54 protein-coding genes and 1 pseudogene (1 of these 55 only partly in view) are annotated in these 56,554 nt (G+C 64.9%); 28 read left to right on the forward strand and 27 right to left on the reverse strand.

What is annotated here, in order from left to right; genetic code table 11:
- Positions 1-134 precede the first annotated feature (134 nt).
- The 6 genes from BJ6T_RS02905 to hemJ form a co-directional block, all read right to left on the reverse strand.
- Positions 135-1,019 (reverse strand): ParA family protein, encoded by an 885-nt coding sequence (locus BJ6T_RS02905; RefSeq protein ID WP_014490789.1) that lies wholly within the window; start codon positions 1,017-1,019, stop codon positions 135-137.
- A gap of 30 nt (positions 1,020-1,049) precedes the next feature.
- The gene (gene rsmG, locus BJ6T_RS02910; RefSeq protein WP_373866000.1) at positions 1,050-1,730 is read right to left on the reverse strand and encodes a 16S rRNA (guanine(527)-N(7))-methyltransferase RsmG; all 681 of its coding nucleotides are present in this window, start codon (positions 1,728-1,730) and stop codon (positions 1,050-1,052) included.
- A 96-nt stretch (positions 1,731-1,826) separates the two neighbouring features.
- Positions 1,827-3,707, reverse strand: coding sequence for a tRNA uridine-5-carboxymethylaminomethyl(34) synthesis enzyme MnmG (mnmG, locus tag BJ6T_RS02915; protein WP_014490791.1), 1,881 nt, complete (start codon positions 3,705-3,707; stop codon positions 1,827-1,829).
- A 586-nt stretch (positions 3,708-4,293) separates the two neighbouring features.
- On the reverse strand, positions 4,294-5,652 hold the full coding sequence (gene mnmE, locus BJ6T_RS02920; protein WP_014490792.1) for a tRNA uridine-5-carboxymethylaminomethyl(34) synthesis GTPase MnmE: 1,359 nt from the start codon (positions 5,650-5,652) through the stop codon (positions 4,294-4,296).
- Between the two features lie 315 nt (positions 5,653-5,967).
- On the reverse strand, positions 5,968-7,233 hold the full coding sequence (gene rho, locus BJ6T_RS02925; RefSeq protein WP_014490793.1) for a transcription termination factor Rho: 1,266 nt from the start codon (positions 7,231-7,233) through the stop codon (positions 5,968-5,970).
- 247 nt (positions 7,234-7,480) lie between these two features.
- Positions 7,481-7,915 carry a protoporphyrinogen oxidase HemJ gene (gene hemJ, locus BJ6T_RS02930; protein WP_014490794.1) on the reverse strand — a complete coding sequence of 145 codons (435 nt, stop codon included), beginning with the start codon at positions 7,913-7,915 and terminating at the stop codon, positions 7,481-7,483.
- Between the two features lie 459 nt (positions 7,916-8,374).
- On the opposite strand from hemJ, the gene BJ6T_RS02940 reads away from it, so the two are divergent.
- From BJ6T_RS02940 to dnaQ, 4 genes are read left to right on the forward strand one after another with little or no spacing between them, the layout of a single operon-like run.
- Positions 8,375-9,214, forward strand: coding sequence for a pyruvate, water dikinase regulatory protein (locus BJ6T_RS02940; RefSeq protein ID WP_014490795.1), 840 nt, complete (start codon positions 8,375-8,377; stop codon positions 9,212-9,214).
- Positions 9,215-9,222: 8 nt separating this feature from the next.
- A complete protein-coding gene (locus BJ6T_RS02945; RefSeq protein ID WP_014490796.1) occupies positions 9,223-9,831 on the forward strand; it encodes a Maf family protein in 609 nt (202 codons plus the stop codon).
- A 23-nt stretch (positions 9,832-9,854) separates the two neighbouring features.
- Positions 9,855-10,454: a dephospho-CoA kinase gene (gene coaE / locus BJ6T_RS02950; protein WP_028169701.1), complete on the forward strand. Its 600-nt coding sequence runs from the start codon at positions 9,855-9,857 to the stop codon at positions 10,452-10,454.
- Positions 10,455-10,481: 27 nt separating this feature from the next.
- Positions 10,482-11,204 carry a DNA polymerase III subunit epsilon gene (gene dnaQ, locus BJ6T_RS02955; protein WP_014490798.1) on the forward strand — a complete coding sequence of 241 codons (723 nt, stop codon included), beginning with the start codon at positions 10,482-10,484 and terminating at the stop codon, positions 11,202-11,204.
- Here the strand turns inward: dnaQ and secB are convergent.
- Positions 11,195-11,680: a protein-export chaperone SecB gene (secB, locus tag BJ6T_RS02960; RefSeq protein WP_014490799.1), complete on the reverse strand. Its 486-nt coding sequence runs from the start codon at positions 11,678-11,680 to the stop codon at positions 11,195-11,197. The genes dnaQ and secB overlap by 10 nt on opposite strands.
- 413 nt (positions 11,681-12,093) lie before the next feature.
- On the opposite strand from secB, the gene BJ6T_RS02965 reads away from it, so the two are divergent.
- From BJ6T_RS02965 to BJ6T_RS02975, 3 genes are read left to right on the forward strand one after another with little or no spacing between them, the layout of a single operon-like run.
- Entirely contained in the window at positions 12,094-12,801 is a 708-nt protein-coding gene (locus tag BJ6T_RS02965; protein WP_014490800.1) for a Tim44/TimA family putative adaptor protein, read from the forward strand.
- A complete protein-coding gene (gene mltA / locus BJ6T_RS02970) occupies positions 12,779-14,332 on the forward strand; it encodes a murein transglycosylase A (protein WP_014490801.1) in 1,554 nt (517 codons plus the stop codon). The genes BJ6T_RS02965 and mltA overlap by 23 nt, the downstream gene beginning before the upstream one ends.
- Positions 14,329-14,919, forward strand: coding sequence for a Smr/MutS family protein (locus tag BJ6T_RS02975; RefSeq protein ID WP_014490802.1), 591 nt, complete (start codon positions 14,329-14,331; stop codon positions 14,917-14,919). Before mltA ends, BJ6T_RS02975 begins: the two co-directional genes overlap by 4 nt.
- Here the strand turns inward: BJ6T_RS02975 and BJ6T_RS02980 are convergent.
- From BJ6T_RS02980 to hslV, 5 genes are all read right to left on the reverse strand, one after another.
- Entirely contained in the window at positions 14,916-16,040 is a 1,125-nt protein-coding gene (locus BJ6T_RS02980) for a hypothetical protein (protein ID WP_014490803.1), read from the reverse strand. The genes BJ6T_RS02975 and BJ6T_RS02980 overlap by 4 nt on opposite strands.
- A 193-nt stretch (positions 16,041-16,233) precedes the next feature.
- Positions 16,234-17,538 (reverse strand): ATP-dependent protease ATPase subunit HslU, encoded by a 1,305-nt coding sequence (gene hslU, locus BJ6T_RS02985; protein ID WP_014490804.1) that lies wholly within the window; start codon positions 17,536-17,538, stop codon positions 16,234-16,236.
- Between the two features lie 49 nt (positions 17,539-17,587).
- Positions 17,588-18,220, reverse strand: coding sequence for a DUF2585 domain-containing protein (locus tag BJ6T_RS02990; RefSeq protein WP_014490805.1), 633 nt, complete (start codon positions 18,218-18,220; stop codon positions 17,588-17,590).
- Positions 18,217-18,702, reverse strand: coding sequence for a GNAT family N-acetyltransferase (locus tag BJ6T_RS02995; protein WP_014490806.1), 486 nt, complete (start codon positions 18,700-18,702; stop codon positions 18,217-18,219). Before BJ6T_RS02995 ends, BJ6T_RS02990 begins: the two co-directional genes overlap by 4 nt.
- A gap of 17 nt (positions 18,703-18,719) precedes the next feature.
- Positions 18,720-19,280 carry an ATP-dependent protease subunit HslV gene (gene hslV / locus BJ6T_RS03000; RefSeq protein ID WP_014490807.1) on the reverse strand — a complete coding sequence of 187 codons (561 nt, stop codon included), beginning with the start codon at positions 19,278-19,280 and terminating at the stop codon, positions 18,720-18,722.
- A gap of 243 nt (positions 19,281-19,523) precedes the next feature.
- Here hslV and hisB point away from each other — a divergent pair, with 243 nt between their 5' ends.
- The 7 genes from hisB (at position 19,524) to coaA (ending at position 24,260) form a co-directional block, all read left to right on the forward strand.
- Entirely contained in the window at positions 19,524-20,117 is a 594-nt protein-coding gene (gene hisB, locus BJ6T_RS03005; RefSeq protein ID WP_014490808.1) for an imidazoleglycerol-phosphate dehydratase HisB, read from the forward strand.
- 65 nt (positions 20,118-20,182) lie between these two features.
- Positions 20,183-20,713 (forward strand): DUF2628 domain-containing protein, encoded by a 531-nt coding sequence (locus BJ6T_RS03010; protein WP_014490809.1) that lies wholly within the window; start codon positions 20,183-20,185, stop codon positions 20,711-20,713.
- Positions 20,710-21,360 carry an imidazole glycerol phosphate synthase subunit HisH gene (gene hisH / locus BJ6T_RS03015; RefSeq protein ID WP_014490810.1) on the forward strand — a complete coding sequence of 217 codons (651 nt, stop codon included), beginning with the start codon at positions 20,710-20,712 and terminating at the stop codon, positions 21,358-21,360. Before BJ6T_RS03010 ends, hisH begins: the two co-directional genes overlap by 4 nt.
- Positions 21,357-22,094: a 1-(5-phosphoribosyl)-5-[(5-phosphoribosylamino)methylideneamino]imidazole-4-carboxamide isomerase gene (hisA, locus tag BJ6T_RS03020; RefSeq protein WP_028169702.1), complete on the forward strand. Its 738-nt coding sequence runs from the start codon at positions 21,357-21,359 to the stop codon at positions 22,092-22,094. The genes hisH and hisA overlap by 4 nt, the downstream gene beginning before the upstream one ends.
- A gap of 10 nt (positions 22,095-22,104) precedes the next feature.
- Complete coding sequence (gene hisF / locus BJ6T_RS03025; RefSeq protein WP_014490812.1) at positions 22,105-22,878, forward strand: imidazole glycerol phosphate synthase subunit HisF; 774 nt, start codon at positions 22,105-22,107, stop codon at positions 22,876-22,878.
- A gap of 79 nt (positions 22,879-22,957) precedes the next feature.
- Positions 22,958-23,278, forward strand: a complete 321-nt coding sequence (locus BJ6T_RS03030; protein WP_014490813.1) for a phosphoribosyl-ATP diphosphatase — start codon at positions 22,958-22,960, stop codon at positions 23,276-23,278.
- A 25-nt stretch (positions 23,279-23,303) separates the two neighbouring features.
- Positions 23,304-24,260 (forward strand): type I pantothenate kinase, encoded by a 957-nt coding sequence (gene coaA / locus BJ6T_RS03035; RefSeq protein ID WP_014490814.1) that lies wholly within the window; start codon positions 23,304-23,306, stop codon positions 24,258-24,260.
- A 241-nt stretch (positions 24,261-24,501) separates the two neighbouring features.
- Here the strand turns inward: coaA and BJ6T_RS03040 are convergent, their stop codons facing one another.
- The 3 genes and pseudogenes from BJ6T_RS03040 to BJ6T_RS03050 form a co-directional block, all read right to left on the reverse strand.
- Entirely contained in the window at positions 24,502-26,736 is a 2,235-nt protein-coding gene (locus BJ6T_RS03040) for a PAS domain-containing hybrid sensor histidine kinase/response regulator (protein ID WP_014490815.1), read from the reverse strand.
- A gap of 230 nt (positions 26,737-26,966) precedes the next feature.
- On the reverse strand, positions 26,967-27,440 hold the full coding sequence (locus BJ6T_RS03045; protein ID WP_014490816.1) for a hypothetical protein: 474 nt from the start codon (positions 27,438-27,440) through the stop codon (positions 26,967-26,969).
- Positions 27,441-27,549: 109 nt separating this feature from the next.
- Positions 27,550-29,087 (reverse strand): annotated as a pseudogene (locus tag BJ6T_RS03050) (YifB family Mg chelatase-like AAA ATPase).
- 227 nt (positions 29,088-29,314) lie between these two features.
- Here BJ6T_RS03050 and BJ6T_RS03055 point away from each other — a divergent pair.
- Positions 29,315-29,560, forward strand: coding sequence for a PilZ domain-containing protein (locus tag BJ6T_RS03055; RefSeq protein WP_027534981.1), 246 nt, complete (start codon positions 29,315-29,317; stop codon positions 29,558-29,560).
- 79 nt (positions 29,561-29,639) lie between these two features.
- Positions 29,640-30,413 carry a tetratricopeptide repeat protein gene (locus BJ6T_RS03060; RefSeq protein ID WP_014490819.1) on the forward strand — a complete coding sequence of 258 codons (774 nt, stop codon included), beginning with the start codon at positions 29,640-29,642 and terminating at the stop codon, positions 30,411-30,413.
- Between the two features lie 82 nt (positions 30,414-30,495).
- Here the strand turns inward: BJ6T_RS03060 and BJ6T_RS03065 are convergent, their stop codons facing one another.
- The 7 genes from BJ6T_RS03065 to rsmI all read right to left on the reverse strand — a co-directional run bounded on the left by BJ6T_RS03065 (position 30,496) and on the right by rsmI (position 37,765).
- A complete protein-coding gene (locus BJ6T_RS03065; RefSeq protein ID WP_014490820.1) occupies positions 30,496-31,788 on the reverse strand; it encodes a CpaE/TadZ family protein in 1,293 nt (430 codons plus the stop codon).
- Positions 31,785-32,519, reverse strand: a complete 735-nt coding sequence (locus tag BJ6T_RS03070) for a CpaD family pilus assembly protein (protein ID WP_014490821.1) — start codon at positions 32,517-32,519, stop codon at positions 31,785-31,787. The genes BJ6T_RS03065 and BJ6T_RS03070 overlap by 4 nt, the downstream gene beginning before the upstream one ends.
- A 52-nt stretch (positions 32,520-32,571) precedes the next feature.
- Positions 32,572-34,089, reverse strand: a complete 1,518-nt coding sequence (locus tag BJ6T_RS03075; protein ID WP_014490822.1) for a type II and III secretion system protein family protein — start codon at positions 34,087-34,089, stop codon at positions 32,572-32,574.
- A gap of 13 nt (positions 34,090-34,102) precedes the next feature.
- Positions 34,103-34,918 carry a Flp pilus assembly protein CpaB gene (cpaB, locus tag BJ6T_RS03080; protein ID WP_014490823.1) on the reverse strand — a complete coding sequence of 272 codons (816 nt, stop codon included), beginning with the start codon at positions 34,916-34,918 and terminating at the stop codon, positions 34,103-34,105.
- A 556-nt stretch (positions 34,919-35,474) separates the two neighbouring features.
- Positions 35,475-36,419 carry a glutathione synthase gene (gene gshB / locus BJ6T_RS03085; RefSeq protein ID WP_014490824.1) on the reverse strand — a complete coding sequence of 315 codons (945 nt, stop codon included), beginning with the start codon at positions 36,417-36,419 and terminating at the stop codon, positions 35,475-35,477.
- A gap of 10 nt (positions 36,420-36,429) precedes the next feature.
- Positions 36,430-36,828, reverse strand: coding sequence for a YraN family protein (locus BJ6T_RS03090; RefSeq protein ID WP_014490825.1), 399 nt, complete (start codon positions 36,826-36,828; stop codon positions 36,430-36,432).
- Entirely contained in the window at positions 36,815-37,765 is a 951-nt protein-coding gene (gene rsmI, locus BJ6T_RS03095; protein WP_014490826.1) for a 16S rRNA (cytidine(1402)-2'-O)-methyltransferase, read from the reverse strand. Before rsmI ends, BJ6T_RS03090 begins: the two co-directional genes overlap by 14 nt.
- A 339-nt stretch (positions 37,766-38,104) precedes the next feature.
- On the opposite strand from rsmI, the gene BJ6T_RS03100 reads away from it, so the two are divergent.
- Entirely contained in the window at positions 38,105-39,340 is a 1,236-nt protein-coding gene (locus BJ6T_RS03100; protein ID WP_014490827.1) for a penicillin-binding protein activator, read from the forward strand.
- A 204-nt stretch (positions 39,341-39,544) separates the two neighbouring features.
- On the opposite strand, the gene hemW is transcribed toward BJ6T_RS03100, so the two are convergent.
- From hemW to rph, 3 genes are read right to left on the reverse strand one after another with little or no spacing between them, the layout of a single operon-like run.
- Complete coding sequence (gene hemW, locus BJ6T_RS03105; protein WP_014490828.1) at positions 39,545-40,699, reverse strand: radical SAM family heme chaperone HemW; 1,155 nt, start codon at positions 40,697-40,699, stop codon at positions 39,545-39,547.
- Positions 40,686-41,321 carry an RdgB/HAM1 family non-canonical purine NTP pyrophosphatase gene (rdgB, locus tag BJ6T_RS03110; protein WP_014490829.1) on the reverse strand — a complete coding sequence of 212 codons (636 nt, stop codon included), beginning with the start codon at positions 41,319-41,321 and terminating at the stop codon, positions 40,686-40,688. The genes hemW and rdgB overlap by 14 nt, the downstream gene beginning before the upstream one ends.
- An 11-nt stretch (positions 41,322-41,332) precedes the next feature.
- The gene (gene rph / locus BJ6T_RS03115) at positions 41,333-42,046 is read right to left on the reverse strand and encodes a ribonuclease PH (RefSeq protein ID WP_014490830.1); all 714 of its coding nucleotides are present in this window, start codon (positions 42,044-42,046) and stop codon (positions 41,333-41,335) included.
- A gap of 168 nt (positions 42,047-42,214) precedes the next feature.
- Between rph and hrcA the strand changes: the two genes are divergently transcribed.
- Complete coding sequence (hrcA, locus tag BJ6T_RS03120) at positions 42,215-43,303, forward strand: heat-inducible transcriptional repressor HrcA (RefSeq protein ID WP_014490831.1); 1,089 nt, start codon at positions 42,215-42,217, stop codon at positions 43,301-43,303.
- Positions 43,304-43,399: 96 nt separating this feature from the next.
- On the forward strand, positions 43,400-44,005 hold the full coding sequence (gene grpE, locus BJ6T_RS03125; protein ID WP_014490832.1) for a nucleotide exchange factor GrpE: 606 nt from the start codon (positions 43,400-43,402) through the stop codon (positions 44,003-44,005).
- A gap of 100 nt (positions 44,006-44,105) precedes the next feature.
- Here grpE and pncA read toward each other — a convergent pair whose 3' ends face one another.
- Positions 44,106-44,828 (reverse strand): bifunctional nicotinamidase/pyrazinamidase, encoded by a 723-nt coding sequence (pncA, locus tag BJ6T_RS03130; protein WP_014490833.1) that lies wholly within the window; start codon positions 44,826-44,828, stop codon positions 44,106-44,108.
- Positions 44,829-44,929: 101 nt separating this feature from the next.
- A complete protein-coding gene (locus tag BJ6T_RS03135; protein ID WP_014490834.1) occupies positions 44,930-45,871 on the reverse strand; it encodes a hypothetical protein in 942 nt (313 codons plus the stop codon).
- A 394-nt stretch (positions 45,872-46,265) separates the two neighbouring features.
- On the opposite strand from BJ6T_RS03135, the gene dnaK reads away from it, so the two are divergent.
- The 9 genes from dnaK to BJ6T_RS03180 form a co-directional block, all read left to right on the forward strand.
- Positions 46,266-48,167 (forward strand): molecular chaperone DnaK, encoded by a 1,902-nt coding sequence (dnaK, locus tag BJ6T_RS03140; protein ID WP_014490835.1) that lies wholly within the window; start codon positions 46,266-46,268, stop codon positions 48,165-48,167.
- 244 nt (positions 48,168-48,411) lie between these two features.
- Complete coding sequence (dnaJ, locus tag BJ6T_RS03145; protein WP_014490836.1) at positions 48,412-49,539, forward strand: molecular chaperone DnaJ; 1,128 nt, start codon at positions 48,412-48,414, stop codon at positions 49,537-49,539.
- 88 nt (positions 49,540-49,627) lie between these two features.
- Positions 49,628-50,227: a class I SAM-dependent methyltransferase gene (locus BJ6T_RS03150; RefSeq protein WP_028148799.1), complete on the forward strand. Its 600-nt coding sequence runs from the start codon at positions 49,628-49,630 to the stop codon at positions 50,225-50,227.
- A gap of 57 nt (positions 50,228-50,284) precedes the next feature.
- On the forward strand, positions 50,285-50,863 hold the full coding sequence (locus BJ6T_RS03155; protein WP_014490838.1) for an NADPH-dependent FMN reductase: 579 nt from the start codon (positions 50,285-50,287) through the stop codon (positions 50,861-50,863).
- Positions 50,864-50,869: 6 nt separating this feature from the next.
- Positions 50,870-51,583, forward strand: a complete 714-nt coding sequence (pyrF, locus tag BJ6T_RS03160) for an orotidine-5'-phosphate decarboxylase (RefSeq protein ID WP_014490839.1) — start codon at positions 50,870-50,872, stop codon at positions 51,581-51,583.
- 73 nt (positions 51,584-51,656) lie between these two features.
- Positions 51,657-51,959, forward strand: coding sequence for a DUF1330 domain-containing protein (locus tag BJ6T_RS03165; RefSeq protein ID WP_014490840.1), 303 nt, complete (start codon positions 51,657-51,659; stop codon positions 51,957-51,959).
- 409 nt (positions 51,960-52,368) lie between these two features.
- Complete coding sequence (locus tag BJ6T_RS03170; RefSeq protein ID WP_225894915.1) at positions 52,369-53,670, forward strand: calcium-binding protein; 1,302 nt, start codon at positions 52,369-52,371, stop codon at positions 53,668-53,670.
- Between the two features lie 119 nt (positions 53,671-53,789).
- On the forward strand, positions 53,790-55,499 hold the full coding sequence (locus BJ6T_RS03175; protein ID WP_232208401.1) for a type I secretion system permease/ATPase: 1,710 nt from the start codon (positions 53,790-53,792) through the stop codon (positions 55,497-55,499).
- A protein-coding gene (locus tag BJ6T_RS03180; RefSeq protein ID WP_014490843.1) for an HlyD family type I secretion periplasmic adaptor subunit crosses the window boundary here: on the forward strand, positions 55,496-56,554 show its 5' portion. It continues 303 nt past the right edge of the window; the window shows 1,059 of its 1,362 coding nt (coding positions 1-1,059); the start codon lies at positions 55,496-55,498; the stop codon falls past the right edge of the window. Before BJ6T_RS03175 ends, BJ6T_RS03180 begins: the two co-directional genes overlap by 4 nt.

Consider the following 56,554-nt stretch of genomic DNA (forward strand, 5'->3'; position numbering starts at 1 on the left):
CCAGCTCCCTTGGATTCACTGTGCAACACTCCAGAACTGAATTATCGTAGGGTCGGCAAGCGAAGCGTGCCCACCAGTTGTGTGCAGAAGATGGTGGGCACGGCGAAGACGCCTTTGCCCACCCTACGGCAGCTTCAATGCGTGGTGCGCAGCTCGCGCTCGCGCTGAATTACTTCGGTGGCGAGCCGCAGATACGCTTCGCTGCCGACGCATTTGAGATCGTAGACCAGGACCGGCTTGCCGTAGGACGGCGCTTCCGAGATGCGCACGTTGCGCGGGATCATGGTCTTGTAGACCTTCTCGCCCATGAACTGACGGACGTCGGCGACGACCTGGTTCGAGAGGTTGTTGCGCGAGTCGAACATGGTCAGCACGATGCCGTGGATCGACAGGTTCGGATTGAGCGTCGAGCGCACCTGCTCCACCGTCTGGAGCAATTGCGACAGACCTTCGAGCGCGAAGAACTCGCACTGGAGCGGCACCAGGATCGCATCGGAGGCCGCCATCGCGTTCACCGTGAGCAGGTTGAGCGAGGGCGGGCAGTCGATCAGCACATAGGTGTAATCGGCGTCCGGCGAAACGTTGTTGTTGAGCGCGCCGATGGCGTCGCGCAGCTTGAAGGCGCGGCCGGGCGTGGTGCCGAGCTCGAGCTCGAGGCCGGAGAGGTCCATGGTCGAGGGTGCGATGTGCAGCCGCGGCACCGCGGTCGAGACCACCGCTTCGCGCAGAGGGGCTTCGCCGATCAGCACGTCATAGGTCGAGCAGGAGCGGTTGCGGCGATCGATGCCGAGGCCGGTCGAGGCGTTGCCCTGCGGATCGAGGTCGACGATCAGGACGCGCTCGCCGATCGCAGCGAGTGCCGTGCCGAGATTGATCGCCGTGGTTGTTTTTCCCACGCCGCCCTTCTGATTCGCCAGCGCCAGGATGCGCGGGTGGCCCTGCGGGACCTCAGCGGCCTGTTCTTCGGTGGCCTGTTCTTCGGCGGTCTGTTCTTGCTGCGGTTCGTCAATCACGCTCATCGCAAATTCCCCACTCGACCCCTGAACCCCTTAGCGCCGCTCGACTGACGTCAGCTCGACGATCCAACCGTCGCCGGTCCGGCTTTGGTGAAGCTGCGGCTGGATATTCCAATATTTAGCGGCTTCGGTCAATTCAGCCTCTACATCTTGACCCTTCGGAAACAGCACTTTTGCACCTTGGCGCATCAGCGGCTCCGCAAAGCCGATGAGTTGATGTAGCGGAGCCAACGCACGCGCGGTGACGCAATCGACGGGGCCGGTGATTCTATCCACATTATCCCCGATCTCAGCGAGATGTACGACCCCCGGAGATGTGGTGACGCGAACTGCTTCGCGCAGAAAGGCGGCCTTCTTGGCGATTCGCTCGACGAGGTGGACGCTGGCGCCCGGCGTCCCGGCCATGGCACAGGCGAGAACGATTCCGGGAAAGCCGCCGCCGCTGCCGAGGTCGGCCCAGCGTTTGGCCGAAGGGGCGAGATCGACGAGCTGGAGCGAGTCGGCGATGTGCCGGGTCCAGAGCTGCGGCAAGGTCGAGGGCGCGACTAGATTGGTCTTGGCCTGCCACTCCCGGAGCAGCGCGATGTAGCGGTCGAGCCGGTCTTCGGTTTCACGTGAAACGGGGGCGAGCCTGAGCGCCGCGAGCTTGTCCGCTGCGATGATGGAATCCAGCGACCGATCGTTGGCGCTGGCCTTGTCGATCTTCGGTTTGATCGGCGTCGGCTCGGATCGACGGCTCGCGCCCTCACCTGCCGCTGGCTTCCCTGATGACGATCTGCCGCCCGGCCCGCGCTGTTTCACGTGAAACGCCTATGCGATCGCCTTTGAGGTCTTCCGTGCCTCGCGCCGGAGATAGGCTGCGAGGATGCCGAGTGCCGCCGGCGTCATGCCGTCGATCCGGCCAGCCTGGCCGACGGTGAACGGCCGCGCCTTCTCCAGCTTGGCCCGCACCTCATTGGAAAGACCGGGGACCTGCTGGTAATCGACGTCCGACAGCACCATCCCCTCGTCTCGCCTGAAAGCTTCGACGTCGGCGCTCTGGCGCTCGAGATAGACGTCGTACTTCGCGTCGATCTCCAGATGGGTGGCAATGACCGGGTCGATCGCCGACAGCTCGGGCCAGATGGTCCGCACCTGGCTCCAGCCGATGTCCGGATAGGCCATCAACTCGAACGCCGAGCGGCGCTGGCCGTCCCGGTTCAGGGACAGACCGTGCTTGATCGCCTCGTTCGGGGTGATCGTCAGGGACTTCGACAGCGCCCTGGCCGCATTCAGGGCGTCCATCTTGGCGCGGTGATGCTGCGTCCGCGCGCTCCCGACGCATCCGAGCGCAATCCCCTTCTCGGTGAGGCGCTGATCGGCGTTGTCGGCGCGCAGGGTCAGCCGGTACTCGGCGCGAGAGGTGAACATCCGATAGGGTTCGCTGATCCCGCGGGTGACGAGGTCGTCGATCATCACGCCGAGATAGCCATCGGCACGGTCGAACACGGTCAGGGCGGCGCCGCTCGCGGCCAAAGCCGCGTTCAGGCCGGCCACGATGCCCTGCCCGGCGGCTTCCTCGTATCCGGTGGTGCCGTTGATCTGACCAGCCAGGAAGAGACCACGCAGACGCTTGGTCTGGAGGGTCGGATCGAGCTCGCGGGGATCGATGTGGTCGTACTCGATGGCGTAACCCGGGCGGACCATCTTCACCTGCTCTAGGCCAGGAATGCTGGCGAGGATCGCGAGCTGGACCTCCTCCGGCAGCGAGGTCGAGATGCCGTTGGGATAGACGGTGCTATCCTCGAGCCCCTCGGGCTCCAGGAAGATCTGATGGCCGTCGCGGTCGCCAAAGCGGACGATCTTGTCCTCTATCGAGGGACAGTAGCGCGGTCCGGAGCTCTTGATCTGGCCGGAGTACATCGGCGAGCGATGGACATTCGCGCGGATGACTTCATGGGTCGCGGAGGTCGTCCGGGTGATCCCGCACTGGATCTGCGGGGTCGTGATCCGCTCGGTCATCACGGAGAACGGCTCCGGAGGTTCGTCGCCGGGCTGCATCTCGACCGCGGACCAGTCGATCGTGGTGCCGTCCAGACGGGGCGGAGTCCCGGTCTTGAGCCGTCCGAGGGTGAAACCGGCGCGCTCGAAGGAGGCTGAAAGACCCATTGCCGGCGCTTCACCGACCCGGCCGGCAGGCCAGTTCTTCTCGCCAAGATGAATCAGACCACGGAGGAACGTGCCGGTGGTGACGACAACCGCCCCTGCCCGAAGCTCGCGGCCGTCCGCCAGGCGTAGTCCGATGACCCGGCCCTCGACCACGATCAGCTCGTCTGCCTCTCCCTCGATGACGGAAAGACCTTCGGTGTCCCGGATCGCGGCCTGCATGGCTGCGGCATAGAGCTTCCGGTCGGCCTGAGCTCGGGGACCGCGGACCGCTGGGCCCTTGCGACGATTGAGGACGCGGAACTGGATGCCACCGGCATCGCCGACCCGGCCCATCAAACCGTCCAGAGCGTCGACCTCGCGGACCAGATGGCCCTTGCCCAGACCACCGATGGCGGGATTGCAGGACATCGCGCCGACGGTGGAGAAACGGTGCGTCACCAGAGCGGTCGTCGCACCCATCCGCGCGGAAGCAGCCGCGGCTTCACAGCCGGCGTGGCCGCCGCCAATGACGATGACGTCGAAACTCTCTCGCTCTGTTCGCATGGGCGGACTTCTATCGCAGAGGCGGAGAAGCCGGAAGTAGAAACTGGGTGAGGCCGTTGTTTCACGTGAAACAGTGCGGCCAGGGAGGCGATGCGCATTTTCGCGAAAACAACCCCATGCACAGTAGAACCGGCATTGGGCCCGCTGCTGTTTCACGTGAAACAAGATGCGTCTAACCGGGAGAGAGAACTTCTGGCGAGATCTCGCACGGCCCTGGGCACAAGCGATCGGGCTACGCCGTGATTGCGAGCGGAGCGACTTGTCCGCCGAAGCTTCAGCAAAGGCGGAAACAATCCGGAATCCCTCCGTGGACGCGGTCTGGATTGCTTCGTCGCAAGGGCTCCTCGTAATGACGAGCTTGGGGGACGGCCGCCGGCCACGAGCCTTCCTGCCCTGTCAGGCGATCAGACCCTGCGTACGAACCGCTCAGACCGGGGCTGACCAATCGTTCCGCGGTTTCACGTGAAACAGGCCGGAGGTCGGAAGCACATGTTCCATGTGCAACAGACCGGAACTCATTCCGTTGCTGTTTCACGTGAAACGCAAGGATCGGAACAAGCGCTAGTTCTACAATGAAGAACTAGTCCTACTTTCCGATGCAGAATTTCTGGAAGATGGCCCCGAGAACGTCCTCGACGTCGACCCGGCCCAGCAGCCGGCCCAAGGCATAGGCCGCGGCACGCAACTCTTCGGCGGCAAGCTCTTCGCCGTCTTCTACAAGCTCCAAGCTCCGGCGCAAGCTGTCCGAGGCCCGGCGCAACAGATCTCGCTGGCGGGCCCGGGTCACCAAAGCGCCCTCGGTCGTCCCGAAAAACTCGGCGGCGAATTTCACGAGAGCGTCAATCAGATTGGGAACGCCGTCCCCCCGCCTTGCCGAGATCCCGAACTCGACGCCCGACCCGACGTCCTCCGCCTCGCCCAGATCGATCTTGTTGCGGACGATCCAGATCGAGCCGCCCGATTGTTCACGCCCGGGGCGGGACTTCACCAGCGATTGCATCGCGCCCGGATCGACAGCGCGCCCACCCTCGACCAGCCACAGCACGAGGTCGGCATCTTCGGCACGCGCTCGCGCCCGGCGCACGCCTTCCTGCTCCACGGGATCGTCGGTCTCCCGGATACCCGCCGTGTCGATCACCGTGACCGGATAGCCATCGAGATCGAGCTGCACCTCGATCACGTCACGCGTGGTGCCGGCGTAGGGCGAGACGATCGCGACCTCGCGGCGCGACAGCTGATTGATCAGCGTCGACTTGCCGACATTCGGCTCGCCCGCGATCGCAACCACCAGGCCATCGCGCAGGCGTTCAGAATGTCCCTGTGCCGCAAGGACTTCTGTGATTTCGTCATGCAGCGCTTTGATCGCTTTCACCGCCGGCGCCCTCAGCTCGGCCGGCACATCGCCCTCGTCGGAAAAATCGATGCCGGCTTCGATCAGCGCCGACGCCTCGATGATGCGCTCGCGCCAGTCGCGCGCGCGATCGCCGAGCAGGCCCTGCAACTGGCGCAGCGCCTGGCGGCGCTGGCGATCGGTATCGGCATGGATGAGATCGTCGAGGCCTTCGGCTTCGGTGAGATCGAGCTTGCCGTTCTCGAACGCGCGCCGCGTGAACTCGCCGGGCTCGGCCGCACGCGTATTCGGAATAAGAGAAATCGCGGCGAGGAGTGCCGCCAGCACCGCGCGGCCGCCATGGACGTGAAATTCGGCGACGTCCTCGCCGGTCGCGCTGGCCGGCCCCGGAAACCAGAGCACGACCGCGTCGTCGATCGGCTGGCCCGCGCCATCGCGCAGCAGCCGGCGGCTGGCCTGTCTCGGCGCCGGCTGGCTCCCCGCCAGCGTCGTCAGCACGAGGCCGGCTTGCGATCCGGAGACGCGCACCACAGCGATCGCGCTCGGCGCACGGCCGGACGACAGCGCAAAAATGGTCTGGTCTCGCGGATGCATCGCCTATTTGTCCGGCTGGCGGGGAAAAGGCAAACGGCCCGTTCGCGCGATGCCGCCACCCCTTTTGCTGCGCTCCGGTCCGCAGCAACGGCTATATTGCGATGCAATATATGGCGCAGCATTTTGCTGCAGAAGCAGCCGCGCTCAGAACATCAACCAATAGCTAAAGTCAATCATTACGTAAATATATCAACAGCTTCCGGAAAACCCGGATTTCCCTTCGTCCCATGACCATGCTGCACTTCTTCCGCAGCAAAGCCGCACAAAAGAAAAAGGGCGCCCGAAGGCGCCCTCTGACCTTATGCTGCATCGCACTCAGGTGTTCATCGAGTCGAAGAACTCCGAATTGCTCTTGGTCGAGCGCAGCTTGTCGAGCAGGAAGTCGATCGCGTCCATCGTGCCCATCGGATTGAGGATCCGGCGGAGCACGTACATCTTCTTGAGCACCTGCGTATCGGTGATGAGTTCCTCCTTGCGGGTGCCGGAGCGCGAGATGTCGATCGCCGGGAAGGTGCGCTTGTCCGAGACCTTGCGGTCCAGGATCAGTTCGGAGTTACCGGTGCCCTTGAACTCTTCGAAAATGACTTCATCCATGCGGCTACCGGTATCGACCAGCGCGGTCGCAATGATGGTCAGCGAGCCGCCCTCCTCGATGTTGCGGGCAGCACCGAAGAAGCGCTTCGGGCGCTGGAGCGCGTTGGCGTCGACACCGCCGGTCAACACCTTGCCGGATGACGGCACCACGGTGTTGTAGGCGCGGCCGAGGCGGGTGATCGAATCGAGCAGGATCACGACGTCGCGGCCGTGCTCGACCAGGCGCTTTGCCTTCTCGATCACCATCTCGGCGACCTGGACGTGACGCACCGCCGGCTCGTCGAAGGTCGACGACACGACCTCGCCCTTCACCGAGCGCTGCATGTCCGTGACTTCTTCCGGACGCTCGTCGATCAGAAGCACGATCAGATAGCATTCCGGATGATTGTGCGTGATCGAGTGCGCGATGTTCTGCATCAGCACGGTTTTACCCGTGCGCGGCGGCGCGACGATCAGCGCGCGCTGGCCCTTGCCGATCGGCGCGACGATGTCGATCACCCTTGCAGAAAGGTCTTTCCGGGTCGGATCGTCGATTTCCATGCGGAAACGCTGATTCGGAAACAGCGGCGTGAGGTTGTCGAAATTGACCTTGTGCTTGGCCTTTTCGGGGTCCTCGAAATTGAGCGTGTTGACCTTCAGCAGCGCGAAATAGCGCTCGCCCTCTTTCGGGCTGCGAATGTGGCCTTCGATGGTGTCGCCGGTGCGCAGGCCGAAACGGCGGATCTGCGAGGGCGAAACGTAGATGTCGTCCGGGCCGGGCAGATAATTCGCATCGGGCGAGCGGAGGAAGCCGAAGCCGTCGGAGAGCACCTCGACGACGCCCTCGCCGACGATGTCGGTTTCCGCGAGCGCAAGCTGCTTGAGGATGGCAAACAACAGCTCCTGCTTGCGCATGGTGCTGGCATTCTCGACCCCGTTCTCTTCCGCGAACGAGACGAGCTCGGCCGGCGTCTTCGACTTGAGGTCCTGGAGTTTAATTTCCCGCATTGGGGTGGTCCTGTGGGGTAACCTTGGGAGGGGGTGCGAGGAGGCTCGGAAATGCGGACGTGAGAAGGTAAGGTCCGCAGGTCTGGCAAGGAGAGTGCCGATGAGGCTTCAAACCTGATGCGGTGTCCGGCCTCTGGAAAGCTCAGACAAAACCACATCCGCCTGCGTTGGGTGGGATATCGCTAATATAGAAAATCGCTCCCCACTCCGCAAGCCGAAGCGCTGAGCGATTCATCGCAAGCCTTGCCTAGAACGGCTTCACGATCACCATGATGACGATCAAGATCATCAGGACAGTCGGCACCTCGTTGATAATTCGATAGAATTTCTGGCTGCGCGGACGCCGGTCGGCGGCGAAATCCTTGCACCAGCGTGAAAAAAAGCCGTGGACCCCGGACATCGCCAGAACCAGTGCCAGTTTTACGTGCAGCCAGCCGAAAGAGAACCAGTGGCCGGACCAGGCGAGATAGAGCCCGGCAAGCCATGTGACGATCATGGCGGGGTTGATGATCGCCTTGAGCAGCCGGCGTTCCATCACCTTGAACGTTTCCGACTGCTTCGAGCCGATCTCGGCCTCGGAGTGATAAACGAACAGCCGCGGCAAATAGAGCATGCCCGCCATCCAGGAGATGACGGCGATCACATGCAGCGCCTTGATCCAGAGATAGACGTCTTCGAACATTTTCCGCGCCCGGCTTTCTGTCCAGCGCAGGGAACGCTGGGGATAGTAAGAACTCGTTAAGGTCTCACCCTGCACACTTATCCGTCCATAGAGCCTTCCTCAAATCTAGAATCTTAGATTCTTAAGGTTTGAGTCTATGTGACCGTGAATTGGACTCACACAATTCCGTCCGCACGTTCACGCGCGCTTGTTCACATCCATCAACATATCCCTGACGCTTCCGGCGGCTTCCGATAAGTCGGCCAGCTTCAAAGGCTTGCGCGTTTCTGTCGGCATCTTATCAAAGGGGTTGTCCGCGCAATCCCGTTCCCCTCTCGGCAGGGCGCCGAACTTGTTCCGATGGGCAGTGGTGTGAAGAAAATTGGCACTTGTCCCGCCCCCGGTGTCGCGCAAGCCTTGCCGAGGGGTTAAGGTCCACAGAAATCCACAAACCACACCGCCTCCATACAAAGGGCTTTTGTGCCGACCTCGAACAATTATTTCCATCTCCACCTGGTCTCCGACTCCACCGGAGAGACGCTGATCACCGTCGCGCGCGCCGTCGCGGCGCAGTACGCCAACGTCACCCCGGTCGAGCATGTCTATCCCCTGGTGCGCAGCCAGAAGCAGCTCGACCGCGTGCTAGACGAGATCGAGGAGGCGCCGGGGATCGTGCTGTTCACGCTGCTGGAGAAGGATCTGGTCTCGAGGCTCGAGGACAAGTGCAAGCAGATCAACGTTCCGAGCCTGTCGATCATCGGGCCGGTGATGCAGTTGTTCGAAGCCTATCTCGGTGCCGCGACCACGGGCCGCGTCGGCGCCCAGCACGTCCTCAACGCGGAATATTTCAAGCGCATTGACGCGCTGAACTACACGATGATCCACGACGACGGCCAGCATGTCGAAGGCCTCGACGATGCCGACGTGGTGCTGGTTGGTGTCTCGCGCACCTCCAAGACACCGACGTCGATCTACCTGGCCAATCGCGGCATCCGCACCGCCAACGTGCCATTGGTTCCGGGCATTCCGGTGCCGTCACAATTGGAGACCTTGACGCGGCCGCTGGTGGTGAGCCTGCATGCGACGCCGGAACGCCTGATCCAGATCCGCCAGAACCGCCTGCTTTCCATGGGCGCGGAGTCCGGCAGCGAGACCTATACAGACAGGCAGTCGGTTACCGAGGAGGTCGCGTTCGCGCGCAAGCTGAGCGCCAAGCACGATTGGCCGCTGCTCGACGTCACGCGGCGATCGATCGAGGAAACCGCCGCGGCGATCATGAAGCTCTACAGCGACCGCCAGCGCAATCGGCCCACGGGATAGTTTCGGCGATGTCTCTCTGGCGCGGCGAAACTCCGTTGATACTGGCCTCGCAGAGCAGCGCGCGAAAGATGCTGCTGGCCAGTGCCGGACTGGAGTTCAAGGCGATTACGGCCGATCTCGACGAGCGCGGCATTCAGGCCGCCTCGAAGCTTTCAGACCCGCATGACATCGCCTTGCTGCTGGCGCGTGAGAAGGCCAAGGCGGTCTCGGCCAGTCATCCGGGGAGCTACGTGATCGGTGCCGACCAGACCCTGGCTCTCGGCGAGCGCCTCTTCAACAAGCCCGCAGGCCGCACACAGGCGATGGCGCAACTGCTCGATCTCGCCGGCAAAAGCCACGCGCTGAATTCCGCGGTGGCCGTGGCGCGAGATGCCAAGATCGTTTTCGAGGATGTTTCGGTGGCCCGCATGACCATGCGGCCGATGACCGAGACGGAGCTTTCAGCCTATCTCGACGCTGCCGGCGATGCGGTGACGACCAGCGTCGGCGCCTATCAGCTCGAAGGCCTCGGCAGCCATCTGTTCGAGCGCATCGAGGGTGACCATTTCACCATTCTCGGCCTGCCGCTGCTGCCGTTGCTTGCGTTCCTGCGGCGCGAACGGCTAGTTGCGGTGTGAATGACAGAGATGGCTGCGTGCTGATGCGGATCCTTGGACTGACCGGCTCGATCGGGATGGGAAAATCCACCACCGCGAAATTGTTCGCGGAGGCCGGCGTTCCCGTCTACGACGCCGATGCTGCCGTCCATCAACTCTACGAGGGTGAGGCCGCGCCCGCGATCGAGGCCGCCTTTCCCGGGACTACCGCGAACGGCAAGGTCGATCGCCCGAAACTGTCCGCGCGCGTCGTGCATGATCCGGCCGCGATCAAGCAGCTCGAGCAGATCGTTCATCCGATGCTGGGCGCCTCCCGGCAAAAATTCTTCGCCGATGCGGAAGCAGCCAAGGCGCCCGTCGTGGTCCTGGATATCCCGCTGCTGTTCGAAACCGGCGGCGAGAAACGCGTCGATGCCGTCGTCGTGGTGTCGACCTCGCCGGAACTCCAGCGCAAGCGTGTGCTGGAGCGCGGCACGATGGATGAGGCCAAGCTCGACGCGATCATTGCCAAGCAGACGCCGGATGCCGAGAAGCGCAGGCGGGCCGATTTCGTAGTGGATACGTCACACGGACTTGAACCCGTGCGCGCCCAAATCACGCACATTCTGGCCGAGGTCGTTAAGATGCCGCAGCGGCGAGCCTGATTCGCCGGTTCACACGGCCTCTTGATCATGCGTGAAATCGTTCTCGACACCGAAACCACCGGCCTCGATCCGCTCCGCGGCGATCGCCTGGTCGAAATCGGCTGCGTCGAGATTTTCAACCGCATGCCGACGGGCCAGACATATCACGTCTATATCAATCCCGAACGGGACATGCCGGCGGAAGCCTTTGCGGTGCACGGGCTGTCGGCTGAGTTCCTGTCGACCAAGCCGCTGTTCCACGAGGTCGTCGATGCGTTTCTGGAGTTCATCGGCGACGCGCCGCTGGTGATCCACAACGCTTCGTTCGACATCGGCTTCATCAACGCCGAGCTCGACAAGGTCAAACGCGTCGCGATCCCGCGCGAGCGGCTGGTCGATACGCTGCTGTTGGCGCGGCGTAAGCATCCGGGCGTGTCGAACCGGCTCGACGATCTCTGCTCGCGCTATTCGATCGACAATTCACACCGTACCAAGCACGGCGCGCTGCTCGACGCCGAACTCCTGGCCGAAGTTTATGTCGATCTGGTCGGGGCGCGGCAGTCGCAGTTGCTTCTCGCTTCGGAAGGCGAGGACATTCGCGTCAATGCGGCTGGCGATGCGCCGCGGCGGCAGCGGACCGTGCCGCTCGCGCCGCGGATTTCCGATGCCGAGCGCGAGGCCCATCGGGCCTTCATCGCAACGCTCGGCGACAAGGCGATCTGGAACGAGTTCCTGCCCGCTCCAGCCGCCTCTCCGCCTGGTCAGGCCTGACCGCTTGTCTGCTGAGCGGCCATTTGCCGCTCCATGTTTTGACGATAGAGACCGACGAAGTCGACCGGATCCAGCATCAGGGGCGGGAACCCGCCGTCGCGCACGGCGGTCGCGATGATCTCGCGGGCGAACGGGAACAGCAGACGCGGGCATTCGATCATGACCAGCGGATGCAGGTTCTCCTTCGGCACGTTGGTGATGCGGAACACGCCGGCATAGGCGAGTTCGAACGAGAACATGATCTTACCGGCGGTCTCGGCCTTGCCCTCGACCGACAGCGTCACCTCGAACTCGGTTTCGCTGAGATTGCTGGCGTTGACATTGATCTGGATGTTGATCTGGGGCGGCTGGCCCTGCTGTTGGAGCGAGGTCGGCGCGTTCGGATTCTCGAACGAAAGGTCCTTGATATATTGCGCCAGAACGTTGAGCTGGGGAGCCTGGGCCGCCTCGGGAGGGGTGCCGTTGCCGTTGGTCATGAGAGTCTCTCCTTACCCGATTGGGGCTGAATTTCGCGGCGGTTGGCTAACATAGGGCCGCCTCACTCCACAAGGACGAACGGTCCCGGATCGGGTATCCGGGCCGCGCCCGCAATTGTGACGTTCACCCGGCCCTCCTGACGAAATCGCGCGTTAAACGATTGAAGATGCGCGATTTCCGGGCAGGATCGGGTTTCCCCTTAAGCATAAAACGCGCTACACTCTGTGCTGTGCCAAAAGGCGCCATTGGCCGGGCAAGATTTCGTGCCTACATCCCGAGGACCAGACGCGCGGACCTAAATGGTGATGTAGACTTGCCGTTCCCGTATGGAACGGTCTACTGGCCGGATTGATTTTCCCGGCGACGACCCCGAGACGGCCCCTCTTAGCAAAGACCAGAAAGCGGATACCACGTGGACATCTACACCATCATCTTCCTGGCGCTGGCGGTCTTCATCTTTCTGAGACTGCGCAGCGTGCTGGGACAGCGGACGGGTAACGAGCGGCCGCCGTTCGACCGCACCGCCGCCCGCAATGCGCTGGGGGGTGCCCAGGACAAGAACGTCGTGACCATGCCGGGCAAGGTGATCGATCAGGCCCCGCTGGCGCCGACCGCCGAGCCGGCCCCGCCCTCCGACCGCTGGAAGGGCCTGACCGAGCCGGGCACCGCGCTCGCCCAGGGTCTCGACGCCATCGTCGACAAGGACTCCACCTTCGACCCACGCCATTTCATCTCGGGCGCCCGCGGCGCCTACGAGATGATCGTGCTGGCCTTTGCCAATGGCGACCGCCGCGCATTGCGCGACCTGCTGTCGTCGGAGGTCTATGACAGCTTCGACGCCGCCATCAAGGAACGCGAGAAGAACGAGCAGAAGACCGAGACGCGTTTCGTCTCGATCGACAAGGCCGAGCTCGTCGGCGCCGAGCTGCGCGACCGCACGGCTCAGCTCACCATACGATTCGTCTCGCAGATGATCTCGGCCACCCGCGACAAGAGCGGCAATATCGTCGACGGTAGTGCGGACACGGTCGCCGACATCACCGACATCTGGACCTTCGCCCGCGATATCACCTCTCGCGATCCAAACTGGAAGCTGGTTGGCACCGGAAGCGCGAATTAAGACTTTCCTGAAGAACAGCGCGACGGCGCTTTGCGCGGGTGCCGTCGTGCTGTCGTCGTTTTCGCTCGGCGCCGAGGCGGCGCGGCGTCACTATCGCAGCCATCATCATCATCTCCCGGCACTTGCCGCCGCACCACCGCGCGCCTTGCCCTATCCGCAACTCCCTTTGCCGTTCGAAATCCCCGGTGCGCAATATCTGCCGCTGACCTGGGCGGACGTGAAAGGCTGGAGCGACGACGACCATCTGGCCGCCTACAAGACGTTCCGCGCGAGTTGCCGGACGATCAACGCGCAGACCGGTGCGGCCGAACCGAAGGCGCTTGGCGGCTCGCTGAGCGAGCCCTGCCGGGCCGCCAAGTCGCTCGAGCTCACCGACGACGCCAAAGCCAGGACCTTCTTCGAGCAGAATTTTGCGCCGCTGCGGATCTCGCGCCTCGGCGAGCCCGACGGTTTCGTCACCGGCTATTACGAGCCGGTGCTGGAGGGATCGCGGACCCAGACCGAAATCTACAACGTTCCGGTCTATCGCAGACCCTCGAACCTGTTCGTGCGCGGCTACAAGCAGGACTCGGTCAGCCTGCCCAACAAGGGCCCGGTCTATCGCAAGATCGGCCGCCGCAAGCTGGTCCCCTATTACGATCGCGGCGAGATCGAGGACGGCAAGATCGCCGGTCGCGGGCTGGAGATCGCCTGGCTGAAGGACCCGACCGATCTGTTGTTCGCCCAGATCCAGGGCTCGGCGCGGATCAAGTTCGACGACGGCGGCACGGTCCGGCTGAATTACGACGCCTATAACGGCTATCCCTACACGGCCGTCGGCCGTGTCCTGATCGAGCGCGGCATCATTCCGAAGGAGGAGATGTCGATGCAGAAGATCAGGGAGTGGATGGCGCAGAACCCCGAGGGCGCCAAGGATCTGCGCCGCCAGAACCGCTCCTACATCTTCTTCCGCGAGGTCAACTTGTCCGACAAGGAAGAGGCGGTGGGTGCGCAGGGCATTCCGCTGACCGCCGGCCGCTCGATCGCGGTCGACAAGGCGCTGCACGTCTACGGCACGCCGTTCTTCATCGAGGGCGAGCTGCCGATCGATTCCGAGCGCTCCAAGACGCCGTTCCACCGGCTGATGATCGCGCAGGACACCGGCTCGGCCATCATCGGCCCCGCGCGCGCCGATCTCTATTTCGGCGCCGGCGCGGATGCCGGCCGCGTCTCGGGACGGCTGCGCCATCCCATGCACTTCGTCATGTTGGTACCGAAGGGCCTCGATCCCACGGCGCGCGCCGCGAAGTTGCCGGTGCCGGATCCGCGTCCCTCGGAGAAGATCGCAAAGCTGTTTCCGCAGATCGATCCTGCCAAGGATTCCGCCAAGGATCAGACCAAGCCGGCGGCGCCAGCCGCAGCCGTGGCACAAGGTAAAGGTGAGACAGTCGCCGTTGCCAATCCGGTCCCATTACCGGTGCCGCGTCCCCTGATAGAGCCCGTTGAGGAGCCCCGGCGGCCGGTCAAGAATCGTCCCCATCGACAGCAATGAAGCGATCGTCCCGTCCGCCCGTGCTGGAGCCTCGTCCCTCGCCGCGCCGCCGTGCGCTGAGCGAGGAGGAGCGCGCGCTGTGGGATGCGGTCGCAAAACAGGTCAAGCCGCTGCGGAAGCATCGCGTGGCAAAGACACACGCCCCGCCGCGCACCGAGCCTTCACCGGCAGCGCCGGCCACGCGATCTGCGCCATCGCCACGGCCGATCGCTGCCGCGCCGGCTGTGCGCGTGGCAAAGCCGCCGATGCCGCCGCTGGCACCGCTGGGCAAGCGCGAGCGCACAAAATTGTCGCGCGGCCGCAGCGAGATCGAGGCGCGGCTCGATCTGCACGGCATGACCCAGATACGCGCCCATCGGGCCCTGACCGGCTTCCTGCACCGCGCCCATCACGACGGCCTGACCTTCGTGCTCGTCATCACCGGCAAGGGACGCAGCGGCGGCGAAAGCGGCGTGCTCCGCCGCCAGGTGCCGGAATGGCTGAGCCTGCCGGAGTTCCGCGCCTTCGTCGTCGGCTTCGAGGAGGCGCATATCGGCCATGGCGGCGAGGGCGCGCTCTATGTGCGGATACGCCGGGCGAGGTATTAGAACGGCCGGACGATTCCGACGCGCGGGATCAATGTGAGGATCAGGCCGAAGATATTTGTCTTCCGATCCTCCGACGCGATCAGCGGTGCATTGTATTTGGCCGGCAGCATCTTCACCGCGTGCAGGATCAGGAACAGGCAGACCGCCCAGTTCGAGATCCAGCGCGAATAGTCGAACACCATCGCGAACATCACGAGATAGGCGAGGCTGATGCCGATCAGCGCCGCGACGACGAGGCGCCGGTGCAGGTCGTTCGCGAGCGCGCCGATCAGGCCGGCAAAATAGTGCCAGAGTGGCGTGTGCAGCCAGATCAGCAGGGCAAACACCGGCACGCCGAGGATGTTGTGGGGCAGGCGGCCCCAGGTATCCGAAACCTCCTTCGCCAGCGGCTGGTACCAGATGTAGGCGAATTGCAGCAGGTCGGTCCGCGCCGGATCAGCCATCCGGGTCTTCAGATACGCGACGAAATCCGCTTCCGGGATCGGCATCGTTCCCAAAAATTGCGCCGCGAAGAACAGCGCGCTCACGCCAAGCAATGCCACCAAACCGAACGCAACATTCGCTCTGGTGGTGCCATGCGCGAGGTAGTGCCTGATCACGACGATGGTGATGATCGTCGGCACGTACATCAGCAGATGAATGTGGTGGATCAGCACGAGGACGATCGAGAACAGCGCGGCCGTTGCGACGAACAGCAAGGAGCCGGCCGGCATCAGCAGCAGGATCAGCGCGAGCGCGCAGCCATAGATGTCGAAATGGCCGAGCGTGTGCATGAAGTTCTTCAGAAAGAACGGCGAGCCCGTGATGAAGACGAACAGCGGCAGCGTCTTCGCGGTGAAGCCGAACGTCTTCTGAAATAATCTGGTGTACAGCCCCAGCGTCACCAGCCATGTCGCCCCGCCGAGCGCGAACACCAGCCAGACCGGCACCTTGTCCGTGAACAGCGCGACGATCGCCCCGATCAGCGCGCGCTTGATGAATCCGAAATGATAGTCGACGAGGAGATGAATATAGGGGACGTAAGGCGGCAGCTGTATCTTGTGGACGAACACGCCGGCGACGACCGCCGCGTTGATCGCGAGCAGGAGACGCCAGGGATTTTGCTGAATCTGGGCGATCACGCCGCACCCGAACTGACGCGATCTACCTCCGCCGTCGTCCCGGACCAGCGAGCGCAGATCCGGAACCCATAACCACGGGAAGTCGTTCGAGCCGGGATCGTGGTCGCCATCTGTTTCAACAAGAGCCGCTGGTGGTTAAGGGTCCCTGCTTTCGCAGGGACGACAGCGGCATCCATAGCGCGGCAGCGTCGAATTACAAAATGAACCGGCTCAGATCCGCGTTCTTGGCGAGATCGCCGACGTGCTTCTTCACGAAATCCGCATCGACCTTGACGGTCTCGCCGCTGCGGTCGGGGGCGGTGAAGGAGATTTCGTCAAGCACCCGTTCCATCACCGTCTGGAGCCGCCGCGCGCCGATGTTCTCGACAGTGGAATTGACGGCGACCGCGACGTCGGCGAGCGCGTCGATGGCGTCGGCGGTGATGTCGAGCGTCACGCCCTCGGTCTGCAGCAACGCGACATATTGCTTGATCAGCGAGGCCTCGGGCTCGGTCAGGATGCGGCGCATGTCGTCGCGGGTCAGGGCCTGCAGTTCGACGCGGATCGGCAGGCGGCCCTGCAATTCGGGCAACAGGTCGGACGGCTTCGCGACGTGGAAGGCGCCGGACGCGATGAACAGGATGTGATCGGTCTTCACCGCACCGTGCTTGGTCGAGACTGTGGTGCCTTCGATCAACGGCAACAGGTCACGCTGCACGCCCTCGCGCGAGACGTCGCCGCCGACCCGGCCGTCGCGCGCGCAGATCTTGTCGATCTCGTCCAGGAACACGATGCCGTTGTTCTCGACCGCGCTGATCGCCTCCAGCGTGAGCTGGTCGGTGTCCAGCAGCTTGTCGGACTCTTCATTGACGAGGATCTCGTGCGAGTTCTCGACCGTCAGGCGCCGCGTCTTGCTGCGGCCGCCCAGCTTGCCGAAGATGTCGCCGAGCGAGACAGCGCCCATCTGCGCGCCAGGCATGCCCGGGATCTCGAACATCGGCATGCCGCCGCCCGAGGATTGCGTCTCGATCTCGATTTCCTTGTCGTTGAGCTCGCCGGCGCGCAGCTTCTTGCGGAACGATTCGCGCGTTGCCTGACTGGAATTGGCGCCGACCAGCGCGTCGAGCACGCGCTCCTCGGCAGCCAGTTGCGCGCGCGCCTGCACGTCCTTGCGCTTGCGCTCGCGTACCTGGGCGATCGCGACCTCGACGAGATCGCGCACGATCTGCTCGACGTCGCGGCCGACATAGCCGACCTCGGTGAATTTCGTCGCTTCCACCTTCAGGAACGGCGCGTTCGCGAGCTTGGCGAGCCGTCGCGCGATCTCCGTCTTGCCGACGCCGGTGGGGCCGATCATCAAGATATTCTTCGGGAGTACCTCTTCGCGCAAGGAGCCGGAGAGCTGCTGCCGGCGCCAGCGATTGCGCAGCGCGATCGAGACGGCGCGCTTGGCATCGGCCTGGCCGACGATGAAACGGTCGAGTTCGGAGACGATTTCGCGGGGGGAGAAGTCTGTCATGGGACCTTAGCTAGGATCAGATGCGGGTCGGGACAAGCCGCATTTTACGTCAGATGATGGGCGGACCCGATTGCCATTGTTTCACGGCTTCGATCGGATGGATCAGCATCAGGATATTGAGCGTCAGATTGTCGCGAATGTGAAGCGCCAGCATGATTTCGAAGGCAAGGCCGAGCAGGACGGTCACGGGTACAGGCAGCACGCGCGCGGCGAGGAACCCCAGCATCATGAACAGCGTGTCCGAGACCGAATTGACGATGCTGTCGCCGTAATAATCCAGTGAGATCGTGCCGGCGCGGTAGCGCTCGATGATGAAGGGCGAGTTCTCGACGATCTCCCAGGCGCCTTCGATCAGCATCGCGATGATCAGCCGCGCCGGCCAGGATAAACTTGGAAGAGACAGCCGCATCGATGGCAGGCGCGCGAACAGCAGCCAGGTCAATCCGTAGAACAGGAAGCCGTGCAGGACGTGCGAGAAGCTGTACCAGTCGGCGATCTGCTGCGAATTCTCCGAGCTGTTCACCACGCCGTGCCACAGCTTGATGGTGCCGCAAGTGCAGATCGGCACCCGCCCCATCGCGAACAGGATCGAGGCCTGCAGCGCCAACAGCAGCAGTGCGATGCCGACCCAGGCGAATGGCGGTACGGCGACCTTGCTCTCGTGCGTGCTGGTCAGCGTCACGGCTCGCGCACCATCAGCAGCGCCGTCCCGTCCGGCGTCTCGACCATGCGGTCGCGAACGAAGCCGGCCTTCTCATAGGCGCGCAAGGCGCGTGCGTTGAGCGGATCGGGATCGGTGACGATGCGCGGCAGGCCCTGCCGCAACTGGCCATCGACGAACTGGCGGATGAACGCGGAGCCGTGGCCGCGCGCGATCATGTCGCTTTCGCCGATGAACTGGTCGATCCCACGGGTGCCCTCCGGTTGCGGCCCAAAGCCGGTATTCCAGGCTGTCAGGCGATAGCATTGAAGATAGCCGAACGGGTGGGTGCCAGCCAACACGATGAACTGGTCCATCGCGGGCTCATCGAGATCGCCGCTCACCAGCGCAAACTGCCCGTCCGGATCGCCCCACCATTCCCGCACATGCGCCTCGCCCAGCCACCGCCGGATCAGCGGCAAATCGGCCGTGCGCATCGGGCGGAAGGTGTAGGCGGGCGCCATGTCCTGTCCGGTCTGGCCTAGCCGGTCGCCAGGCTTTCGATGGTCAGATTGCGGTTGGTGTAGACGCAGATGTCGGCGGCGATATCGAGGGAGCGGCGGACGATGGTCTCGGCATCCTTGTCGGTGTCGAGCAAGGCCCGCGCGGCGGCCAGGGCGTAATTGCCCCCGGAGCCGATCGCCATGACCCCGGCCTCGGGCTCCAGCACGTCGCCGGTGCCTGTCAGCACCAGCGAGACATCCTTGTCGGCCACGATCATCATGGCCTCCAGCCGCCGCAGATAGCGGTCGGTCCGCCAGTCCTTGGCGAGCTCGACCGCAGCCCGGGTCAGCTGCCCCGGATACTGCTCGAGCTTGGATTCCAGCCGTTCAAAGAGCGTGAAAGCGTCGGCCGTGGCGCCGGCAAAGCCGCCGATGACGTCGCCCTTGCCGAGTTTTCGCACCTTCTTGGCGTTGGACTTGATCACGGTCTGGCCGATCGAGACCTGGCCGTCGCCGCCGACCACCACCTTGCCGCCCTTGCGGACCGTCAAAATCGTGGTGCCGTGCCAGCCCGGCGCGCTGTTCTGGGAATCCTGCATCAAATACCTCGTTGTCGGACTTGATTTAGGCGGTCGGGACCGACCGTACAACGGGCCGGTCCGGGCCCATTTCACTCACCATAGGCAGAAGTAGAGCCCCGGCCAGCCGTTCCCGCAGTAGCGAAGGCGTCATTTGGCTGTTAAAAGACCGCCGTTTTCGGTCCAAAAGAGCATGATCCGGAAGAGTCGGTACCGGTTTTCCGACAAGATCATGCTCAAAGTCAAAATGGAAACCGCTTTTCAATGCGCACCGCGACGATCAAGCGCAAGACCAAGGAAACCGACATCGAGGTCACCGTGAACCTCGATGGCACCGGCGTGGCCAATATCGCGACCGGCATCGGCTTTTTCGACCATATGCTCGATCTCCTCGCCCGCCATTCCCGCATCGACCTTACGGTCAAGGCGGTTGGCGATTTGCACATTGATCATCACCATACCACCGAAGACACCGGCATCGCGCTCGGCCAGGCGGTCAAGCAGGCGCTCGGCAACATGGCGGGCATCACCCGCTATGCCGGTGTGCACATGCCCATGGACGAGACGCTGTCGCGCGTGGTCATCGACATCTCGGGCCGTCCGTTCCTGGTGTTCAAGGCCGACTTCCCCCGCGACAAGATCGGCGAGTTCGATACCGAGCTGGTGCGCGAGTGGTTCCAGGCCTTCGCCATGAACGCCGGCGTGACTCTCCACGTCGAGACCCTATATGGCGATAACAGCCACCATATCGCCGAGTCCTGCTTCAAGGGCCTGGCGCGGGCGCTGCGCACTGCCGTCGCGATCGATCCGAAGGCCGTGGGCGAAATTCCGTCCACCAAGGGCTCGCTCGGCGGCTGACGTCTTTCGGCCCGCGGCACGCGCCGCTTGCGGTATCACTGAATTCCTAGGAACGGGGCATCACCATGCCTGTCTACACAGTTCATGCTCCCTCCCCTGCCGGAGCCGATCTGCGCGCGACCGACAAGTTCGTCTTCGTGCGCGACGGCTTTCATTTCTGGGCGATGGTTTTGGGCCCGTTCTGGCTGCTCTGGAACAGGCTCTGGCTGGCGCTGATCGGCTGGGTGATTTTCCTGGCTGCCTTCGATGCGGGGCTGCATAGCCTCGGCGTCGGCCGCAGCTCGATCTTCCTGGCCAATATGATCGTCGCGGTGCTGATGGGTTTCGAGGCCTCGAGCCTGCGCCGCTGGACGCTGTCGCGCGGCAAGTGGCGCCAGCTCGACGTCGTCATCTCCGACGACGAGGACACCGCCGAGCGGCGGTTCTTCGAGCGCTGGAGCCAGAAGCAGCGCGGCATCGTCAACGATCAATGGGCCGTCGATCGCGGCGGCCCGCCGCCAACCCGCAACGTGCCGGGTCAGCAATTCTCAAATCCGCCACCGCTGCCGTCGGGCGGCATCATTGGATTGTTTCCGGAACCGGGAGGGTCAAGATGAGCGTCGCCATCATCGATTACGGTTCAGGCAATCTGCATTCCGCCGCCAAGGCGTTCGAGCGCGCCGCACGCAGCCTGGAGATTCCGCAAAAGGTCTTCGTCACCAGCGATCCGGATCAGGCCTACGGCGCCGACCGTCTGGTGCTGCCGGGCGTCGGCGCCTTCGCCGATTGCCGGCGCGGGCTCGATGCCGTCAACGGCATGGTCGAGGCAATCACCGAAGCGGTGCGCGTCAAGGCACGGCCCTTCTTCGGCATTTGCGTCGGCATGCAGCTGATGGCGAGCCGCGGCAAGGAACATGTCATCACCGAGGGCCTGAACTGGGTCGGCGGCGACGTCGAGAAGATCACGCCGCGCGACGAGAGCCTGAAGATCCCGCACATGGGCTGGAATACGCTCGACCTGCTGCAGGAGCATCCGGTGCTGAACAAGCTGCCGCTCGGCCCCAAGGGCCAGCACGCCTATTTCGTGCACTCCTACCACCTCAACGCCGCCAACGAAGCGGATGTGCTCGCGCGCGCCGACTACGGTGGACCCGTCACCGCGATCGTCGCGAAGGACACCGCCATCGGCACCCAATTCCACCCCGAGAAGAGCCAGCGTTTCGGCCTGGCCCTGATCTCGAACTTTTTGCGATGGAAACCGTGATTCTCTTTCCCGCGATCGACCTCAAGAACGGCCAGTGCGTGCGCCTCGAGCAAGGCGACATGGCGCGCGCGACCGTGTTCAACCTCAATCCCGCCGCGCAGGCGCAGAGCTTTGTCGAACAGGGCTTCGAGTATCTCCACGTCGTCGATCTCGACGGCGCCTTTGCCGGCAAGCCGGTGAATGCGCAGGCGGTCGAGGCGATGCTCAAGACGATCAAGATCCCGGTGCAGCTCGGCGGCGGCATTCGCGATCTCGCGACCGTCGAAGCCTGGCTCGACAAGGGCATCACGCGCGTCATCATAGGCACCGCCGCGGTGCGCGACCCTGAACTGGTGAAGGCGGCTGCAAGGAAATTCCCCGGCCGCGTCGCAGTCGGGCTTGATGCCCGCGACGGCAAGGTCGCCGTCGAAGGCTGGGCCGAGACCTCGCAGGTGACGGTGCTGGAGATCGCAAAGCGTTTCGAGGATGCCGGCGTCGCCGCCATCATCTTCACCGACATCGCGCGCGACGGCCTGCTCAAGGGTCTCAATCTCGATGCGACCATCGCGCTGGCGGATGCGATCTCGATTCCCGTGATCGCCTCCGGCGGCCTCGCCTCGATCGAGGACGTCAAGGCGATGCTGACGCCGCGCGCCAGGAAGCTCGCCGGCGCGATCGCCGGCCGCGCGCTTTACGATGGCCGGCTCGATCCCGCCGCCGCCCTCACCTTGATCCGCAACGCGCGCGCCGCCTAGGAGCTGACACATGTTCAAGGTGCGCGTGATCCCCTGCCTCGACGTCAAGGACGGCCGGGTCGTCAAGGGCGTCAACTTCGTCGACCTGCGCGATGCCGGCGATCCCGTCGAAGCCGCGATCGCCTATGACGCCGCCGGTGCCGACGAGCTCACCTTCCTCGACATCACCGCGACCCACGAGAACCGCGGCATCATGCTGGACGTGGTCCGGCGTACGGCGGAGGCCTGCTTCATGCCCGTGACCGTCGGTGGCGGCGTGCGCAAGGTTGACGACATCAAGACGCTGCTGCGCGCCGGCGCCGACAAGGTCTCGATCAACAGCGCGGCGGTGTCGCGCCGCGAGTTCGTCAAGGAAGCCGCCGAGAAATTCGGCGAACAGTGCGTGGTGGTCGCGATCGACGCCAAGCGGGTCAAGCGTCCGGGCGGCGACCGCTGGGAGATCTTCACCCATGGCGGGCGCAACTCGACCGGCATCGATGCCGTCGAATACGCCCAGGAAGTGGTCTCGCTCGGTGCTGGTGAAATCCTGCTCACCTCCATGGACCGCGACGGCACCCGGCAGGGCTTCGACATCCCGCTGACCCGGGCGATCGCCGACAGCGTTCCCGTTCCCGTGATCGCCTCCGGCGGCGTCGGCAATCTCGATCATCTCGTCGACGGTATCCGCGACGGCCACGCCACGGCTGTGCTGGCCGCCTCGATCTTCCATTTCGGGGAATTCACCATCCGCGAAGCCAAGGAGCACATGGCCCGGCGCGGACTGGCCATGCGCCTCGATGCCTGACGACTCCCGTTCATAGAAATGCTACACAGGCCTGCGGGGAATGGCCTCCGTGGCCTTGTGTGTTGTTCGAGTAATTCCGATGTCGCGTTTCACGATCCACGATCTGGCCGACACCATCGACGCCCGCGCGGCGGCCGGCGGCGAGGCGTCCTATACCCGCAAGCTCCTGGACAGGGGCGCCGAGCATTGCGCCAAGAAGTTCGGCGAGGAGGCAGTCGAAACCGTAATCGCAGCAGTCGAAAACGATCGCGCGCATCTGATCGCTGAAAGTGCCGACCTGCTCTATCACTTCCTTGTGCTGCTCAAGGCCCGCGGCGTAAAGCTGGAGGAGGTCGAGGCCGCGCTGGACAAGCGGACGAATATGTCCGGATTGGAAGAAAAAGCGTCCCGCAAGGGTTAGTAGATCCCAACGGAAAGGTCGCGTCATGGATATCCGCGCACCCGAGCAGCAGTATAATCCGTACCGCGTCTATACGCGCGAACAGTGGTCGCGACTGCGCGACGACACGCCGATGACGCTGGAGCCCGGCGAGTTCGACCGGCTGCGCTCGCTGCACGATCGCCTGGACTTGCAGGAGGTCGAGGACATCTACCTGCCGCTGTCGCGCCTCCTGTCGATCTATGTCGATGCGATGCAGCGCCTGTATTACGCGGAGCGCCAGTTCCTCAACATCCGCGACCGCAAGATGCCCTACATCATCGGCGTCGCCGGTTCGGTCGCGGTCGGAAAATCCACCACGGCCCGCGTGCTTCAGGCACTGCTGGCGCGCTGGTCGCCGCGTCCGAAGGTCGAACTGATCACCACCGACGGATTTCTGTATCCTAACGCCGTGCTCGAGCGGCAGGGCATCATGCAGAAGAAGGGTTTTCCGGAGAGCTACGACCTGCCGCTGCTGCTCAGCTTCCTCTCCGACATCAAGGCCGGCCGCCGCCATGTGCGCGCGCCGGTCTATTCGCATCTGACCTACGACATCGTGCCGAACCAGTGGGCCGAGATCGACCAGCCCGACATCCTGATCGTCGAGGGCGTCAACGTGCTGCAAACCGGCAAGCTGCCGCGCGACGGCAAGGCGGTGCCCGTGGTCTCCGACTTCTTCGACTTCTCGGTCTATATCGACGCCGACGAGGCGGCGCTGCGGCAATGGTACATCAAGCGCTTCCTGGCGCTGCGTGACACCGCGTTCACCAATCCAAAATCCTACTTCAACCGCTACGCGCTGTTGTCGGACGAGGAAGCCACCGCCACCGCGATCGCGATCTGGGAACGCACCAACCTCGCCAATCTCGAGGACAACATCCTGCCGACCCGCCCCCGCGCGACGCTGATCCTGAAGAAGGGTGCCGACCACATCGTGGCGAGCGTGGCGCTGCGACGGCTGTAGGCCGCGGTGCCGTAGGGTGGGCAAAGGCGCGCTCTTCGCGTCGTGCCCACCATCCACCGGCACTATCGGACATGATGGTGGGCACGCTGCGCTTTGCCCACCTTACGACCTTGGTGTTTGGCGCACGCCTGCAGCCACATCGTCATTGCCAGCGCAGCGAAGCAATCAAGAATCTTTCCGCGACGGGATTCTGGATTGCTTCGTCGCAAGGGCTCCTCGCAATGACGGAGGGGAGACCTTCCTATACCGCCAGATGCCGCGCCGCGGCCAGCCCGGCCAGCGCCTCGTCCAGCTTGTCGCGGTCGAGCGGCTTGATCAGAAACCCGTTCATGCCGGCCTCGAAACAGGCATAGCGATCCTCCACCAGCGTATTGGCGGTGAGCGCGAGGATCGGCGTGTGGTGGCCGCCTTTTGCGGCCTCATGCGTGCGGATGCGTTTCGTCGCCTCGATGCCGTCGAGCTGCGGCATCTGGATGTCCATCAGCACGAGATCGTAGGGCGTGCCGGCGGATGACGCCGCGAGCCAGGATTCCAGCGCCGCCTCGCCGTGAACCGCGATGACGACGCGGTGGCCGAGCTTGGTCAGCAGCGAGCGCATCAGCAGCGCGTTGATCTCGTTGTCCTCGGCGACGAGGATCGACAGGCCCGTTGCCGCTGCGACGCCGGCGGGGGAGGCGGCTGGCGGCTCCGGCGCCAGTTCGGGCGAGGCGACCTCCGGCGTCAGCGCGAGACGCGCCGCGAGCGAAGCCGCACGCACCGGCTTGATCAGAAAGCCGGTGAATGACGCTGGAAATTTCTCGTGGCGCGAGCTCGACGTCAGCAGCACCAGCCGCTGCGCCGTATGCTTGCGCGCGGCCTCGCCGAGACGGTCGGCGATGGCGGCGCCGATCGCACGATCGACCAGGACCGCATGCCATGAGCGCTCAGGCAGCAGCGCCTCTGCGACGGCGTTATCCGAGACGAGGCAGGTCTGGCCGCCCCAGCGCTCCAGCCGCCGCGCGATCAGCGAGGCCTCGATGCCGTCGGCGATCAGGAGGATCGACTTGCCGGTGAGATCAGGGCTCGGGAACGCCGTCTGTCCCGCGCCGGATTGCGATGGCGCAAGCGGGATCGCGACCTCGAAGGTCGAGCCCTTGCCCGGCTCGCTCTCCAGGGTGATGCGGCCGCCCATGCGCTTGACGATGCGCTCGCTGATGGCAAGGCCGAGCCCGGTGCCGCCATAGGTGCGTGCGACGCGCTCGTCGGCCTGCTCAAACTCGCGGAAGATGCGCGTTCGCGCCTCGGGTGCGATGCCGATGCCGGTGTCGCGCACCAGAAAACTGATCTCGTTCGGCCATATGCCGGGTTCGACGATCAGCGCGACGCCGCCGGTCGCGGTGAACTTGATGGCGTTGCCGGCGAGGTTGAGCAGCACCTGGCGCAACCGCGCGGCATCGCCGACGACCTCGAGCGGCAGGCGCTCGTCGACATAGGCGGCGATCTCGAGCGTCTTTGCCTGCGCGCGCGGCGCGAGCAGCTCGATGATTTCCTCGATCATGGTCGAGAGCGCGAACGGGCGCTGGTCGAGATCGAGCTTGCCGGCCTCGATCTTGGAATAGTCGAGCAGTTCCTCGATCAGCGCCATCAGCGCTTCGCCGGAGGTTTTCACCGCCCTGGCATAGGTCGTCTGCTCCGGCGTCAGCGTGGTGTCGAGCAACAGGCCGCCCATGCCGATGATGCCGTTGAGTGGCGTGCGGATCTCATGCGAGGCCATTGCCAGGAAGCGCGACTTGGCGCGGTTGGCGGCATCGGCCTGGTCGCGCGCGTCCGACAGCGCGCGCTCGGTCTCGGTGCGATCGGTGACGTCGCGTCCGACGCTCTGCAGTTCGGCGGGCTGGCCGGCATCGAGACGGACATAGCCCTCTCGCCAGGCGATCCAGCGCGCGCCGTGCGGGGTGGTGATCCTCTGGTCGTGAATGCGCGTGCCGTTGCTTTCGCGGGCACTGTCGCCCTGCTCGAGGACGTCGAAATCGAAACGCGTGCCGATCAGCACGTTGCGCGCCTGTCCTGCGAGCGCGCAATAGGCGTCATTGGCGAAGGTGATGCGGCCCTGGTGGTCGCGCAGCACGATCAGGTCGCCCTGCTGTTCGAACAGGCTGCGCGCGCGCTCTTCCGCTTCCTTCAGTTCCCAATTGCGGTCGATCAGCGTCTCGTTGTGGGCGGCGAGCTTGCGCATCCGCTTGTTGACGAAGCGCAGCCGCATGCTGAGCGTGGCGAGGCCGAGGCAGGCGAGCGCGAACAGGAAGCTCGCGCCGACGGCAAACGTATTGGGATCGTAGCCGGAGTTCTCGGAGCGGCTGCCGGAGACGAAGCCATAGGCGCCGCCGAACGTCGCCGAGAAGATCATGAAGGAGCGGATCGCGAACGCGATGCGGGGATGCTGTCGCCTGAAGCGGCGCATGCGCACCTTGATCCGGAATGTCCGATCCATCGCCATTGACCCCGACTCTTGCTCCGAAACCCGCGTCGCCAATTGCGACGATGTCTCGCCGACCTTGCGAACAGCTTGAGGCCCTGGTTCGGCCTCCAAACAGGGTTGACGAGGTGTTAACGGCCTGGAGCATGATCCGGACCCGAAGGGCCGCGTTAGCGCAAAGTGTGTAGCGGTTTTCCGGAAAGATCATGCGCAAACAAGAACCTGAAGCGCGATGATGATCTCATCGCGCTTCAGAGCGAGGCGGCCTGGAGCGGGAGCGGGCGGTGGCCGCCATTGGCGCCGACGATCAGCGCCGCGGCCTCGCGCTGCGAAAAGGTCTTCGAGCGCACATAGATGCGGTAATCGGCCGGCCCGTCGGTGGACAGGTAAATCACCGGACCGCCGTCGACCGGCTCCGCGGCAATCGTGACGAGGCGCGTCGCCGGATTGGCCTGACAGGAATCCGTTTCCGAGCCGAGACCGTCGTCCACGACCGCGAAGTCCGCCGCGTCCGGATCGTCGGTGATCTGAACCCGCACCGTGGCCCGCGACAGATCGTCGGTGAAGGCGACATGGACGCCGGCCGTCCAGAACAGGGATGTCAGCTCGACTGAAGTCTCGCCCAGCGCGATGCAGGGATGCGAGACCGATCCGATCTCGCCGCGGGCGAACACCGCGGCCGCCAGCAGGGGAACAACCGAGGCCAGGATCTTGAAACGCAACATGACACTCTACTCGCCCGGCCCTGTGTGGACTCGTACTGGGAACGCTTGGGCCTTATGGTTTGCAGAGCGTAAAGGAAACTCGTTACCGCCGGGTTGATGCGCGGAATGATCAGGCCATCTGCCGCACATCCTCCGCGAGTGCGCGGTAGGACAGCGCCTCGGCGAGATGCAGCCGGCCGATTTTCTCCGCGCCATCGAGATCGGCGAGCGTGCGCGCCACCCGCAGCACGCGGTGATAGCCGCGCGCCGAGAGCCGCATGGTCTCGGCGGCGTCGCGCAGCAATTTGGCGCCTTGCGCATCCGGCTTGGCGATGTCTTCCAACACCGAGGCCGGTGCCTCGGCATTGGTGCGAACACGCGGCAGGCCTGCATCCGCGTAACGCGCGAGCTGGATGTCGCGCGCGGCGGCCACGCGCGCGGCGACTTCCGCCGAGCCTTCCGTCGGCGGCGGCAGGATCAGATCGGCTGCGGTCACCGCGGGAACCTCGATGCGCAAATCGATGCGGTCCATCAGCGGACCGGAGATGCGCGCCTGGTAGTCGCCGGTGCAGCGGTCGACGCGGCCGCGCTTGCAGGCATAGCCGGGCTCGAACGCATTGCCGCAGCGGCACGGATTCATCGCCGCGATCAGCATGAAACGCGCAGGATAGGTCACGCGATGATTGGCGCGGGAGACGGAGACCTCGCCGTTCTCCAGCGGCTGGCGCAGCGAATCAGCACGCGCGGATCGAATTCGGGCAGCTCGTCGAGGAACAGCACGCCCTGATGCGCAAGCGAGATCTCGCCGGGTTTTGCGCGCATGCCGCCGCCGGTGAGCGCGGCCATGCTGGCGGAGTGATGCGGCGAACGGAACGGCCGCCGCGCGGTCAACGCGCCGCCCTCGATCTCGCCGGCGACGGAGGCGATCATGGAGACTTCGAGCAATTCGCCCGGCGACAGCGGCGGCAGGATCGAGGGCAGGCGTGCCGCCAGCATCGACTTGCCGGCACCGGGCGCGCCGATCATGAGCAGATGATGTCCGCCGGCGGCCGCGATCTCCAGCGCGCGCTTGGCGCTCTCCTGGCCCTTGATGTCGCGCAGGTCGAGCGGGGAGGCGGCGACCTCGTGCACGCGCGGTGTGGGCCGCGACAGCACCTGCGTGCCCTTGAAATGATTGGCGATCTGAATCAGCGATTGTGCCGCGATGATCTGGATGTCCGGGCTCGCCCACGCCGCTTCCGAGCCGCAGGCCGCCGGACAGATCAAGCCTTCCTCGCGCACATTGGCGCCGATCGCGGCGGGAAGCACGCCGGCCACCGGCGCGATCGAGCCGTCGAGGCCGAGCTCGCCGAGAACGGTAAAACCGGTCAGCGCATCCGGCGGGATCGCGCCGATTGCGGCCATCAGCCCGAGCGCGATCGGCAGGTCGTAATGGCTGCCCTCCTTGGGCAGGTCGGCGGGCGCCAGATTGACGATGATCCGCCGCGCCGGCAGCGCCAGGCCCGAGGCGATCAGCGCAGAGCGGACGCGCTCCCGTGCCTCCGACACCGCCTTGTCCGGCAGGCCGACGATGGCAAAGGCCGGCAGGCCGGGCGCGACCTGGACCTGCACGTCGACCGCGCGGGCCTCGATCCCCTCAAAGGCGACGGTAGAAACCCGCTGAACCATGCCCGAACCAGCCTGCCCTCTCGCACAATTAGGGGTAGCAGAGCCGGATCTTTCTTGCAAGAACAATACAAGAACATTCCTGAGGGCCCGGAAAACCCTAACCGGTCGTGAACATCACGCAGACACTAAGCCTCGAATGCGAGCGGCTCTCATCAGCACATCCCAACGAATGTTCGCTACTCCTAGAGCTGCGGGATGGGCCGTGGTCTAACGGGTGAACAGTTCAAATGCTTGCAAATCGCCGGAGAAGCGAACGCCGGGTGTGCACACGGCTTGCCAAGATTCACTTTGGCGCGGGATCGCTGCCGCGAGACTGCACCATCACGGATATCTCGGATGGCGGGGTGAAAGTGGTGGCGGAGTTTCTGGAAGTGCCGCCGCAATTCACCATCATCTTTGCGCCCGATTATTCCCGCCAATGCCGCCTGCGCTGGCGCATCGGCTGCGAATTCGGCGCCGAGTTCACCGATTGAGCCGGACGGGCCGGGTTCCTTAACTCGACTTTAGCGTTAATCGGTAAGCATCGCTGATCAGTCGCCGAGTGATCAGAGTATGCCCAAGCGTTCGTCCCCTGCCTCTTCGCCGGCCAGATTCCTGCTTTCCGCGCTCGTGATGCTTGCCCTCGGCGGCTGCCAGACCACGAGTCTGGAGGACATCACCGGCGCGCTCGGTGGCAAGTCGGAAACCGCTGGCAGGGCCGATCCGAAGCCGGACATGGACGCGCTTCGCGAGCGTTATCGCGCCAAGCCTTCCGATCCCAACGTCGCGCTCGACTATGGCACGGCGCTGCGCGAGACCGGCCAGCGCGCCCAGGCCGTTGCGGTGATGGAGCAGGCCGTGCTCGCCCATCCCAGCAACAAGGCGCTGCTCGCCGGCTACGGCCGCGCGCTCGCCGACAGCGGCAATTTCCAGCAGGCGTTCGATGTGCTCAGCCGCGCACATACGCCCGAGGATCCGGACTGGCGCATCCTCTCGGCGCAAGGCGCGGCGCTCGATCAGCTCGGCCGCAACGAAGAGGCGCAGCAATATTATGCGGCGGCGCTGAAGATCGTGCCTGAGGAGCCGCAGGTTCTGTCCAATCTCGGCCTGTCCTACATGCTGCAGAACAATCTGCCGCGGGCCGAGGAAACGCTGCGCCGCGCCTATGAGCGCAATCGCGCCGATTCCCGCGTGCGCGCCAATCTGGCGCTCGTCGTGGGACTGCAGGGAAAGCAGGCCGAGGCCGAGACCATCGTGAAGGCCGACCTGCCGCCGGATCAGGCCGCGGCAAAGGTCACGGCGCTGCGGCAGTTGCTGGCGAAGAAGCAGCAGCGGGCGGAGAAATAGCCCCGCCCTCGTCTGGATTCGTTTTCTTACGCGTTTTCCTGGCGCGAACCGGTATCCACTTCGTTCGAAAACGATCTCGCCCTTACGACACCTTGCGATGCGGGGCTGACCCGCGACCCGCCCTGCCCTTGAGCCTTTTCAGGAGCGGTCCGAGCAGCGAGCGCTTCGGCTTCTTCACCTCGCCACGCCCGGCGAGGCGGTTCGCCATGTTCTGGAACAGAATGGTGGTGCGGTGGTTCTTGGAGACCTCCGCGATCATCTGGCCGTTATTGGCCGCGGTCGAGAACAGTTTCGAGTCGAACGGGATCGCCGCGATCGGCTGGCTCTCCATGGTCTTGGCGAAGGCCTTGACGTCGATCTCCGCGCGCTTGTGCATGCCGACCTGGTTGATGCAGTACAGCGGCGGCCGGTCGTTCGGCCGTGCCGCCTTGAGCACGCTCAGCATGTTCCTGGTGTTGCGCAGATTGGCCAGATCGGGCTCGGCCACGATCACGATGTCGTCGGCATTGACGAGCGCGCGGCGCGTCCAGCCCGACCATTGGTGGGGAACGTCGAGCACGATGCAGGGCGTGGTCATGCGCAGCGTATCGAAGATCGCATCAAAAGCTTCGGCGCCGAAATCGTAAACGCGGTCGAGCGTCGCGGGCGCCGCGAGGAGACTGAGGCGCTCGGTGCATTTGGCGAGCAGACGCTCCATCAGCGCCGTGTCGGGCCGGTCCTGCGAGAGCACCGCGTTGGCGATGCCCTGTACCGGGTCCTGGTTGTAGTCGAGGCCGGCGGTGCCGAAGGCGAGGTCGAGATCGATCACGACGGAATCGAGCGCGAGGTCGCGCGCGATGGTCCAGGCCACGTTGTGCGCGACCGTGGACGCACCGACGCCGCCCTTGGCGCCGACCACCGCGATGACGCGGCCGGTGATGATGGCTTCCGACGCCGAGAACAGGCTGCAGATCGAGCGGACGACGTCGAGGGTTTCGACCGGTCCCACCACGTAGTCGTTGACGCCGCGGCGGACCAGCTCGCGATAGGGTGCGGTGTCGTTGGGGTTGCCGATCACGACCACGCGGGTGCCGGGATCGCAGACGCCGGCGAGATCGTCGAGGCCCTCGAGGATATCGCGTGTGCCGTCGGATTCGATCACGATGACGTTCGGTGTCGGCATCGTGTCATAGACTTCGATGGCTGCGGCAAGGCCGCCGCCCTTGGCGGTGAGATGCGCTTTGGCGAGACGGCGATCCTGCCCGGCCGCGGTGATCGCGGCGAGCGTCTGCTCGGTCTCGCAAAAGGCCTGCACCGAGATGCGAGGAACCGGCGCAATGTGGTCCTCGGGGTGCCGCGGGTCGTCCGCTTCTTCGTCGTCGTGAAGACTTGTCATTTGCCGGTGTCGCTGAGTTTGGCCTTTTCGGCCTCGGGATACATGGTCGTGGTCGGCGTGCCCTTGCGGTAGCGCTCGAAGGCGATCTCGCGCCGTGCGGTGTAGGCGGGCGTCTCCGCCCGCGGCTGCTCGAGGTCGGCGGGGTTGTCGATCATGGCCGCGAGATTGCGCTGGCTGGCGCAGCCCAGATTGAAGTACGGCCGGTTCTCGTTGTAGCCGGGGTCGAGGATGTTCGGACCGACGTCTTCCGGCCACAGCCCGCAGGGGCCGGCGACCGCGGCGATCTTCGAATAGCTCAGGCGGATGGTCGGCAGCAGGCCGGGATCCTCGGGGCGATAGGGGTGCTGGACGATGGCGCGCGACGGCACGCCGCCGGATGCGAGCACCGACCGGATTTCGTGATAGGTCGCCGCCGCGGCGCGCGAATTCGCAGCGTCGCTCGGCACGTCGACGACGACGGAACCGGTGCCTTCGCGCACCCAGTCCCTGGCAATGCCCGCGACGTCCGCGTGCTGCGCGGCGGAGAGGCCGCCGCGCGCCTTGCCGACGAAGATCACGATCGACTTCTTGGCTTCCTGCACCGCGATCGGGTGGCGCTGGCGATAGTCGGTCGGCACCGTCTGGGTGACGATATCCCCGGTGGTGTTGCAGGCGCCGAGCATGACGGAAAGCCCCGTCAGCGCGAGCGCGATCCGCAGGTTGCGACGTCGATCGGCAATCGTCTTCGTCATCGCTTTGTCCCCTCTTGCCCCGTTTCTTGTCCCGGTCCCCAAACCGTCCGCCTCAGTCGATGATGAAGCCGAAATCGCCGCGGCTGCCTTCGATCGGATCGACGCTGCGCGCGATGCCATAGAGGCGGTTCATGCGGCCGAGCAGCGCCGTCTGCGCGTCCGAGGCCGGCGCAAAGCCGTCGTCGGGCCGCGACAATTCCTTCTGGGCGACCGCGCGCACCACATAGGGCGTCACGATCACCATCAGCTCGGTCTCGTTGTTGACGAAGTCCTGGCTGCGGAACAGCGCGCCGATGATCGGCACCTGGTCGACGCCGGGCAGGCCGTTGATGGCCTGCTTGGTCTTCTGCTGGATCAGGCCGGCCATCGCCATCGAGCCCCCGGAGGGAATTTCCAGCGTGGTCTCGGCGCGGCGGGTCTGGACCGAGGGGATGGTGATCGAGTTGTTCGAGATCGAGGACACCGCCTGCGTCAGCGTGATCGCGTTCGTGTTCGACAGCTCCGAGACCTCGGTCATCACGCGCAGGCTGATGCGGCCTTCGCTGAGCACGAGCGGGGTGAAATTCAGCGAGATGCCGAACTTCTTGTAGGTGACCTGGGTGGTACAGACGTGGGTGACCGGATCGCAGGAATAGCCTGCGGGGATCGGGAATTCGCCGCCGGCGATGAAGGTGGCGGATTCGCCCGAGATCGCGGTCAGGCTCGGTTCGGCCAGCGTGCGCATGACGCCGGCGCTTTCCATCGCGCGCATCGTGGCGCTGACGGTGGCGACACCCTTGGCGAGGCCGGCCACGCCGAGCCCGTTGCTGCCGACGATCGGTCCGCCGCTGACCGAGAACGGGTTGGAATTGTTGAAGTTCACGACCGCAGTGCCGGCATTCAGGCTGGCGCTGAGGTCGACGCCGAGCTGCTTGACGATGTCGCGGCGGACTTCGCCGACCACGACCTTGAGCATCACCTGGTCGCGGCCGCGCACGACGATGTTGTTGACGACCTTGTCCGCGCCGCCAACGAGTTTTGCGGCGACGTCGCCGGCCTGCTGGGCCTCGATCGGGCTCGACACCGAGCCGGTCAGCATCACGCTGTCGCCGACGCCTTCGATCTGCACGCCCGGCAGCGACTGGCGCAGCGCCGTGCGCATGCCGTTGAGGTCGCGCTTCACCGCGATGTCGTAGGAGGCAACCTGCTGGCCGTCGGCGGTGAAGAACACGACGTTGGTCTGGCCGACCTGGCCGCCGATGATATAGGCGCGCTGGGACGAGCGGATCACTGCATTGGCGATCTTGGGATCGGCCACCAGCACATCCTTGACCTCGCGCGGCAGGTCGATGACGACGGACTTGCCGACGCCGAGCGACAGCGAGCGCGTGCGCGCAGGCGCGATGGTCGAAACCGGCGACACGCCGAGATCCGGCGCCTGCATCGGTGCCTGGTCGCCGACCGGCGCATCCGCCGCGCTGACGAAGTCGGGGGCTGCGATCAGCCCCAGCATCAGCACCGCCCCCGTCCAGAACGAGCGCGCGCGCTTCCCCCGAAGGCGCAGGCCCGTCCGATCATCCCCGTAGTTCATGGTGTCCCCATCATCACTTCTGTGACGTCAGTTGCCGTGCCTGCACCCCGTAGCGGATCACGTTCACGCCGCCGGGCCGCTTGGCCGCCAGGTCTTCGATCGAAATCTCCGACGCGTTGGCATCGGCGATGCTTCGCAACGCGAGCGTCAGCGTGCCGCCCTGGCGCGAGGCCGACAGCGTCGCGACCTGGTCCGGCTTGAGCTCGAGCGTGACGGTCTTGCCGAGCACGGCGTTCTGGCCGTCTTTTTCTTTCGGAGCCTGGTCGATCGCGAGCACACGGATGTTGCTCAGGATGACCTCCGACAGGATCAGGTCGTTGCCGCCGGTCGCGCCGTTGGCGCCATCGGGGTTCTTCAGGCGCCGCGTCAGGACGATGTCGACGCGGTCGTTCGGCAGGATGAAGCCGCCGGCGCCGGTCTCGGCTGAAATCTCGGTGGAGACGGCCCGCATGCCGGAGGGCAGGATCGCGGCCATGAAGCCCGAGCCCTCGGCCCTCACCAGCTTCTGCTCGCGGATCGGCTCGCCCTGCATCAACGGCACGCGCGCGATCGAGCCTGCGATCTGGGTCTGGGCGTCGGGCCTGCTGTCGCGGCGGATGAAGGCGCTGCTCGCGGTAGCCGCCGGCCAGGACTGCCATTGCAGATCCTCGGGCTTGACGGCCTGGCCGAGCTGGATGTCGTTCTTCGCGATCAGCACCTCGACCGTCGGCAGCTTCTCGGCGACGGGAAGGGCGGGCGCGGGCTTGTTGTCAAAGCCGCTCGCCAGATACGCAGCGACGCCGCCGGCGCCCAGCGCGATGACGAGAACGACAATGCGTGCGGTGTTCATACGCTTCTACTCTTACGCGGGGCACTCGAACCGCACGTGGCGGGTTCCCCTGCGTCGATGAGTAGGGAGTAAAAGTATAAGGGGTGTTGCGAGGCCGAGTGTGATGGCCCGTGACGATGCGCGTTCTGGGCAGATGGTGAACGTCGCGTTATCCGCTCGGCCAATGGCCCCGTAGATTCACGCAGGGCGGGACGTTCGTTCGAACGATGCGCGCGGTGTCATGGTGAATGGGTGGTTAGTGGTGCGCGTTCGCAGTCACGGCGATACCGCAGCACACTGCGCTGATACCAATGATCCGTCATCCTGAGGTGCGAGGCTTGCGATGCAGCGCATCGCAAGGTGAGCCTCGAAGGATGTGCGGCCGCGATGCAGCCGGGCCGTCGCCCTTCGAGGGCCGCTGAAGAAGCGGCCACCTCAGGCGACAATGGCTTCGCCATTGCGCGGGGGTGACGGTGATGAATTGCGTAGCCCGGATGGAGCGAAGCGCAATCCGAGGTCGTGCAGCGCGCGTGTGATCCCGGATTTCGTTGCGCTTCATCCGGGCTACAGGCCGGCGCTACTTCGCCCGCTTCTGCTCGATCGTGTCCCAGACCTTCGCCGCGACATCAGGGCCGCCGAGCCGCGCGATGGCGCGGATGCCCGTCGGCGATGTCACGTTGATCTCGGTGAGGTTGCCGTTGATGACGTCAATGCCGACGAACAGCAGGCCGCGTTCGCGCAGCGCCGGGCCGACGGTGGCGCAGATCTCGCGCTCGCGTGGCGTGAGCTCGGTCTCCTGCGCGGCGCCGCCACGCACCATGTTGGAGCGGAGGTCGTCGGCTGCCGGCACGCGGTTCACCGCGCCGGCGAATTCGCCGTTGACGAGGATGATGCGCTTGTCGCCGTGCTTCACCTCGGGGATGAACTGCTGGATCACCCAGGGCTCCTTGAACGTCACCGAGAACATGTCGAACAGCGAGCCGAAATTCATGTCCTGCGGCATCACGCGGAACACCGCCGCGCCGCCATGGCCGTGCAGCGGCTTCATCACGACGGCGCCGTGCTTGTCGCGGAACGCGTTGATCTCGTCGAGGTCGCGCGAGATCAGCGTCGGCGGCATCAGCTGCGGGAAGTTCATCACGAACAGTTTTTCCGGCGCATTGCGCACCGAGGCGGGGTCGTTGACGACCAGCGTCTTCGGATGGATGCGCTCCAGGAAATGCGTCGAGGTGATGTAGGCGAGGTCGAACGGCGGATCCTGGCGCAGCAGCACGACATCGAAGCCGTTGAGCGCCTCGCGCCTGGGCTCGCCGAGGGTGAAATGATCGCCGGGCTCGTCGCGCACGGTCAGGAGCTGCACCGGCGCGACCAGTTCCTCGCCGACCATCGAGAGCTTGTCGGGCGTGTAATAGGACAGGCCGTGGCCGCGCTTCTGCGCCTCCAGGAGCAGTGCAAAGGTGGAATCGCCCTTGATGTTGATACGGGCGATGGGGTCCATCTGGACGGCGACGTTCAGTTTCATGGTCTGCCTTTCAGGTCGAGGCGTCGAATGCCGCCAACACATGGCGCGGAAGTGAGCGCGGCGCAATCAGCATGGCGTCGAATCGCAGCTCGAATTCGGCATGCTCGGGATGCGCCACGAGCCAGCCTTGCGCGGCGTCGATGATGCGCTGCTGCTGGCGCGCCGTCACGGCGAAGGCGGCGTCATCCAGCGTCGCGCGGGCCTTGACCTCGACGAAGGCGATCAGGTTGCGGCGGCGCGCCACGATGTCGATCTCGCCATGGGGGGTGCGGTAGCGCCTGGCGAGGATGCGGTAGCCCTTGGCCATGAGATAGGCGGCGGCGCGGCTCTCCGCGGAGATGCCGGTGCGGAACGCGGCGACCCGCTCGGGCGAGGCGACTTTCGGTTCCGCGCCCTCAGTCTTCGCCATCGCCGTCCCTCAGGTCCCTCGCGAGCTCGAGCGCGCGGGCATAGACCTCGCGGCGCGGCCGGCCCGAGAGCGCGACAGCATGCGCGACGGCATCCTTGACGCTGTGCGCGGCGAGCTGCTCGCGCAGGAGACCGTCGAGCGCATCCGGCGTCAGCAGCTCCGCGTCCGCCGCAGGCGGCGCGATCACCAGCACGAATTCGCCGCGCGTCTCCAGCGTGTCCGCCCCGCGTGCCAGCTCCTGCAGCGGCGCGCGCGAAATCTCCTCGTGCAGTTTCGTCAATTCGCGGCAGATCGCGGCTTCACGCGTCCCCATGATCTCGGCAAGCTCGGCGAGCGTGTCCTGGACGCGGTTGCCGGAATCGAACATCACCAGCGTCGCATCGATGCGGGCGAGCTCCGCCAGGCGCGACTTTCGCGCGGCGGATTTCGCCGGCAGAAAGCCCTCGAAGAAGAAGCGGTCGGTCGGCAATGCGGCGACCGACAGCGCGGCCAGCACCGAGGACGGTCCGGGCAGCGCGTAGACCGCATGACCGGCTGCGCAGACCTCGCGTACCAGCTTGAAACCGGGGTCGGAGATCAGCGGCGTGCCGGCATCCGACACCAGCGCGACCGAGCCGCCCTGCCCCAGCGCCTCCAGGATCCTCGGACGCGCCGCTTCCGCGTTGTGCTCGTGATATTGCTTGAGCTGCGCCGTGATGGCGTAGCGCTCGGTCAGGCGCCGCGTGATGCGGGTGTCCTCGCAGGCAATGACGTCGACGCCGGCCAGCGTCTGAAGCGCGCGCAGCGTGATGTCGCCGAGATTGCCGATGGGGGTCGCGACCAGATGGAGGCCCGGCGCCGCCTTCGGCGCCGTCAGCCGATGGGCGTCGATGGAGAAACCGCGCGAGGCGGGATCCGTCGTCTCAGGTGTATTTATCGGGCTCGGCTTTGCGCGCATAATGAATCGAACTTAGGCATGATCCCGGGGGCTGGGAACCGGTCCTCGGAAAAAGATCGCGCCAGGTCAGGGGTGAGGAGGGACTGGAATGTGATCCATCCGGCATCACATTCCAGAGGGAATGATGCGTCAGCGCCATATTCGCGGCGGAAACGCCGCCTTGATGCGGGTGACGGATGGTGGACAGCTAGCCAGGGCTCGAGGTGCGGCCGCGTTAAGTGGTCATTATCCTTTTGTTTTAGTTAACTATTTGCCGACAATATGCCTGAATCCGCGGCTTGTGTCGTGGGAAGAATGTTGTGACCGGCCGGCCGACGGCCGGTCAGAAGAGAAGTTGTGATGCTGGGCCCGCGCGATCCGAAATCTTCCGTTCAGGGCTCCCGACTATCGGGGGCGACCCGGCGGAGCGCACTCGGCCTGTTGCTCGGCGCCCCCTTGCTGTCGGCCTGCGCCGGCGTGCAGCAGAGTCTCAGCCAGTTCTCCAACCCGTTCAGCAGTTCCTCCCCGGCCCCGGCGCAGCCGGCCGGACCGCCGCAACAGGCCACCACCGCCGGCAGCGGCGGGGTGAAGGTTGGCGTGATCCTGCCGCTCTCGGCCGCCGGCAATGCCGGCCTTGCCGCGCAATCGATGCGCAACGCCGCCGAGATGGCGCTGGCCGAGTTCCAGAATCCCAACATCCAGCTCCTCATCAAGGACGACAATGGCAGCCCGCAAGGCGCGCAGGCGGGTGCGCAGCAGGCAGTCGACGAAGGCGCCGAGATCATTTTGGGCCCGCTGTTCGCGCAATCGGTGCCGGCGGTGGCGCAGGTCGCGCGTGCGCGCGGCATCTCGGTGATCGCGTTCTCGACCGATTCCAGCATCGCCGGCCGCGGCGTCTTTCTGCTGAGCTTCCTGCCGGAGTCCGACGTCAATCGCATCGTCGAATATTCCGCCGGCATCGGAAAACGCTCCGTCGCCGTGCTGGTGCCCGACAATGCCTATGGCAATGTCGTCGAGGCCGCGGTGAAGGCGGCGGTGCCGCGACGCGGCGGCCGCATCGTCGCCTTCGAGAAATACGGCGCCGATCGTGCGACGCCGGCACGCACCGTGGCGCAGCAGCTCGGCAGCGCGGATGCGCTGTTCATCGCCGATGACGGCGATGCCGTCGTCGCGGTGGCCGATGCGATGACGGCCGCGGGCGCGAATTTGCGCAACATCCAGCTGCTCGGCACCGGCTTGTGGGACAATCCGCGCGTCTATGCCAATGCGAACTTGCAAGGCGGTCTCTACGCCGCGCCGGACCCGGCTGGCTTCCGCGCCTTCTCCGGCCGCTACCGCACCAAATACGGCGCCGAGCCGATCCGCACCGCGACGCTCGCCTATGACGCGGTCGCCCTCGTCGCCGCGCTCGCGCGCACGCAGGGCCCGACGCGCTTCTCGCCGGACGTGCTCACCAACCCTTCCGGCTTCGCCGGCATCGACGGCCTGTTCCGCTTCCGCGCCGATGGCACCAACGAGCGCGGGCTCGCCGTGATGAAGGTGACGACGGGCGGTGGCGTGGCGGTCGCGGGCTCGCCGAAGAGTTTTGGGGCGTAGTGGTTTCGTAGCCCGGATGGAGCGCAGCGAAATCCGGGTTCTGTCCGAGCGGCGAGACCGTCCCGGATTACGCTTCGCTCCATCCGGGCTACAAGATCATCGTAGGGTGGGCAAAGGCGCGCTTCGCGCCGTGCCCACCATCTCTCCATGCATCGTATGGAAATGGTGGGCACGCTTCCGCTTTGCCCACCCTACAGCAGCTCGCTACGCGGCGAGATCCGCGACCACCGCATCCAGCACCGGGAATCCGCTGCTGGTCACGCGCAGGCGCCCCGTCGCATCGACGATGATCGCGCCTTCCTCGCGCAGCAACGCGATGCGCTTGGGGTCGAGCGGGCGGCCCGACAGCTTGCTGTAGCGCTCGGGGTCGATGCCCTCGGCGAGGCGGAGCCCCATCAGCAGGAATTCGTCGGCGCGCTCCTCGCTGTTGAGGAGATCGTCGGTGACGTTGCCGTGGCCGTTGGTCTCGACGCGCATCAGCCAGGCTTCGGGGCGCTTCTCGGTGGCGGTGGCGTGCCTGATCCCGTCGATGTCGAGGCGGCCATGGGCACCGGGGCCGATGCCGGCATATTCCTCGCCGCGCCAGTACACCAGATTGTGCCGGCACTCGGCGCCCCGCCGCGCGTGATTTGAAATCTCGTAAGCGGGCAGGCCGAGCTTGTCGCAGGTCTCCTGCGTGACGTCGTAGAGCGCGCGCGCGACGGCTTCGTCCGGCGTCTTCAGCTTGCCGGCCTGGTGCAGGCCGAAGAACGGCGTGCCTTCCTCGATCGTCAATTGATAGAGCGACAGATGCTCGGCGGCTTCATCGATCGCGAGGCGCAGCTCGTCGGCCCACATCGCCGGTGTCTGGTCGGGGCGGGCGTAGATCAGGTCGAACGAATAACGGTCGAACGAACGGCGCGCGATGGCGACGGCGTCGAGCGCTTCGCGGGCGCTGTGCATCCGGCCCAGCGCTTTCAGCGAGGCATCGTCGAGTGCCTGGACGCCGAGCGAGACGCGGTTGACGCCGGCGGCGCGATAACCGGCAAAGCGCGTGGCTTCGACGCTAGTCGGGTTTGCTTCGAGCGTGACCTCGACATCGCTTGCGACATGCCAGTGCTTGCCGATCGCATCGAGCACCGCGCCGACGGTTGCGGGCTGCATCAACGACGGCGTGCCGCCGCCGAGGAAGATCGAGGTGACTTCACGCCCGGGCGCACGCTGTGCAGTCGTTTCGATTTCACGCGCGAAAGCTGAAGCGAAGCGCGTCTCGTCGATCGCGGCATGGCGGACGTGGCTGTTGAAGTCGCAATAGGGGCACTTCGACAGGCAGAACGGCCAGTGCACATAGACGCCGAAAGCTTGCTTAGCGCGGCTCAAGGCAGATCTCCGCCAGTTTCACGAAGGCGCGGGCGCGATGCGACAGGCCGAGGCCGAGCGGCGGCAGGCCGTGCTTCTCGATGCTGGTCATCTCGCCGAACGTGCGATCGTGGCCGTTGGGCAGGAACATCGGATCATAACCGAAGCCGGCGGTCCCGCGCGGCGGCCAGACCAGGGTGCCGTCGACGCGCGCCTCGACCTCTTCGAGATGATCGTCGGGCCAGGCGACGCAGAGCGCGGAGACGAAATGCGCGGCGCGCTTGTCGGGCGTGGTGGCGCCGCGCTCCTGCAACAGGCGCTCGATCTGCGCCATCGCGGCAGCGAAATCTTTTGACGGTCCGGCCCAGCGCGCGCTGTAGATGCCGGGCGCGCCGTCGAGTGCGTCGACCACGATGCCGGAATCGTCGGCGAAGGAGGGAAGCTTGGTCGCCTGCGCCGCCGCGATCGCCTTGATCGCGGCATTGCTGCGGAAATCGTTGCCGGTTTCGTCGGGCTCGGGCAGGCCGAGCTCACCGGCCGACACCGCCTCGATGCCCTGAGGCGCGAGCAGCTCCTTCATCTCGGCGAGCTTGCCGGGATTGTGGGTCGCGATGACGAGCTTTCCGGTGATTCGGCGGTGCATGGGCCTATTGACTACGCCACGGCCAGTTTCTGCAAGTCCACGAGCCGCGCGATGCCCTTCTGGGCCAGCGCCATCAGCGCGAGGAACTCGTCCTGTGTGAACGGTTCACGTTCCGCGGTGCCCTGCACCTCGATGATGCGGCCGTCGCCGGTCAGGACGAAATTGGCGTCGGTCTGGGCTTCCGAATCCTCGGCATAGTCGAGGTCGAGCACGGGCGTGCCGTTGTAGATGCCGCAGGAGATCGCGGCGACGTTGTCGCGCAGCACCTTGGCCTTGATCATGTTGCGCGCCTTCATCCAGTTGATGCAATCGGCGAGCGCGACCCAGGCACCGGTGATCGAGGCCGTGCGCGTGCCGCCGTCGGCCTGGAGCACGTCGCAATCGACCGTGATCTGGCGCTCACCGAGCGCTTCGAGATCGACGATGGTGCGAAGCGAGCGGCCGATCAGGCGCTGAATCTCGACGGTGCGGCCGCTTTGCTTGCCGGCGGAGGCCTCGCGGCGGGTGCGTTCGGAGGTCGCGCGCGGCAGCATGCCGTACTCGGCGGTGACCCAGCCGCGGCCCTGGCCCTTCAGCCACGGCGGCAGGCGGTCTTCCAGCGTGGCGGTGACCAGCACATGGGTGTCGCCGAATTTCACCAGGCAGGAGCCTTCCGCATATTTGACCACGCCGCGCTCCAGCGTCACGGGGCGCAATTCGTCGGGCGCACGGCGGCTTGGCCGCATGGGAAATCCTCCAAAACTCTCGGAAAAGGGCTATTCGCGGTGCTTGTAGGTGGGGTGAGGGTGGGCGGCAAGGCTTTTTCACCCCGGGTTTTCCACCCCGCAAAGGCCACGCTTGTCAGAACCCTCCGGGATGGACAAATTATAAGCGTCTGAGAGGAGTTACCGTCCGTGGCCCATCACGATCCGATCCATCTGATCGCGCCGCGCGCAGGCCTCGCCCAGCTCAACGAGCGTTCCCGCGACATCTTTCGTCAAATTGTCGAAAGCTATCTCGCGACCGGCGAGCCGGTCGGCTCGCGCAATATTTCGCGGCTGATCGCGATGCCGCTGTCGCCGGCCTCGGTTCGAAATGTCATGGCCGACCTGGAACAGCTCGGCCTGATCTATGCGCCCCACACCTCCGCCGGCCGCTTGCCGACGGAACTCGGCCTGCGCTTCTTCGTCGATGCCCTGATGCAGGTCGGCGACCTCAATGACGCCGAGCGGCAGTCGATCCAGAGCCAGCTCACCTCCGTTGGTCAGGCGCAGTCGGTCGAGGCGGCGCTGGACCAGGCGCTGACGCGGCTGTCCGGTCTCACCCGCGCCGCAGCGGTCGTGCTGACCCCGAAATCCAATGCGCGGCTGAAACACATCGAATTCGTCCGGCTGGAACCCGAGAAGGCGCTGGTGATCCTGGTCGGCGAGGACGGTCAGGTCGAAAACCGCGTGCTGTCGCTGCCGCCGGGAGTTCCCTCCTCGGCGCTCACGGAAGCCGGTAATTTCCTCAATGCGCGGATCCGTGGCCGCACGCTGGCAGAGGCGCGGCTCGAGCTCGAAACCGCGCTCGGCGAAGCCCGTGCCGAGCTCGACCAGCTGACGCAAAAGGTGATTTCGGCCGGCATTGCGAGCTGGTCCGGCGGCGAGAACGAGGACCGCCAGCTCATCGTTCGCGGCCACGCCAATCTGCTCGAGGATCTGCACGCGCTGGAGGATCTGGAGCGTGTTCGCCTGCTGTTCGACGATCTCGAGACCAAGCGTGGCGTGATCGACCTTCTGGGGCGCGCCGAGACCGCCGAGGGCGTGCGGATCTTCATCGGCTCGGAGAACAAACTGTTTTCCTTGTCAGGCTCCTCCACCATCATCTCGCCCTATCGGGATGCCGCCGGCCACATCGTCGGCGTTTTGGGTGTGATCGGGCCGACGCGGCTGAATTATGCCCGCGTGATCCCGACCGTGGACTACGCCGCGCGCATCGTCAGTCGCCTCCTGGGGGGCTGACCGGCGTTTCCTCCGATCACGGGCGCTTGATTTTCGTCAGCTTAGGCACGATATCCGGGCCAACAATCCCTTGAGACGAGTTCGAGAAGAGAGCCGATGACCGATCGAGACCGGCAGCCCGACGACACGACCCCGCCGACCGACGAGCCCGTGGTGTCAAAACCCTACATCATGCCCGACGATCCGGAGCCCGGCTCGGTCGAGCTGTTGCAGAAAGAAGTCGCCGAGGCGCGTGACCGCATGCTGCGGACGCTGGCCGAGATGGAAAATCTGCGCAAGCGCACCACCAAGGAAGTCGCCGACGCCCGGCTCTACGGCATCACCGGCTTTGCCCGCGACGTGCTCGACATCGCCGACAATCTCCAGCGTGCGCTCGATGCCGTTCCGGCCGAGGCCCGTGCCGCGGCCGATCCCGGCCTAACCTCGCTGATCGAGGGCGTCGAGCTTACCGAGCGCTCGCTGCTCAACGCGCTGGAAAAGCACGGCGTGAAGAAGTTCGACCCGCAGGGCCAGAAGTTCGACCCGAACTTCCAGCAGGCGATGTACGAGGTGCCGGATGCGTCGGTGCCTGCGGGCACCGTCGTGCAGGTCATGCAGGCCGGCTACACCATCGGCGAGCGCGTGCTGCGCCCGGCGCTGGTCGGTGTCGCCAAGGGCGGCACCAAGGCTGCGCCGGCGGCCAACAGCAACGAAGTGAACTGAGCGGCGAACTAAGCCCTGGCGTCCCAGGCCCTGGCGTCGTAAGCCTTGGCGTCATTCCGGGTCGATGCCTTGCATCGACCCGGAACGACCGATTGCTATCTCAGGCGCTCACCGCGATATCCGTGGACTGAATCCGCTTCACGCCGGCCTTGGCCATGTCGGCCCAGGCTTTTGCCAGCGAACCCTGCGTGTCGATGCCGCGGCAGGCGTCCTCCACCACATAGACCTCGAAGCCCGCCTTGCGCGCATCGAGTGCGGTCCAGGCGACGCAGAAGTCTGTCGCGAGGCCGGCGACGAAGACGCGCTTGATCTTGCGGCCCTTCAGGTAGCCGGCGAGGCCGGTCGAGGTCTTGCCGTCGGCTTCCAGGAAGGCCGAATAGCTGTCGACGTCCTTGTGAAAACCCTTGCGGATGATGAGCTCGGCATGCGGGATCGCGAGATCCTTCGACAGCGCGGCGCCATCGGTGCCCTGCACGCAATGGTCGGGCCACAGCACCTGCTTGCCGTAGGGAAGGTCGACGGTCTCGAACGGCTTCTTGCCGGAGTGCACCGACGCAAACGAAATGTGGCCTGGTGTGTGCCAGTCCTGGGTCATCACCACGTTCGCAAACGCTTTCGCCATCTTGTTGATGACGGGAACGACCTGCTCGCCTTCCTTCACGGCGAGGCTGCCGCCGGGCAGGAAGCAGTTTTGCACGTCGATCACGAGCAGCGCGGAGGCATCGTCCGGCTTGATCGATGCGGCCGCAAGGAGCGCGGTTGGAGCAAGGGCTACGAGAGCGCTTGTCCCAAGCGCCGCGAGGATTTGTCGTCGATCAAACATCGTTCGCCTCCCTCCGGGATGATCCAACGGAAGCGAAGCCTAGTTCCGTTCGTATACGAACAGAAGCCCGAAAATGCAGCCGGTTCTGTCCAGCGCTTGGGCTAACCCTTGGGCTGGATGCCGTCGCGCACGGCGCGGAAGCGGGTGAAGGCGGCCGACCACTGGTCGCGCGGGGCGCTGGCGATGATGCGCAGCGAGGCGCCGCCGCTCGAGAAGCGGATCCACTGCACCACGGTCACGGGCGTCTTGTCCTTGCCGCTGACGCCATCGATCCGGGTCTCGAAACCCTGCTGGCCGTTGATGCGGATCGGCTCGGACATGGTGACGCGCGACTCGCGCACGCCGGGGATCTGGAGCGCCGCCTCCTGGGCGAAACGGGCGCGGTCGTCGGCCTGCTGCGGGGTGGCGCCGATCAGGCCGAGGATCATGAACGGCTTCGACTCATAGCCCGTGGCCTCGTTGCCGTCGGCCAGGATGATGCTGGAGCCCGGCGCCAGGGTGCGGATGTCCTTGAAGTCGGCGAGATCGGTGATCTTGAACGGCATCAGCGCGATCTGCTCTTCGGCCGAGACCTGCTTGCGGGTGACGGCGCTCGCAAACATCTGCCGCACCGCTTCGTCGGTGTAGATCTTGGTCGCGTTCTCCGGGATCTGCACCGCGACATAGCCGGAGAAGCCGGCGCCCGGCACGATCATCGAGTAGCGCTTCACCGGCGTCTCGCCGGCCTTGCCGCTTTCCGTGGTGAAATAGGCAAGACCCGCGGGGGTCTCGATCTTGTCCTGCTTGACGCCGGCGGTGCCGCCGGGATTGGAATTGAAGGCGCTCACGACCTCGCCATAGGCCGCCGGCGGCAGCTCGGTGATCAGCACCTTGACGCTGCCGTCCTCGCTCTCGAAGCCCGGAAACGTCTTGGCCGTGCTGAGGCCAACCAGCGGCACCATGCCGAGACGCAGGCCGGGCGGGAAAACGGCATCGGCCGCGAGGGCCGGAAGCGCTGTGGCGACGAGGACGGCGAGCGCGGCGAGGGGGCGGATGAGCTGCATGGGCACTCTGATTGGTTCACATTGAGGCCGTTCGATGGTCGGCCATTGGGCCGCTTTGTCGCGCGAAGCCGCCTCGATGGCGGCGGTCCGGCCGCCCGCCTTTTAACGGGTTTGGCCCGCCGGTAACAGGGCGGGGCAGATCACGGCGGGGGGGCCGGCTGACGCCTGAACCTGTTAATAATTCATCACCTGCAAGGGCGGTTGAGCCCGGATATGATCTTCCAAAACCCAATGTTTTCACGGCCGAAACTTGCGTTCGGTCCTTGCGGGCCCCTCCCCCCCTCCTATATGAGCGTCAACCATCGCAATATCGCGGATGTTTGATCTTAGGGGGTTTGGATCGGGTGCCTCTTGGGCCCAGCCAACCTGCCGCAAAAACAAGGATATCAGGACCATGGGAAAGGTCATTGGGATCGACCTCGGCACCACGAATTCGTGCGTCGCCGTGATGGATGGCAAGAACGCCAAAGTCATCGAGAATTCCGAAGGCATGCGCACGACGCCTTCGATCGTCGCCGTGACGGACGACGGTGAGCGCCTCGTCGGCCAGCCTGCCAAGCGCCAGGCCGTTACCAATCCCGAGCGTACGTTCTTCGCAGTGAAGCGCCTCATCGGCCGCCGCTACGACGACCCGATGGTCGAGAAGGACAAGAAGCTCGTTCCGTACAAGATCGTGAAGGCTTCCAACGGCGACGCCTGGGTCGAGGCCGACGGCCAGACCTACTCGCCCTCGCAGGTGTCTGCGTTCATCCTGCAGAAGATGAAGGAGACCGCGGAGGCCCATCTCGGCCAGAAGGTCGACCAGGCCGTCATCACCGTTCCCGCTTACTTCAACGACGCCCAGCGCCAGGCGACCAAGGACGCCGGCAAGATCGCGGGCCTTGAAGTGCTGCGCATCATCAACGAGCCGACCGCGGCCGCGCTCGCCTATGGTCTGGACAAGACCAAGACCGGCACGATCGCCGTGTACGATCTCGGCGGCGGCACGTTCGATATCTCCATTCTCGAAATCGGCGACGGCGTGTTCGAGGTGAAGTCGACCAACGGCGACACCTTCCTCGGCGGCGAAGACTTCGACATGCGCCTCGTGGGTTATCTGGCCGACGAGTTCCAGAAGGAGCAGGGCATCAACCTGCGCAACGACAAGCTCGCGTTGCAGCGCCTGAAGGAAGCCGCTGAAAAGGCCAAGATCGAGCTGTCGTCGACGACGCAGACCGAGATCAACCTGCCCTTCATCACCGCGGACCAGACCGGCCCGAAGCATCTGACGATGAAGCTCACCCGCGCCAAGTTCGAGGCGCTGGTCGACGACCTCGTCCAGAAGACGGTCGAGCCCTGCCGCAAGGCGCTGAAGGACGCCGGCGTGACCGCCGGTGAGATCGGCGAAGTCGTTCTGGTCGGCGGCATGTCGCGCATGCCGAAGGTCCAGGAAGTCGTGAAGCAGCTGTTCGGCAAGGAGCCGCACAAGGGCGTCAACCCGGACGAAGTCGTGGCGATCGGTGCCGCGATCCAGGCCGGCGTGCTCCAGGGCGACGTCAAGGACGTGCTGCTGCTCGACGTGACCCCGCTGTCGCTGGGCATCGAGACGCTGGGCGGCGTATTCACCCGCATCATCGACCGCAACACCACGATCCCGACCAAGAAGAGCCAGGTGTTCTCGACTGCCGAGGACAACCAGAACGCGGTCACGATCCGCGTCTTCCAGGGCGAGCGTGAAATGGCCGCCGACAACAAGATGCTCGGCCAGTTCGACCTGATGGGCATTCCGCCGGCCCCGCGCGGCATGCCGCAGATCGAGGTGACGTTCGACATCGACGCCAACGGCATCGTCAACGTCTCGGCCAAGGACAAGGCCACGGCCAAGGAGCAGCAGATCCGCATCCAGGCCTCCGGCGGCCTGTCGGAAGCCGACATCGAGAAGATGGTCAAGGACGCCGAGGCCAATGCCGAGGCGGACAAGAAGCGCCGCGAGGCCGTCACCGCCAAGAACGAGGCGGATGGCCTGGTGCACTCCACCGAGAAGGCCCTGGCCGAGCACGGTTCGAAGGTCGCAGAGACCGAGCGCCGCGCCATCGAGGATGCCGTCAGCGACCTCAAGGAAGCGCTGAAGGGCGACGACGCCGAGGCGATCAAGGCCAAGACCCAGACGCTGGCCCAGGCTTCGATGAAGCTCGGCGAGGCCATGTACAAGCAGCAGGCCGAGGCCGACGCCAAGAAGGATGCGGCCAAGGACGACGTGGTCGACGCGGAATTCACCGAAGTCGACGACGACAAGAACAACAAGAAGTCCGCTTAAGCCCCAAGAGGGTGTGATGCGGACGGCTTGGACCCCACACGCACAATCGGCCTCCCCCCTCAGGGGGGAGGCTTTCGTGTCGGGGCGGACGGGGCACCTTCCCGTTACGATCGATCAATTCCCAGCCGTTATTCTCAACTCTGCCGTGCAGCCCTCTTCTGCAAATCGGAAGGCTGCCTATATCGTCGCGTGGCGACGTTGTTTCGCTCCGACTTGAATCGCGATTGGATAGACCGGGTCCGACATGTCCACCAAGCGCTGCTACTACGAAACGCTCGAAGTCGAACGCACTGCCGACGATTCCGTCCTGAAATCGTCCTTCCGCAAGCTTGCGATGAAATTCCATCCGGACCGCAATCCCGGGGACGACACCAGCGAAGTCAAGTTCAAGGAAATCAACGAGGCCTACGAGGTCCTCAAGGACAAGGACAAGCGCGCGGCCTATGACCGCTTCGGCCATGCGGCCTTCGAGCAGGGCGGCCCCGGCGGCGGCGCCGGTTTCGGTGCGGGCTTCGCCTCCTCCTTCTCCGACATCTTCGAAGACCTGTTCGGCATGGCCGGGCAGCGCGGTCGCGGCGGCCGCGAGCGCGGCGCCGACCTGCGCTACAACATGGAAATCACGCTCGAGGAAGCCTTTGGCGGCAAGACCGCGCAGATCGAGATTCCGGTCTCGGTCACCTGCGAGGCCTGCTCGGGCATCGGCGCCAAGGCCGGCACCAAGCCGAAGACCTGCTCGAGCTGCGGCGGCGCCGGCCGGGTGCGGCAGTCGCAGGGCTTCTTCACGCTGGAGCGCACCTGTCCGAGCTGCCAGGGCCGCGGCCAGATGATCGAGGATGCCTGCCCGTCCTGCTCCGGCCAGGGCCGGGTCACCCGCGAGCGGACGCTGTCGGTCAACATTCCCCCGGGGGTCGAGGACGGCACCCGGATCAGGCTCGCCGGCGAGGGCGAGGCCGGGGTTCGCGGCGGCCCGCCCGGCGACCTCTACATCTTCCTGTCGCTGGCCCAGCACCAGCTCTTCCAGCGCGACGGCGCCGATTTGCACTGCCGGGTGCCGATCTCGATGGTGACGGCCGCCCTCGGCGGCGAATTCGAGGTGCCGACCATCGACAGCGGCAAAACCAAGGTGAAGGTGCCGGCCGGAACCCAGTCGGGCCGCCGATTCCGCATTGCATCAAAAGGCATGCCGGTGCTGCGCTCGCGCCAGATGGGCGACATGTATGTCCAGGTCGCCGTCGAGACTCCGCAGAATCTCACCAAGAAGCAGCAGGAATTGCTGGCGGAATTCGAGAAGCTCTCTTCCGGCAATACCCAGCCTGAATCCGTCGGCTTCTTCGCCAAGGTCAAGGATCTCTTCAGCAATCGGGCGACCTGACTCGTCTTGACCGTACCGCCTTCGGCCTATACCTGTTTATGACCATTTTCTGACACGCCGCGGTCCTGCGGTCCCGTCCGGTCCAGACATGCCATTGCCATCGTCCGCGCGTGCGTTGAAGAAGCCTCGTCTCGATGACGAGGTGCGTTTTCTCAGGTCGTGGATCGAAAAGCCGCTGCACATGGGTGCAGTGATGCCTTCGGGCAAGCTGCTCGCCCGGACCATGGCGCATTACGTCGACGTCAACTCGGACGCACCCGTGGTCGAGCTCGGGCCCGGCACCGGCGCTATCACCTCGGCCCTGGTCGAGCGCGGCGTTGACCAGAAGCGCCTCGTCCTCGTCGAATACAATCCCGGCTTCTGCGCCTTGCTGCGCGACCGCTATCCGCAAGCCAAGGTGGTGCAGGGCGATGCCTATCGCCTGCGCGATACGCTCTGGAACGTGCTCAGCGCGCCGGCCTCTGCCGTCGTCTCCGGTCTGCCGCTCGTGACAAAACCGATGCTGACGCGGCTCCGGCTGGTCCGCGACGCCTTCGCGGCGCTGACCCCGGGCGCGCCCTTCGTGCAGTTCACCTATGCGGTGGTGCCGCCGATCCCGAAATCGCTGCCCGGCGTGTCCACAGAGGCCTCGGAACGGATCTGGATGAACCTTCCGCCGGCTCGCGTCTGGGTGTATCGCAAGGACTAATTCCGCCGGCATTCCCCTTTGCGCGGCGGGCTCGTTTCGCCGAACGCATGGAAGCGGATGTCCGCACCCAAAATCCTGATCATTCCCGGCTCGCTGCGCACCGGCTCGCACAATGCGAAGCTGGCGGCCGTCGCCGCCTATGAATTCGCCCAGGCCGGCGTCGACGTCACCCGCGTCTCGCTCGCCGATTTTCCGCTGCCGATCTACGACGGCGATCTCCAGGCCAAGTCGGGCGTGCCCAAGCACGCGATCAATCTCAAGCGCATGATCGGCGCGCATCATGGCGTGCTGTTCGTTTCGCCCGAATACAACGCCTCGGTGCCGCCGCTGCTCAAGAACGCGATCGACTGGGTCAGCCGCGTACATGAGCTGCACGAGACGCGCGGCGACGTGTTTCGCAACCGCGCCTTCGCGCTCGCCGGCGCCTCGCAGAGCCGGCTCGGTGCGGCCCGTGCGCTCCAGGCGCTGCGGCTGATCCTGACCTCCTGCCACGCCAATGTGATTGCCAGCCAGCTCACGCTCGCCTTTGCCGACCAGGCCTATGACGATATGGACAGGCTGAAGAACGAGGGCGACATCGCCGCGTTGAAGGAGCTGGTGCGGCAATTGATCGACATTTCCCAACGCATGATGTGAGGTGACATGACGCCAGCCGAGATCGCCCCGAAGGATCGCCTGATCGTAGCGCTCGACCTGCCCAGCGTTGACGCCGCGGAGGCGATGATCGCAAGGCTCGGCGACAGCGTCACCTTCTACAAGATCGGCTACCAGCTCGCTTATGCCGGCGGCCTGCCGCTGATCGGCAAGCTCGCTGACAAGGGCAAGAAGGTGTTCGCCGATCTCAAGATGCACGACATCGGCAACACCGTCACGCGTGGTGTGGAGAGCGTGGCCAGGCTGGGTGCAACCTTCGTCACCGTGCACGCCTATCCGCAGACCATGAAGGGCGCGGTCGAAGGCCGCGGCAGCGCGAGCCTGAAGATTCTCGCCGTCACGGTGCTGACGTCCTACAACGACGACGACCTGCACGCGGCCGGCTATCGGCTCAGCGTCTCCGAGCTGGTCGAAGCGCGCGCGCAGCAGGCACAGGTGCTCGGCGTCGACGGGCTGGTGTCCTCGCCAGAGGAGGTCGGCGCCTTGCGCAAGATCGTCGGCCACCAGATGAGCCTCGTCACGCCCGGCATCCGGCCGGCGGGTTCTGCGACTGGCGACCAGAAACGCATCATGACGCCGGGCCGCGCAATTGCCGCGGGCGCCGATTATCTCGTCGTCGGGCGGCCGGTGGTGGAAGCCGCCGACTCCAAGGCGCTCGCGGAAGCCATCCAGGCCGAGATCGCGCAGGCGCTCGGCGCATGATTCGGAAAAAGCGCGCAGCGGTTTTCCGGTCGGATCATGCTTAGATAGAGACCAGCAAACAGGGAGAAGAACAATGGCAAAGGGCTACTGGATCGGGCGCGTGGATGTGAGCAGCGACGAGGGCTACAAGCCCTATGCCGTCGCCAACGGTCCGATCTTCAAGAAATGGGGTGGCCGCTTCGTCGTTCGCGCCGGCAAGTTCACCACCGTCGAAGGCCAAAGCCGCACCCGCAACGTCGTGATTGAATTTCCCGACTACGAGACTGCGATCGCCTGCTACAACTCGCCGGAATATCAGGCCAACATCAAGGTGCGCCAGCCGCACTCCATCGCCGACCTCATCATCATCGAGGGCTATGACGGCCCGCAGCCCTGAAGACGGATTGTCGCGAGAGCCGATCCTGGATTGACGCGAGCGTTATCGCGCTCTCGCGGACAGCACGCGCGTGCGATCATCGCACGCGATCGGGAGAGCGTCGCAGACATCTCCGCTCGCACTCACGCCGCATCACCTTGCATCAGCTTGACGGACTCATTCGCTTGAACGCGTGAGTGACGTTCGCGCCCGAGACGAAGACTGTGGCCGTCATTGGGTCCACCTGCTTGCCGTATTCTTTTGTCCCCAAATGGGGATTGCTGCACCGCTCGCCTTTCATCCAAGGTTGCTTGATCGGAGCCCACATCAATCGGTGATGGGCATCAAGCCAAACCCGGAATCTGCGATGTCCTTGACGGGCCGCAATGCGACCCGCGTCGCGCATTTCCATGCAAAGGGAGCGGAGATCATGGCACTGATCATCGGAACAGCAGGCGACGATGTGTTGCCTGGCACGAATGTAGACGATCAGATCTTTGGCCTTCAAGGCAACGACACCATTACTGGCCTGGACGGCAATGATGACGTAAGCGGCGGCGCGGGCAATGATTCCATCGATGGCGGTGCCGGCAACGACACCCTTGATGGAAATGCCGGTATCGATACGATCACCGGTGGCGATGGCGATGACACGATCAACGGCGGCGCGGGCGACGACACGCTGAACGGAAATGCCGGCGCCGACATCATCCATGGCGACCAAGGCAACGACACCATCGATGGCGGAACCGGCGCTGATCAGCTCTTTGGTGACGCCGGCGACGACAGCATCCACGGCGGCGACGGCAATGATGACATTCATGGCGGCGCGGGTGCCGACACCCTGTGGGGCGACGCCGGCGACGATACGTTGAGCGGCGACGCCGGCGATGACGTCTTGAATGGCGGCGACGGTAACGACCTACTCAACGGTGGATTCGGAGACGACATTCTGAATGGCGATGCCGGCAACGACACGCTGAACGGCGGACTTGGCAATGACCTGCTGAACGGCGGTACCGGTGACGACATCCTGAACGGCGGTTTGGGCGCCGATACGCTCAACGGTGGCGATGGCAACGACACCATGCACGGCGACGCGGGCGACGACATCATGGACGGCGGCGCCGGTAACGATACGATGTTCGGCGATGCCGGAGACGACGAGATGGCCGGCGGCGCGGGCAACGATGCCATGAGCGGCGGCGCCGGTGATGACGAAATGAGCGGCGGAACCGGCAACGACACGCTCGACGGCGACGCCGGAGATGACACGCTCGATGGCGGCGACGGCACCGATGTCCTGAACGGCGAGGCTGGGGCTGACATCCTGTCGGGCGGCGCCGGCAATGACACCCTGAGCGGCGGTAACGGCGATGACGAGTTGGACGGCGGCAATGGCGCCGACACCCTCAACGGTGGACTCGGCGATGATGTGCTGACGGGCGGCGCTGGCACCGATACGCACAATTTCGGCGACAACACGGCCACGAACTTCGGCAACGATGAAGTCACCGATCTCAGCTTTGCCGATGGCGATGCCGTTGTTGTCGACGCTCCGCCAGGCTTTGACCCGGCTACAGTGGTAGTGGACGACGACGGCACCAACACCGTGCTGGATTTCGGCTTCGGCGCCATCCAGCTCGATGGCATCACGGGCGGCGCGACACCGTTCGAGTCGATCGACGACATCAACACTGCCGCCGGTTATACGGCCGTTGACGTTGTCTAGTGCGTACCGGCGGGGCGGCTGTCACGCCGCCCCGCCCTCATTTCAGTCAGTGATAGTGCCGGCAAGTTATGAATGCGCGTAACCGTGGTGTGATCCCAGCATCTGGTCAGAGATTGCTGGTGGCCTTGATTCCGGGGCGATTCGCATTGGTGTGGATCGTCTGTTTTAGCGTGTCCGTAAACCTGCTGCTGCTGGTCGTACCTTTCTATTCCATCGAGGTGTTCGACCGCGTGCTCAGCAGCGGAAGCGTCGAGACGCTTGTCGGCCTCACCGTCATCGCCGTGGGTGCTCTCGCCTTCAGCGCCGCGTTCGACACGTTTCGTAACCGCCTGTTGAGCCGGTTCGCGGTCGGGTTCGAGCACTGCCTCGCTCCGATCATCCTCGAAGGCAGCATCACCGGCGCGGCGCCGGGCGACGGCCGGCAGCACGATTTGGTCAAGCTTCGCGAGTTGAGAAGTTTCCTGTCGAGCGGAACGGTCACATCGCTGATCGATGCTCCATTCCTCCCGGTGTTCATCCTCATCCTGTTCTTCCTACACCCCTGGTATGGCGTCATAGCCCTGATCGGGGTGGGGATCCTGCTGGCGATGGGTGTTGCAAGCCACTGGATCGCGCGCGGGGAAATTGCGCAGGCTTCGCAGGCCGCGTTGAAGACGCAGGCGTTGCTCGACGGAATCGTCCGGCACTCCAGCGTGGTGCGGGCGATGGGCTGGACCCGGGGCGCCATCCGCGCGTTCATGAGCCTCAATGACGAAGCCCTGTCTCCGGTGGTGCGGGCCAGCGAACGCATCTACACGATTAGTGCGGCCGCACGAATGGTCAGGACCATCCTGCAGATTGCAGCGATCGGCGCCGGTGCCTGGCTCGTGCTCCAGAACGAGGTGCTGTCCGGCAGTCTGATCGCGAGCTCGATCCTGATAGCGCGCACGTTGCAGCCCATGGAGGGGTTGGTGTCGGCCTGGCGCGCGCTGGCATCTGCGCAGGACGCGTGGACGCAGGTCTGCAACGCCGCGATGCCGGTTCTTGCGCGTCCGCGGAAGACGTTGCTTCCACCGCCATCCGGCATCCTCCAGGTCGAGCGGGTGACATTCCGGATTGGCGGGACGCAGCGTCCCATTCTCGCGGGCATATCCTTTCGATGCCGGCCGTCCGAGCTTGTCGTCGTGATCGGACCGACCGGTGCCGGAAAATCCACATTGCTGCGCTTGATGGCAGGCCTCGAGCGGCCGACCAGCGGAACGATCCGGTTGGACCACGCTGCACTCCATACCTGGGATCCCGACCAGCTTGGGCAATTCGTCGGCTATCTCCCCCAGGACGTGCAGCTCCTGGATGGAACGGTGGCCGAAGCCATTGCCGGGTTCGACGAATACGCACGGGACGAGGCCATCGTCGCCGCGGCCATGCTCGCGCAGGCGCATGAGATGATCCTGTCCCTCCCGGCCGGCTACCAGACCGAGATCGGCCGCGACGGCTGCAGGCTTTCCGGTGGCCAGCGTCAGCGCATTGGTCTTGCGCGCGCCTTCTTCGGCGATCGCAAATTGATCCTGCTGGATGAGCCCAATGCCAATCTCGACCCGGACGGTGAAGAAGCGTTGTGCTCCGCCATTCAATCGGCCAAAGCGCGCGGCGCAGCGTCGGTGATCGTCACCCACAGGCCGCGGCTGTTGACCATCGCCGATGCCGTGCTGCTGTTGAGGGACGGCAACCAGGTCGCCTTCGGACCGCCATATGACGTTCTTCGCGCCCAGCGGCCGGCACCGGTACCGGCAGGGCTCCCTCGCAATGTCGAGCCTCAGAGGCTGCCAGGCAGGAGGGTCATTCCATGACGCAGACCGGTCATGCCTCCGCGATGTCAGCGCCTGTTGCCGGCCGGTCGAAGACGCTGCCGACGGAGCAACCGCGATCCGACATGCGACGGATCATCGCATGGGGGTGTGTACTGCTCGTCCTGCAATTTTGCGGCTTCGGCTTGTGGGCAACCACGGTTCCGCTCCGCGGCGCCGTCGTGGCACCAGGATTCATCAAGGTCCATTCGAAGCGCAAGGCGGTGCAACATCTGGAAGGCGGAATCATCAAATCGATCTATGTCCGGGAGAACGATCACGTCGAAGCCGGTCAACTCATTGCACGGCTCGACACCGCGCAGATCGAAGGGACCCTTGGTTCCCTCGAAACGAAGTTCTTTGCTGACCTGGCGATGGAGGCCCGGCTGGCGGCGGAGCAAGACGGTGCGAAGTCAATCCGGTTTCCGGACGAATTGCGGGAAAGTGCGACGCGTGTCTCCGCACGTATCGCCATTCAAACCCAGGAGGCCGAATTTGCCGCACGACTGGCCGCGATTGAGAACGAGCGCAAGGTGATCGATCAGCAGATGCTGCAAAACGCGGACACCATCCGCGGCCTGCAGAGCAACACCCAAGGACTTGAACAGCAACTCAAGCTGTTGCGGGAAGAGATCGCCGACACGAGTTATCTCCTCGCAAAGGGCCTCGCCCGGAAACCACGTTTGCTGGCCTTGCAACGGGCCGAAGCCGAGGCCACCGGACAGGTCGATCGCAATGCCGCGTCAATCTCGGAGATGCAGGGCAAGATCGCGGAGTTGCAGGACAGACGCCGGCAGCTGGGGTTCAACCAAAATCAGGATATCGCCAAACAGCGGCATGCGACGAGCGAAGAGATCGGCGACCTCAGACATCGAATTGCCGCGTTGCGTGCCCAGCTTGTCCGGTCTGAATTGCGTGCCCCGGAAAGTGGAAGGATCGTCGGCCTCAACAGCAGGGACCTCAATGCTGTGCTTGGACCTCGGGAAACCCTTTTGGAAATCGTTCCGACGCAAGATCGGCTTGTCATCGAGGCGACATTGAAGCCTGCCGATCGGGAA

The sequence above is a fragment of the Bradyrhizobium japonicum USDA 6 genome (genome assembly GCF_000284375.1).
GTDB classification, from domain to species: Bacteria; Pseudomonadota; Alphaproteobacteria; order Rhizobiales; family Xanthobacteraceae; genus Bradyrhizobium; species Bradyrhizobium japonicum.

Excerpts from the sequence above, each read along its gene's own strand:
- BJ6T_RS02905 (WP_014490789.1), bottom strand. The coding sequence starts at position 1,019 with ATGAGCGTGATTGACGAACCGCAGCAAGAACAGACCGCCGAAGAACAG.
- mnmG (WP_014490791.1), bottom strand. The coding sequence starts at position 3,707 with ATGCGAACAGAGCGAGAGAGTTTCGACGTCATCGTCATTGGCGGCGGC.
- mnmE (WP_014490792.1), bottom strand. The coding sequence starts at position 5,652 with ATGCATCCGCGAGACCAGACCATTTTTGCGCTGTCGTCCGGCCGTGCG.
- rho (WP_014490793.1), bottom strand. The coding sequence starts at position 7,233 with ATGCGGGAAATTAAACTCCAGGACCTCAAGTCGAAGACGCCGGCCGAG.
- hemJ (WP_014490794.1), bottom strand. The coding sequence starts at position 7,915 with ATGTTCGAAGACGTCTATCTCTGGATCAAGGCGCTGCATGTGATCGCC.
- BJ6T_RS02945 (WP_014490796.1), top strand. The coding sequence starts at position 9,223 with ATGTCTCTCTGGCGCGGCGAAACTCCGTTGATACTGGCCTCGCAGAGC.
- coaE (WP_028169701.1), top strand. The coding sequence starts at position 9,855 with ATGCGGATCCTTGGACTGACCGGCTCGATCGGGATGGGAAAATCCACC.
- dnaQ (WP_014490798.1), top strand. The coding sequence starts at position 10,482 with ATGCGTGAAATCGTTCTCGACACCGAAACCACCGGCCTCGATCCGCTC.
- secB (WP_014490799.1), bottom strand. The coding sequence starts at position 11,680 with ATGACCAACGGCAACGGCACCCCTCCCGAGGCGGCCCAGGCTCCCCAG.
- BJ6T_RS02975 (WP_014490802.1), top strand. The coding sequence starts at position 14,329 with ATGAAGCGATCGTCCCGTCCGCCCGTGCTGGAGCCTCGTCCCTCGCCG.
- hslU (WP_014490804.1), bottom strand. The coding sequence starts at position 17,538 with ATGACAGACTTCTCCCCCCGCGAAATCGTCTCCGAACTCGACCGTTTC.
- BJ6T_RS02995 (WP_014490806.1), bottom strand. The coding sequence starts at position 18,702 with ATGGCGCCCGCCTACACCTTCCGCCCGATGCGCACGGCCGATTTGCCG.
- hslV (WP_014490807.1), bottom strand. The coding sequence starts at position 19,280 with ATGCAGGATTCCCAGAACAGCGCGCCGGGCTGGCACGGCACCACGATT.
- hisB (WP_014490808.1), top strand. The coding sequence starts at position 19,524 with ATGCGCACCGCGACGATCAAGCGCAAGACCAAGGAAACCGACATCGAG.
- BJ6T_RS03010 (WP_014490809.1), top strand. The coding sequence starts at position 20,183 with ATGCCTGTCTACACAGTTCATGCTCCCTCCCCTGCCGGAGCCGATCTG.
- hisH (WP_014490810.1), top strand. The coding sequence starts at position 20,710 with ATGAGCGTCGCCATCATCGATTACGGTTCAGGCAATCTGCATTCCGCC.
- hisF (WP_014490812.1), top strand. The coding sequence starts at position 22,105 with ATGTTCAAGGTGCGCGTGATCCCCTGCCTCGACGTCAAGGACGGCCGG.
- BJ6T_RS03030 (WP_014490813.1), top strand. The coding sequence starts at position 22,958 with ATGTCGCGTTTCACGATCCACGATCTGGCCGACACCATCGACGCCCGC.
- coaA (WP_014490814.1), top strand. The coding sequence starts at position 23,304 with ATGGATATCCGCGCACCCGAGCAGCAGTATAATCCGTACCGCGTCTAT.
- BJ6T_RS03040 (WP_014490815.1), bottom strand. The coding sequence starts at position 26,736 with ATGGCGATGGATCGGACATTCCGGATCAAGGTGCGCATGCGCCGCTTC.
- BJ6T_RS03045 (WP_014490816.1), bottom strand. The coding sequence starts at position 27,440 with ATGTTGCGTTTCAAGATCCTGGCCTCGGTTGTTCCCCTGCTGGCGGCC.
- BJ6T_RS03055 (WP_027534981.1), top strand. The coding sequence starts at position 29,315 with ATGCTTGCAAATCGCCGGAGAAGCGAACGCCGGGTGTGCACACGGCTT.
- BJ6T_RS03060 (WP_014490819.1), top strand. The coding sequence starts at position 29,640 with ATGCCCAAGCGTTCGTCCCCTGCCTCTTCGCCGGCCAGATTCCTGCTT.
- BJ6T_RS03065 (WP_014490820.1), bottom strand. The coding sequence starts at position 31,788 with ATGACAAGTCTTCACGACGACGAAGAAGCGGACGACCCGCGGCACCCC.
- BJ6T_RS03070 (WP_014490821.1), bottom strand. The coding sequence starts at position 32,519 with ATGACGAAGACGATTGCCGATCGACGTCGCAACCTGCGGATCGCGCTC.
- BJ6T_RS03075 (WP_014490822.1), bottom strand. The coding sequence starts at position 34,089 with ATGAACTACGGGGATGATCGGACGGGCCTGCGCCTTCGGGGGAAGCGC.
- cpaB (WP_014490823.1), bottom strand. The coding sequence starts at position 34,918 with ATGAACACCGCACGCATTGTCGTTCTCGTCATCGCGCTGGGCGCCGGC.
- gshB (WP_014490824.1), bottom strand. The coding sequence starts at position 36,419 with ATGAAACTGAACGTCGCCGTCCAGATGGACCCCATCGCCCGTATCAAC.
- BJ6T_RS03090 (WP_014490825.1), bottom strand. The coding sequence starts at position 36,828 with ATGGCGAAGACTGAGGGCGCGGAACCGAAAGTCGCCTCGCCCGAGCGG.
- rsmI (WP_014490826.1), bottom strand. The coding sequence starts at position 37,765 with ATGCGCGCAAAGCCGAGCCCGATAAATACACCTGAGACGACGGATCCC.
- BJ6T_RS03100 (WP_014490827.1), top strand. The coding sequence starts at position 38,105 with ATGCTGGGCCCGCGCGATCCGAAATCTTCCGTTCAGGGCTCCCGACTA.
- rdgB (WP_014490829.1), bottom strand. The coding sequence starts at position 41,321 with ATGCACCGCCGAATCACCGGAAAGCTCGTCATCGCGACCCACAATCCC.
- rph (WP_014490830.1), bottom strand. The coding sequence starts at position 42,046 with ATGCGGCCAAGCCGCCGTGCGCCCGACGAATTGCGCCCCGTGACGCTG.
- grpE (WP_014490832.1), top strand. The coding sequence starts at position 43,400 with ATGACCGATCGAGACCGGCAGCCCGACGACACGACCCCGCCGACCGAC.
- pncA (WP_014490833.1), bottom strand. The coding sequence starts at position 44,828 with ATGTTTGATCGACGACAAATCCTCGCGGCGCTTGGGACAAGCGCTCTC.
- BJ6T_RS03135 (WP_014490834.1), bottom strand. The coding sequence starts at position 45,871 with ATGCAGCTCATCCGCCCCCTCGCCGCGCTCGCCGTCCTCGTCGCCACA.
- dnaK (WP_014490835.1), top strand. The coding sequence starts at position 46,266 with ATGGGAAAGGTCATTGGGATCGACCTCGGCACCACGAATTCGTGCGTC.
- dnaJ (WP_014490836.1), top strand. The coding sequence starts at position 48,412 with ATGTCCACCAAGCGCTGCTACTACGAAACGCTCGAAGTCGAACGCACT.
- BJ6T_RS03150 (WP_028148799.1), top strand. The coding sequence starts at position 49,628 with ATGCCATTGCCATCGTCCGCGCGTGCGTTGAAGAAGCCTCGTCTCGAT.
- BJ6T_RS03155 (WP_014490838.1), top strand. The coding sequence starts at position 50,285 with ATGTCCGCACCCAAAATCCTGATCATTCCCGGCTCGCTGCGCACCGGC.
- pyrF (WP_014490839.1), top strand. The coding sequence starts at position 50,870 with ATGACGCCAGCCGAGATCGCCCCGAAGGATCGCCTGATCGTAGCGCTC.
- BJ6T_RS03165 (WP_014490840.1), top strand. The coding sequence starts at position 51,657 with ATGGCAAAGGGCTACTGGATCGGGCGCGTGGATGTGAGCAGCGACGAG.
- BJ6T_RS03170 (WP_225894915.1), top strand. The coding sequence starts at position 52,369 with ATGGCACTGATCATCGGAACAGCAGGCGACGATGTGTTGCCTGGCACG.